Source organism: Amycolatopsis sp. CB00013, from assembly GCF_001905755.1.
Classification (GTDB): Bacteria; Actinomycetota; Actinomycetes; order Mycobacteriales; family Pseudonocardiaceae; genus Amycolatopsis; species Amycolatopsis japonica.
Genome location: NZ_LIWC01000005.1, coordinates 112,644 through 170,314, shown reverse-complemented (window position 1 = coordinate 170,314; position 57,671 = coordinate 112,644). Strand labels below are relative to the sequence as shown.

At 70.2% G+C, this 57,671-nt stretch carries 48 protein-coding genes (1 of these 48 only partly in view); 19 read left to right on the top strand and 29 right to left on the bottom strand.

Going from position 1 to position 57,671, the window contains the following annotated elements; all coding sequences use genetic code 11:
• Positions 1 to 1,370 carry the 3' portion of a precorrin-2 C(20)-methyltransferase gene (locus AMK34_RS31065; protein ID WP_073847712.1) on the top strand. 136 nt of this gene lie to the left of the window's left edge, so the window shows 1,370 of its 1,506 coding nt (coding positions 137–1,506); the start codon falls outside the window, past its left edge; its stop codon occupies positions 1,368 to 1,370.
• On the opposite strand, the gene AMK34_RS31060 is transcribed toward AMK34_RS31065, so the two are convergent.
• Complete coding sequence (locus tag AMK34_RS31060) at positions 1,361 to 1,990, bottom strand: response regulator (RefSeq protein WP_241832903.1); 630 nt, start codon at positions 1,988 to 1,990, stop codon at positions 1,361 to 1,363. The genes AMK34_RS31065 and AMK34_RS31060 overlap by 10 nt on opposite strands.
• Before the next feature lie 254 nt (positions 1,991 to 2,244).
• Here AMK34_RS31060 and AMK34_RS31055 point away from each other — a divergent pair, with 254 nt between their 5' ends.
• Together AMK34_RS31055 and helR are read left to right on the top strand one after the other, a co-directional pair.
• Positions 2,245 to 5,931 carry an NACHT and WD repeat domain-containing protein gene (locus AMK34_RS31055; protein WP_241832902.1) on the top strand — a complete coding sequence of 1,229 codons (3,687 nt, stop codon included), beginning with the start codon at positions 2,245 to 2,247 and terminating at the stop codon, positions 5,929 to 5,931.
• Positions 5,932 to 6,546: 615 nt separating this feature from the next.
• Complete coding sequence (gene helR / locus AMK34_RS31050; RefSeq protein WP_073847710.1) at positions 6,547 to 8,733, top strand: RNA polymerase recycling motor ATPase HelR; 2,187 nt, start codon at positions 6,547 to 6,549, stop codon at positions 8,731 to 8,733.
• Between the two features lie 57 nt (positions 8,734 to 8,790).
• Here the strand turns inward: helR and AMK34_RS31045 are convergent, their stop codons facing one another.
• From AMK34_RS31045 to cbiE, 5 genes are read right to left on the bottom strand one after another with little or no spacing between them, the layout of a single operon-like run.
• On the bottom strand, positions 8,791 to 11,895 hold the full coding sequence (locus tag AMK34_RS31045) for an arabinosyltransferase domain-containing protein (RefSeq protein ID WP_073847709.1): 3,105 nt from the start codon (positions 11,893 to 11,895) through the stop codon (positions 8,791 to 8,793).
• 33 nt (positions 11,896 to 11,928) lie between these two features.
• On the bottom strand, positions 11,929 to 12,672 hold the full coding sequence (locus AMK34_RS31040) for a cobalt-precorrin-6A reductase (RefSeq protein WP_198941786.1): 744 nt from the start codon (positions 12,670 to 12,672) through the stop codon (positions 11,929 to 11,931).
• Positions 12,669 to 13,664: a Gfo/Idh/MocA family protein gene (locus tag AMK34_RS31035; RefSeq protein WP_073847707.1), complete on the bottom strand. Its 996-nt coding sequence runs from the start codon at positions 13,662 to 13,664 to the stop codon at positions 12,669 to 12,671. Before AMK34_RS31035 ends, AMK34_RS31040 begins: the two co-directional genes overlap by 4 nt.
• A complete protein-coding gene (cobM, locus tag AMK34_RS31030) occupies positions 13,661 to 14,422 on the bottom strand; it encodes a precorrin-4 C(11)-methyltransferase (protein WP_073847706.1) in 762 nt (253 codons plus the stop codon). The genes AMK34_RS31035 and cobM overlap by 4 nt, the downstream gene beginning before the upstream one ends.
• Positions 14,419 to 15,558: a precorrin-6y C5,15-methyltransferase (decarboxylating) subunit CbiE gene (cbiE, locus tag AMK34_RS31025; protein ID WP_073847705.1), complete on the bottom strand. Its 1,140-nt coding sequence runs from the start codon at positions 15,556 to 15,558 to the stop codon at positions 14,419 to 14,421. Before cbiE ends, cobM begins: the two co-directional genes overlap by 4 nt.
• A 61-nt stretch (positions 15,559 to 15,619) precedes the next feature.
• On the opposite strand from cbiE, the gene AMK34_RS31020 reads away from it, so the two are divergent.
• Genes AMK34_RS31020 through cobC form a run of 4 tightly spaced genes read left to right on the top strand, consistent with a single transcriptional unit; the run spans position 15,620 to position 20,529 of the window.
• On the top strand, positions 15,620 to 17,575 hold the full coding sequence (locus tag AMK34_RS31020) for a putative cobaltochelatase (protein WP_073847704.1): 1,956 nt from the start codon (positions 15,620 to 15,622) through the stop codon (positions 17,573 to 17,575).
• Positions 17,575 to 18,189 carry a cob(I)yrinic acid a,c-diamide adenosyltransferase gene (gene cobO, locus AMK34_RS31015; protein ID WP_038517828.1) on the top strand — a complete coding sequence of 205 codons (615 nt, stop codon included), beginning with the start codon at positions 17,575 to 17,577 and terminating at the stop codon, positions 18,187 to 18,189. The genes AMK34_RS31020 and cobO overlap by 1 nt, the downstream gene beginning before the upstream one ends.
• Entirely contained in the window at positions 18,183 to 19,517 is a 1,335-nt protein-coding gene (locus AMK34_RS31010) for a cobyrinate a,c-diamide synthase (protein ID WP_073847703.1), read from the top strand. Before cobO ends, AMK34_RS31010 begins: the two co-directional genes overlap by 7 nt.
• A complete protein-coding gene (cobC, locus tag AMK34_RS31005) occupies positions 19,510 to 20,529 on the top strand; it encodes an Rv2231c family pyridoxal phosphate-dependent protein CobC (protein ID WP_073847702.1) in 1,020 nt (339 codons plus the stop codon). The genes AMK34_RS31010 and cobC overlap by 8 nt, the downstream gene beginning before the upstream one ends.
• Here cobC and AMK34_RS31000 read toward each other — a convergent pair.
• Complete coding sequence (locus tag AMK34_RS31000) at positions 20,510 to 21,394, bottom strand: NAD(P)-dependent oxidoreductase (RefSeq protein WP_038517819.1); 885 nt, start codon at positions 21,392 to 21,394, stop codon at positions 20,510 to 20,512. The two genes, cobC and AMK34_RS31000, sit on opposite strands and share 20 nt — an antisense overlap.
• Positions 21,395 to 21,458: 64 nt before the next feature.
• Here AMK34_RS31000 and AMK34_RS30995 point away from each other — a divergent pair, with 64 nt between their 5' ends.
• Both AMK34_RS30995 and AMK34_RS30990 read left to right on the top strand, forming a co-directional pair.
• Complete coding sequence (locus tag AMK34_RS30995) at positions 21,459 to 21,851, top strand: MerR family transcriptional regulator (protein ID WP_038517815.1); 393 nt, start codon at positions 21,459 to 21,461, stop codon at positions 21,849 to 21,851.
• Positions 21,852 to 21,926: 75 nt separating this feature from the next.
• Positions 21,927 to 22,622, top strand: a complete 696-nt coding sequence (locus AMK34_RS30990; protein ID WP_241832901.1) for a hypothetical protein — start codon at positions 21,927 to 21,929, stop codon at positions 22,620 to 22,622.
• On the opposite strand, the gene AMK34_RS30985 is transcribed toward AMK34_RS30990, so the two are convergent.
• The 3 genes from AMK34_RS30985 to AMK34_RS30975 are packed head-to-tail and all read right to left on the bottom strand — an operon-like array spanning position 22,535 to position 24,905.
• Complete coding sequence (locus AMK34_RS30985; protein ID WP_143202663.1) at positions 22,535 to 23,281, bottom strand: adenosylcobinamide-GDP ribazoletransferase; 747 nt, start codon at positions 23,279 to 23,281, stop codon at positions 22,535 to 22,537. The genes AMK34_RS30990 and AMK34_RS30985 overlap by 88 nt on opposite strands.
• Positions 23,278 to 24,291: a nicotinate-nucleotide--dimethylbenzimidazole phosphoribosyltransferase gene (gene cobT, locus AMK34_RS30980; RefSeq protein ID WP_038517812.1), complete on the bottom strand. Its 1,014-nt coding sequence runs from the start codon at positions 24,289 to 24,291 to the stop codon at positions 23,278 to 23,280. The genes AMK34_RS30985 and cobT overlap by 4 nt, the downstream gene beginning before the upstream one ends.
• 8 nt (positions 24,292 to 24,299) lie before the next feature.
• Positions 24,300 to 24,905, bottom strand: a complete 606-nt coding sequence (locus AMK34_RS30975) for a bifunctional adenosylcobinamide kinase/adenosylcobinamide-phosphate guanylyltransferase (protein WP_037346667.1) — start codon at positions 24,903 to 24,905, stop codon at positions 24,300 to 24,302.
• Between the two features lie 36 nt (positions 24,906 to 24,941).
• Between AMK34_RS30975 and AMK34_RS30970 the strand changes: the two genes are divergently transcribed.
• Both AMK34_RS30970 and AMK34_RS30965 read left to right on the top strand, forming a co-directional pair.
• Positions 24,942 to 25,874 (top strand): cobalamin biosynthesis protein, encoded by a 933-nt coding sequence (locus AMK34_RS30970; protein ID WP_073847701.1) that lies wholly within the window; start codon positions 24,942 to 24,944, stop codon positions 25,872 to 25,874.
• Positions 25,871 to 27,328 carry a cobyric acid synthase gene (locus AMK34_RS30965; RefSeq protein WP_073847700.1) on the top strand — a complete coding sequence of 486 codons (1,458 nt, stop codon included), beginning with the start codon at positions 25,871 to 25,873 and terminating at the stop codon, positions 27,326 to 27,328. Before AMK34_RS30970 ends, AMK34_RS30965 begins: the two co-directional genes overlap by 4 nt.
• Here AMK34_RS30965 and AMK34_RS30960 read toward each other — a convergent pair.
• Entirely contained in the window at positions 27,325 to 28,086 is a 762-nt protein-coding gene (locus tag AMK34_RS30960) for a CbtA family protein (RefSeq protein ID WP_038517804.1), read from the bottom strand. The two genes, AMK34_RS30965 and AMK34_RS30960, sit on opposite strands and share 4 nt — an antisense overlap.
• A 15-nt stretch (positions 28,087 to 28,101) precedes the next feature.
• The gene (locus tag AMK34_RS30955; RefSeq protein ID WP_034312940.1) at positions 28,102 to 28,308 is read right to left on the bottom strand and encodes a CbtB domain-containing protein; all 207 of its coding nucleotides are present in this window, start codon (positions 28,306 to 28,308) and stop codon (positions 28,102 to 28,104) included.
• 202 nt (positions 28,309 to 28,510) lie between these two features.
• Here AMK34_RS30955 and AMK34_RS30950 point away from each other — a divergent pair, with 202 nt between their 5' ends.
• Entirely contained in the window at positions 28,511 to 29,404 is an 894-nt protein-coding gene (locus tag AMK34_RS30950; protein ID WP_083650049.1) for an ROK family protein, read from the top strand.
• Here the strand turns inward: AMK34_RS30950 and AMK34_RS30945 are convergent.
• The 4 genes from AMK34_RS30945 to gltB form a co-directional block, all read right to left on the bottom strand.
• Positions 29,394 to 30,179, bottom strand: a complete 786-nt coding sequence (locus AMK34_RS30945) for a DeoR/GlpR family DNA-binding transcription regulator (RefSeq protein WP_037346676.1) — start codon at positions 30,177 to 30,179, stop codon at positions 29,394 to 29,396. The genes AMK34_RS30950 and AMK34_RS30945 overlap by 11 nt on opposite strands.
• A gap of 128 nt (positions 30,180 to 30,307) precedes the next feature.
• A complete protein-coding gene (locus tag AMK34_RS30940; protein WP_073847699.1) occupies positions 30,308 to 31,720 on the bottom strand; it encodes a Dyp-type peroxidase in 1,413 nt (470 codons plus the stop codon).
• A gap of 730 nt (positions 31,721 to 32,450) precedes the next feature.
• Entirely contained in the window at positions 32,451 to 33,902 is a 1,452-nt protein-coding gene (locus tag AMK34_RS30935) for a glutamate synthase subunit beta (RefSeq protein WP_073847698.1), read from the bottom strand.
• Positions 33,895 to 38,433, bottom strand: coding sequence for a glutamate synthase large subunit (gltB, locus tag AMK34_RS30930; RefSeq protein ID WP_073847697.1), 4,539 nt, complete (start codon positions 38,431 to 38,433; stop codon positions 33,895 to 33,897). The genes AMK34_RS30935 and gltB overlap by 8 nt, the downstream gene beginning before the upstream one ends.
• A 551-nt stretch (positions 38,434 to 38,984) precedes the next feature.
• On the opposite strand from gltB, the gene AMK34_RS30925 reads away from it, so the two are divergent.
• Positions 38,985 to 39,620, top strand: coding sequence for a YigZ family protein (locus AMK34_RS30925; RefSeq protein WP_038517783.1), 636 nt, complete (start codon positions 38,985 to 38,987; stop codon positions 39,618 to 39,620).
• Here AMK34_RS30925 and AMK34_RS30920 read toward each other — a convergent pair.
• The 3 genes from AMK34_RS30920 to AMK34_RS30910 all read right to left on the bottom strand — a co-directional run bounded on the left by AMK34_RS30920 (position 39,617) and on the right by AMK34_RS30910 (position 41,115).
• Entirely contained in the window at positions 39,617 to 40,195 is a 579-nt protein-coding gene (locus tag AMK34_RS30920) for a GNAT family N-acetyltransferase (RefSeq protein WP_073847696.1), read from the bottom strand. The genes AMK34_RS30925 and AMK34_RS30920 overlap by 4 nt on opposite strands.
• 41 nt (positions 40,196 to 40,236) lie before the next feature.
• Positions 40,237 to 40,503, bottom strand: a complete 267-nt coding sequence (locus tag AMK34_RS30915) for a hypothetical protein (protein WP_038517778.1) — start codon at positions 40,501 to 40,503, stop codon at positions 40,237 to 40,239.
• Between the two features lie 132 nt (positions 40,504 to 40,635).
• Positions 40,636 to 41,115 (bottom strand): Lrp/AsnC family transcriptional regulator, encoded by a 480-nt coding sequence (locus tag AMK34_RS30910; protein WP_016332097.1) that lies wholly within the window; start codon positions 41,113 to 41,115, stop codon positions 40,636 to 40,638.
• Positions 41,116 to 41,227: 112 nt separating this feature from the next.
• On the opposite strand from AMK34_RS30910, the gene AMK34_RS30905 reads away from it, so the two are divergent.
• Positions 41,228 to 42,286 (top strand): Glu/Leu/Phe/Val dehydrogenase dimerization domain-containing protein, encoded by a 1,059-nt coding sequence (locus AMK34_RS30905; RefSeq protein WP_073847695.1) that lies wholly within the window; start codon positions 41,228 to 41,230, stop codon positions 42,284 to 42,286.
• On the opposite strand, the gene AMK34_RS30900 is transcribed toward AMK34_RS30905, so the two are convergent.
• From AMK34_RS30900 to AMK34_RS30870, 7 genes are all read right to left on the bottom strand, one after another.
• The gene (locus AMK34_RS30900) at positions 42,228 to 43,478 is read right to left on the bottom strand and encodes an ABC transporter substrate-binding protein (RefSeq protein WP_038517772.1); all 1,251 of its coding nucleotides are present in this window, start codon (positions 43,476 to 43,478) and stop codon (positions 42,228 to 42,230) included. The genes AMK34_RS30905 and AMK34_RS30900 overlap by 59 nt on opposite strands.
• Positions 43,475 to 44,632: a branched-chain amino acid ABC transporter permease gene (locus tag AMK34_RS30895; protein ID WP_073847694.1), complete on the bottom strand. Its 1,158-nt coding sequence runs from the start codon at positions 44,630 to 44,632 to the stop codon at positions 43,475 to 43,477. Before AMK34_RS30895 ends, AMK34_RS30900 begins: the two co-directional genes overlap by 4 nt.
• The gene (locus AMK34_RS30890) at positions 44,625 to 45,503 is read right to left on the bottom strand and encodes a branched-chain amino acid ABC transporter permease (RefSeq protein WP_038517770.1); all 879 of its coding nucleotides are present in this window, start codon (positions 45,501 to 45,503) and stop codon (positions 44,625 to 44,627) included. Before AMK34_RS30890 ends, AMK34_RS30895 begins: the two co-directional genes overlap by 8 nt.
• Complete coding sequence (locus tag AMK34_RS30885) at positions 45,500 to 46,276, bottom strand: ABC transporter ATP-binding protein (RefSeq protein ID WP_198941784.1); 777 nt, start codon at positions 46,274 to 46,276, stop codon at positions 45,500 to 45,502. Before AMK34_RS30885 ends, AMK34_RS30890 begins: the two co-directional genes overlap by 4 nt.
• On the bottom strand, positions 46,273 to 47,082 hold the full coding sequence (locus AMK34_RS30880) for an ABC transporter ATP-binding protein (RefSeq protein ID WP_038524164.1): 810 nt from the start codon (positions 47,080 to 47,082) through the stop codon (positions 46,273 to 46,275). The genes AMK34_RS30885 and AMK34_RS30880 overlap by 4 nt, the downstream gene beginning before the upstream one ends.
• 328 nt (positions 47,083 to 47,410) lie before the next feature.
• Complete coding sequence (locus AMK34_RS30875) at positions 47,411 to 48,067, bottom strand: response regulator (protein WP_016332103.1); 657 nt, start codon at positions 48,065 to 48,067, stop codon at positions 47,411 to 47,413.
• Positions 48,022 to 49,200: a GAF domain-containing sensor histidine kinase gene (locus AMK34_RS30870; RefSeq protein ID WP_073847692.1), complete on the bottom strand. Its 1,179-nt coding sequence runs from the start codon at positions 49,198 to 49,200 to the stop codon at positions 48,022 to 48,024. Before AMK34_RS30870 ends, AMK34_RS30875 begins: the two co-directional genes overlap by 46 nt.
• A gap of 94 nt (positions 49,201 to 49,294) precedes the next feature.
• Between AMK34_RS30870 and AMK34_RS30865 the strand changes: the two genes are divergently transcribed.
• Positions 49,295 to 52,060: an FAD-binding and (Fe-S)-binding domain-containing protein gene (locus AMK34_RS30865; protein WP_073847691.1), complete on the top strand. Its 2,766-nt coding sequence runs from the start codon at positions 49,295 to 49,297 to the stop codon at positions 52,058 to 52,060.
• 196 nt (positions 52,061 to 52,256) lie between these two features.
• Here AMK34_RS30865 and AMK34_RS30860 read toward each other — a convergent pair whose 3' ends face one another.
• Positions 52,257 to 52,802 carry a hypothetical protein gene (locus tag AMK34_RS30860; RefSeq protein WP_038517759.1) on the bottom strand — a complete coding sequence of 182 codons (546 nt, stop codon included), beginning with the start codon at positions 52,800 to 52,802 and terminating at the stop codon, positions 52,257 to 52,259.
• 52 nt (positions 52,803 to 52,854) lie between these two features.
• Here AMK34_RS30860 and AMK34_RS30855 point away from each other — a divergent pair, with 52 nt between their 5' ends.
• The gene (locus AMK34_RS30855) at positions 52,855 to 53,406 is read left to right on the top strand and encodes a TetR/AcrR family transcriptional regulator (RefSeq protein WP_038517756.1); all 552 of its coding nucleotides are present in this window, start codon (positions 52,855 to 52,857) and stop codon (positions 53,404 to 53,406) included.
• Positions 53,407 to 53,451: 45 nt separating this feature from the next.
• Entirely contained in the window at positions 53,452 to 54,654 is a 1,203-nt protein-coding gene (locus AMK34_RS30850; protein WP_073847690.1) for a cytochrome P450, read from the top strand.
• On the opposite strand, the gene AMK34_RS30845 is transcribed toward AMK34_RS30850, so the two are convergent.
• Together AMK34_RS30845 and AMK34_RS30840 are read right to left on the bottom strand one after the other, a co-directional pair.
• Positions 54,635 to 55,537, bottom strand: a complete 903-nt coding sequence (locus AMK34_RS30845; RefSeq protein ID WP_073847689.1) for a phosphotransferase family protein — start codon at positions 55,535 to 55,537, stop codon at positions 54,635 to 54,637. The genes AMK34_RS30850 and AMK34_RS30845 overlap by 20 nt on opposite strands.
• 40 nt (positions 55,538 to 55,577) lie before the next feature.
• Positions 55,578 to 56,144: a TetR/AcrR family transcriptional regulator gene (locus tag AMK34_RS30840; RefSeq protein ID WP_038517748.1), complete on the bottom strand. Its 567-nt coding sequence runs from the start codon at positions 56,142 to 56,144 to the stop codon at positions 55,578 to 55,580.
• Positions 56,145 to 56,256: 112 nt separating this feature from the next.
• On the opposite strand from AMK34_RS30840, the gene AMK34_RS30835 reads away from it, so the two are divergent.
• Together AMK34_RS30835 and AMK34_RS30830 are read left to right on the top strand one after the other, a co-directional pair.
• Entirely contained in the window at positions 56,257 to 57,447 is a 1,191-nt protein-coding gene (locus AMK34_RS30835) for a cytochrome P450 (protein WP_073847688.1), read from the top strand.
• Positions 57,448 to 57,449: 2 nt separating this feature from the next.
• On the top strand, positions 57,450 to 57,665 hold the full coding sequence (locus AMK34_RS30830) for a ferredoxin (RefSeq protein ID WP_083650048.1): 216 nt from the start codon (positions 57,450 to 57,452) through the stop codon (positions 57,663 to 57,665).
• Positions 57,666 to 57,671: the final 6 nt, after the last annotated feature.

Here is a 57,671-nt window from a genome sequence, read left to right as displayed (position 1 = left end):
CGCGTTCGGTCGCCGAGCCGTACCTGCGGGACGGCCAGATCGAGGAGAAGCTGGTCTACCCGGTCACCACGGAGACCACCGACCATCCCGGCGGCTACGAAGGCGCCATCGCCGACTTTTACGAGCTGAGCGCGAAACGGCTCGCCGAACACCTCGACGCCGGTCGCGACGTGGTCGTGCTCTGCGAAGGCGACCCGTTCTTCTACGGCTCCTACATGTACATGCACGAACGCCTCGCCGACCGTTACGAGGCGACCGTCGTGCCGGGCGTGACGTCGGTCAGCGCGGCGTCGTCGGTGCTCGGCCGCCCGCTGGTGCAGCGCGACGAGGTCCTCACGATCCTGCCCGGCACGCTGCCCGCGCCGGAGCTCGCGAGACGCCTGGCCGACACGCAGGCCGCGGCGGTGCTCAAACTCGGCCGCACGTTCGGCAACGTCCGCGAGGCGCTGGCCGAAGCCGGGAAGCTGGACGACGCCTTCTATGTCGAACGGGCGACCTGGCAGGCGCAGCGCGTCGAGCCGTTCGCCGACGTCGACCCGGAGTCGGTGCCGTACTTCTCGCTGGCGCTGCTGCCCAGCCCGGCCTACGCGTCCCGGCTCGCCGACGAACCCGAAGTCACCCGGGAGCAGGAAACGCACACCGGCGGGGAGGTCGTGGTCGTCGGCCTGGGCCCGGCGGGTCCGGATTGGCTGACGCCCGAGGCGACCGCGGAACTGGCCGCGGCGGAGCACATCGTCGGCTACGGCCCGTACGTCGCGCGGGTGCCGCAGCGCGCGGGCCAGCAGCGGCACGCGTCGGGCAACCGCGTCGAGGCCGAACGCGCCGTCGAAGCGCTCGAACTGGCCGCCGACGGGGCCAAGGTCGCGGTGGTGTCGTCGGGTGATCCCGGCGTGTTCGCGATGGCGTCGGCCGTGCTGGAACAGGTCGCGGCCGGACACGGCGCGGGCGCACGGGTGCGGATCGTGCCGGGCGTGACCGCCGCGCAGGCGGCCGCGTCCCGGGTCGGCGCCCCGCTGGGCCACGACTACTGCGTGCTTTCGCTGTCCGACCGGCTCAAGCCGTGGGAGATCATCGAACGTCGGCTGGACGCGGCGGGTGCGGCGGATCTCGTGCTCGCGCTGTACAACCCGGCGTCCCGCACGCGGACCACGCAACTCGCGCAGGCCCGCGACGTCCTGCTCCGGCACCGTGCGCCGGAGACGCCGGTGGTCGTGGCCCGGGACGTCGGCGGCCCCGAGGAGGACATCCGCGTGGTCACCCTCGGCACCCTCGATCCGGCCAGCGTGGACATGCGCTGCCTGCTGATCATCGGCTCGTCGAAGACACGCGCCGAGAACGGCATCGTCTGGACACCTCGCTCCTACGAGTGACGGCCGAGCCCGGCGTTCCGAGCTTGGGCGAGTAGCACCTCCCGGTCGTCGATGCCGGCCTTCGCGTGGATCGCCGTGACGACGTTGCGCACGGTCTTGGGTGCGAGCCCGAGCCGTCGCGCGACGGCCGGGATCGTCAGGCCACCCGCCAGGAGGTCGAGCACCTCGTGTTCGCGCGGGGTCAGCCGTGGGAACGCCCGCATCGGCTGCGAAGCGGCCAGCAGGCCGTAAAGCCGGTCCGCGGCGCGCTCGCCGAACACGACCGCGCCCGCCGCGACCCCGCGGATGAACCGGATCAGATCGTCGGGGCCCGCGCTGCGGGACAGGACGCCGCGCGCGCCCGCGAGCATCGCGGCGACCACGAGTTCGCCGTCGCCGGGCGGGGTCAGCACCAGCACGGCGGTGTCCGGTACGCGCGACGACACCTCGCGCGTGATCGCCAGCCCGTCGAGTGAGGGCGGATGGACGGACAGGACGAGGACGTCCGGCCGCAGCACGCTGGCGTGCCAGACCGCTTCACGTTCGTCGGGGGTATGGGCGACCACCTCCAGCTCCGAGGACGCGGGCGGTTCGGGGACGCCCGCGAAGACCACGGTCACCGCATGGGTTCGAATCGGCACGCCATCGGTTGTAGCGCAGAACTTTTGTACAGTGTCGGGCCGTTTTCGGTGAACAATGTCCATTCGATAACGCTTGATGTCTGTTGGTGAACCCGCGACCGCGATCGACGTCGGCAGGGGCGCTACCCGGTCATCCATCTCACGATGGCGGACGAGGCGCCCTGCCACCGCGATAGCGGGGCCTTCGGCCGGGGCGGGTTCACGCGTTCGGTTGCTTTGCAAGTGCGTCTGCAGCTCCGCCTACAGGCGCTTCGATGGATCAGGGGGGCCTGGTGCCGAGACGCGAGCGCCCGCTGGGGCCGGGCGACGACGTCGTCGTGAGCTTCGCGGCGGATCTTCGCCTGCTTCGCGAGAAGGCCGGCGGGCCGACGTACCGCGAGCTTTCGACCCGCGCGGGCTACTCGGCCGCCGCGCTTTCCGAAGCCGCCGGCGGACGGAAGCTGCCCGGGCTCGCGGTCACGACGGCGTACGTCACCGCGTGCGGCGGTGACGTCGCGGCGTGGGAGGAACGTTGGCGCGCGGTCGCCGCCGGGCTCGCCGCGACCTCCGGCGAACGCGACGAAACCGAACTCCCGTACCTCGGGCTGGCCGCGTTCCAGACGGCCGACGCCGACCGCTTCTTCGGCCGCGAGCGGCTGGTCGCCGAGCTGACCGGCAAGCTCGCGGAACGACGGCTCGTCGGCGTCTTCGGCGCGTCGGGGTCCGGAAAGTCGTCCGTCCTGCGGGCCGGGCTGGCGGCGGTGAGCGAACGCCCCGTCGTCCTTCGCACGCCAGGGGCGCATCCACTCGACGAGGACCTCGACGCCGAGGGACGGCTGCTGATCGTCGACCAGTTCGAGGAGGTCTACACGCTCTGCGGCGACCGGATCGAACGCGAGAAGTTCATCGACGCGCTGGTCGCGCTCGCCCGCGACGAGCACGGCACGCGGGTCGTCCTCGGTGTCCGCGCGGATTTCTACGGTCACCTCTGCCGTCACGCCGGTCTGGTCGAGGCGCTCACCGACGCGCAGGTGATGGTGGGCCCGATGACCGCCGACGAACTCCGGACCGCGATCGTCGAACCCGCCGTCCGCGCGGGGTGCCGGGTCGAGGCGGCGCTGGTCACGACGCTCGTCGCCGACGCCACCGGCCAGCCGGCGATGCTGCCGCTGGTGTCGCACGCCTTGCTGGAGACCTGGCGGCGGCGTCAAGGGATCACGCTGACCAGCGCGGCGTACGAGGCGGCGGGCGGGATCCTCAACGCGATCGCGCGGACCGCGGAGGCGGTCTACACGGATCTGGAGCCGGATCGGCAACGCGTCGTACGGCAGATCTTCCTGCGCCTGACCGCGCTCGGCGAAGGCACCGAAGACACGAAGCGCCGTCTCAACCGGCGCGAACTCGACGACGACCCGGCGACGACGGAGGTTCTCGAACGCCTCGCCGACGCGCGCCTGCTCGTCCTCGACCGTGACGGCGTCGAGATCGCCCACGAGGCCTTGATCCGCAGCTGGCCACGGCTGCGGGACTGGCTCGCGGAGGACCGCGAAGGGCACCGCCTGCATCGGCAACTGGCCGAGGCGACGGAGCTGTGGGAGTCGCTGGATCGCGACGAGGGCAGTCTCTATCGCGGCACGCGGCTGGGGCTCGCGGCCGAATGGGCGGACCGGGAGCCGGACGCGCTGAGCGCGCGCGAGCGGACGTTCCTCCAGGCCGGGCTCGACGCCGAAGCCGAGGAGACCGCCGTCGGCCGCAAACGGACGCGGAGGCTGCGAAGACTCGTCGCGCTCCTCGGCGTCCTTCTGCTCCTGGCGGGTGTCGCCGTCGGGTACGCCGTCGACGCCGGGCGGACCGCCACCGAACAGCGGAACGAGGCGCTCGCGCGCAAGGCCGTCGTCGAGGCGAAGACGTTGCGGGAGTCCAATCCGGCGCTGTCGACCCAGCTCAGTCTCGCCGCGTACCGGCTCGCGCCGATCCAGGAGACCCACGACGGCCTGCTCGCGTCGATGGCGGCGCCGTTCGCCACCCGGATGGTCTTCGACCCGGGCGACGTCACCGTCGCGCTGAGCGGGCAGCTCATGATCACTTCCGACTCCTACCGGGCGACGCAGGTGTGGTCCATCGCCGACTCGCGGCATCCGGATCTCCTGGCGACGCTGCCCGGATCGGAGGAGGTCCGCGGGCCGCTGGCGTTCAGCCGCGACGGGCACGCGCTGGCGACGGTCACCCGGGATCATCGGGTCCGGCTCTGGGATCTGACCGATCCGCGGCGTCCGGTGCGGAAGGCCGACGTCACGGGGCATCGGGAGGTCGTGATCTCCGCCGACTTCGGCCCCGATGGCCGGACGCTCGTCACCGGGTCCGACGACCGCACCGTGCGGCTCACCGACGTCACCGACCTCGGCGCGCCGAAACCGCTCGTGGTGCTCGGCGGGGCCCCGGCCGCGCAACTCGCGCGCGCCGCGTTCAGCCCCGACGGCAAGCTGCTCGCGGTCACGAACACGAACTGGACGGCGGAGCTCTGGGACGTCACCACCCCGTCCGCGCCGCAGCGGCGCTCCGTCCTTTCCGGACACAAGGACCTTCAGCTTACGCCGTCGTGGAGCCCTGACGGCAGGCGGTTGCTCACCACGAGCTGGGATCGCACCGCGAGACTGTGGGACGTCGCCGATCCGGCGGCGCCGCAGCCCTTGTCGACGTTGACCACCCCGGCCGTCGTCTGGGCGGCCGGGTTCAGCCCGAGCGGCAGGCTCGTGGTGACCGCGGGGGACGACCAGTCCGTGCGTATCTGGGACGTCACGGGGCCGGCGAAGGAGCTGCCGCCGCTGTCCGGGCACACGAACGCCATCTGGTGGACCGCGTTCTCCCCGGACGGCAAGACCATCGTGTCCACCAGCGCCGACCGCACCGTCCGGCTGCAGGACGTCGGCGAACTCGCGCTGGCGTCGAGCGCGGGCTGGAACGTCGGCACCTTCCTCGAACAGGGGCGGATCCTCGTCACCGCGGGGGACGACGTGCGGCTCTGGGCGATGGACGATCTCCGTGCCCCGAGGCAGCTTTCGAAGCTGCCCGGGCCCGCGACCGTCACCGCGGTCGCGGTGAGCCCGGACCGGCGGAGTCTCGCGCTGGCGGCGCACGCCGGTGCCGGGGTGGCCGGGACCTTCGTGCTCCAACGTTGGGACATCGGCGACCCGACGGCGCCGAAACTGCTGGCGTCGACCGAGGTCCTGCCGACCTACTCGCTCGCCTTCAGCCCGGACGGGAAGACCTTCGCCTCCGGCCGCGACGACGGACCGATCACGCTCTGGGACGTCAGCGACCCCCGGCGGTTCACCGGGCCGCGGGATCTGCCGGTCGGCGACGGCACGGTGTGGTCGCTCGCGTTCACCCCCGACGGACGGACGCTCGTGGCGAGCCAGGGGCCGGACTCGTCCGCGGTGACCCTGTGGGACGTCGCGGACCCTCAACGGCCCAGCCTGGTGTCGACCCTGCGGCCCGACGGCGGCACGGTGTTCAAGATGGCGCTCAGCCCCGACGGCCGCACGGTCGCCGCGGGCAGCAGCGACCGGAACGTCTACCTGTGGGACATCACCGATCGCGCGCACGTCGCGCGGCCGGTCAAACTGGGCGGGCACTCCGAAGGCGTCGGGCCGCTCGCGTTCGGCCCGGACGGCCGGGAACTGGCGGCGTCTGCGTTCCGGACGGTGCGCGTCTGGGACGTGGCCGATCCGCGGAAACCGGTGGAGACGGCGCAGCTCACCGGCTTCGCGGCGACGGTCAACTCGCTGGCGTACCGGGACGACGGGCATACGCTCGCGATCGGGAGCAGCGGTGTCCAGCTGTGGCAGACGGACACCGCGAAAGTGGGCGAGGAGATCTGCAGGCTGGCGACGCCGAGGATCACGCGGGAAGAGTGGGAGAAGTACTTTCCGGGGCTCGAATACGCGCCACCGTGCGGATGAGCGACTCCCGGAGGCCCGTGAGGAAAGCTGTCGGGTGAGATAGGCGGTGTCGCAGGGGCTTGAGCGAACAATGTCCACAAAGGACACCAGTCGGCAGGTTGCTGTCCGTTTGATGCGCATCTGTGCGGTTTTGGCTGGGGTCGTGAGTGTTTTGGGTCGTTAGAGCCAAGGGTGTCTTAAGTACCTACGCGGAGCGCGGCTGCGGCTGATCCAACCTGCGTCAGTAGGCACTAGCGGAGTGGTGTGGGCTGAAGGCTCCCTTCACCGAGTCTGACGCGACGAAAGGAGCCTTCGCCCCCGGCCGGCTACGGGAGCGGTGGTTCGGTCGCAGGTGTCGCCTCGTGAGTGTTTTGGGTCGTTAGAACGACCCAAAACACTCACGACCCCTTCGCAAAACGCCCGAATCGGGCCCGATTGTCCCGGAAGTGTCCCCAGCGGACAGACGAATGCCGAGACCTGACCTTCAGAGCAGGGATACAGGGCCCGACGGGTCCGAGAAATAGACGGAGTAACTCCCTCCGTAATAAACATATAGCGCATGGGGGGACTTGCCACAAGACCCCGGTGATGCCTCAGACTCACTCGCCGTAGCCGAAACCTGGCGAATGGGAGTCTGTGTCAACTCAGGGTCATGAACAAGAGCTCCGGTCCGAACGCGAGTACGTCGCCGGGCTCTACACGCGCCTGGACGCCGAACGCGCGCGGGTGAAGGGGGAGTACCAGGCCGCGCTGGGCGGGACCGGCGGGACGGCCATGGAACGTGACGTCGAGGTGCGCGCGCTGGCCAGGGAGTCGCGTCGGCTGGACGTCGTCGACAACGGGCTGTGCTTCGGCAGGCTCGACAGCCTTGCGGGGGAGACCTCGTACATCGGCCGCATCGGTCTCTTCGACGAGGAGAACGACTACGAACCGGTGCTGCTCGACTGGCGGGCGCCGGCGGCGCGCCCGTTCTACACCGCGACCGCCGCGACGCCGGAGAAGATGCGCCGTCGCCGTCAGTTCCACACGCACGGCCGTGAGCTGCTCGGGTTCACCGACGAGGTGTTCGGCCGCCCCGGCGGCGACGCGGAGGGTGACGCGGCGCTGCTCGCGGCCGTCAACGCGCCGCGTGGCGAGGGGATGCGGGACATCGTCGCGACGATCCAGTCCGAACAGGACGAGATCATCCGGCACGAGCACCCCGGGGTGCTGGTGATCGAGGGCGGGCCGGGGACCGGGAAGACCGTGGTCGCGCTGCACCGCGTCGCGTACCTGCTCTACACGCAGCGCGAGCGGATGGAACGCCACGGCGTGCTCGTGGTCGGGCCGAATCCGGCGTTCCTGCACCACATCGGCCGTGTCCTGCCGTCGCTGGGCGAGACCGACGTGGTGTTCATGACCACCGGCGATTTCGTGCCCGGCAAGCACATCACGGCCGAGGACGGCCCGGAGGCCACGCGGCTCAAGGGTTCGCTGAAGATGCTGGACGTGCTCAAGGCCGCCGTCGCCGACCGGCAGCGGCTGCCCGAGGAGCCGGTGTTGATCGACCTCGCCGACGTCACCGTGCGGATCGACGCCGAGACCGCGGAATGGGCCCGCGACGAGGCACGCAAGAGCGGCCTGCCGCACAACGAGGCGCGCGGGACGTTCACCGACATCGTCACCTACGTGCTGACCGAGCGGGCGATCGCGCGGATCGGCCGCGGTTGGCTCAGCCGGGACGACCGTGACGAATGGGAGCGGCTGCGGAAGGACCTGCTGAAGGAACTGGCGGAGAGCGAGACCTTCACCTCCGCGCTCGACGCGCTCTGGCCGATCCTGACGCCCGAAAGCCTGCTGGGGTCGCTGCTCTCGTCCTCAGAACGGCTTCGCGCGGCGGGGGCCGACCAGGCGTTGCTGCGCGCCGACGGCGAGGCCTGGACGGTGTCGGACACGCCGTTGCTCGATGAACTCGTCGACCTGCTCGGCCGCGACAAGGCGGCGGACCAGGCCGCGGAAAAGGCGCTCGCGCGGGAGAAGAAGGCCGAGGCCGAGTACGCCGAAGGTGTGCTCGACACGATGAAGCTCGACCGCGAGGAGATGGACGAGGACGTCATGCTGTCGGCGGAGAACCTGCTCTTCGCCGACGAACTCGCCGACCGGTTCGTCGAGCACGACACGCGCAGCCTCGTCGAGCGTGCCTCGGCGGACCGGGACTGGACGTACCGGCACGTCGTGGTCGACGAGGCGCAGGAACTGTCCGAAATGGACTGGCGGGTGCTGATGCGGCGCTGTCCCAACCGGTCGTTCACCGTCGTCGGCGATCTGGCGCAGCGCCGGTCCGAGGCCGGGGCGCGCTCGTGGGACGCGATGCTGAAGCCGTACGTGCCGGGGCGCTGGGTGTACCGCTCGCTGACGGTGAACTACCGCACCCCGGCGGAGATCATGGCCGTCGCGGCGTCGGTGCTCGCCGAGTTCGCGCCCGAGGTCCGGGCGCCGGAATCGGTGCGCTCCAACGGGGCCCGGCCGTGGGCGCGGCAGGTCGACGCGGAATCCCTGGCCGGTGCCATCGAGGAGTTCGTCAAGGACGAAGCCGGGCGTGAGGGCACGAGCGTCGTGATCGGGCCGCCCGGGGTGCCGGGTACGGTGCCCGCGTCGGAGACGAAGGGGCTCGAGTACGACGCCGTCCTCGTCGTGGACCCGGAACGGATCCTGGCCGACGGACCGCGAGGTGCCGCTGAGCTCTATGTGGCGCTGACGCGCGCTACGCAGCGCCTCGGCGTCCTTCACGAGGCTCCGCTGCCGCCCGCGTTGCGGGGGCTGAAGGACGCTTTCCCCGCATGAGACGCGACGAAAGCGTCCTTCACCGCGTCTGATGCGGTGAAGGACGCTTTCAGCCCACTAGCGGGTCGGGTCCTTGCCGTTCGGCTGCCGCGGTCCGGGGCCGGGGGACCACCAGCCGGGGACGACCTTCTCGCCGTGGACGATCGTCGGCGCGATCCCCTCGGTGAACGGTTCGACCTGCAGCAGCTGGCCCCAGGACTGGCTCGGCTGGCCGATCAGGTAGCTGGGCACCTCGGGTTCGGCCGCGACCTCTTCGAGCCAGCCGATCGGGCCGCCGTTGGTGCTGGACGCCCAGTTCGCCTCGTCGGCGACGGCGCCGGCGGTGATCCGGTACTCGGGCATCTTCGAGATGCCGTCGTGCGAGGTCACCGGCTGCACGCACGGGTAGACGAACGACGCCGGCCAGTCGACGTACACCGGCTTGCCCGCGATCTTCTCGGTCAGCGTGGTGAACGTCGGCACGCGCGGCGCGGACGCGGCGATCCAGCCGTCCTCGGTGAGGTCGTTGTCGACGATGTTGATCCGCACGGACGTCGTCTCGGCGGGGAGGTCGCGCAGGTTGATCCGGGTGTCGTTCCAGCCATTGGTCCCGGCGCCGGGCGGCAGCACGAACTGGCTGCGCACGACCTTCACGCCTTCGCTGGTGTTCACGCCGTAGTCGAGGCTGACCGACGTCGGCCGCCGGGCCGCGCCCGCGGTGGCGACCACGATCTGGCCGTCGGCGGGCTTCTCGGCGAGGGCGTACCAGTCGCTGCGCAGCCGCCCGGCCCGCGTCTCGGGGTCGAGGAAGCTGCTCCACATCGGGACTTCGTCGGGTTTGAAGCCGTGCGGCGGTTCGGCCAGCGGATCCTTGTCGTCGATCGCGCGGGTGTGGAACCCGGTCTGCACCCGGCCGTTGTCCTGCTCGGGATCGGGCAGCGGCGGCGGGGTCTGCCCGGCGGGCGGCTCCTCCTTCTTCACCGGGACCGTCCGCTGTTCGGGCTGGGCCCGCAGGATGCTGGTCGCGGCGTCCCGTTCCACCATGACGTGGTCGGAGAGGTTGCAGCTCTTGCCGAACAGATGCCCGAAGTTCGCGGCGCCGAGGCTGTAGGAACCCTGCTGGTTGTGGATCGCCCACGCCATGCTGACGAACTCGCCCGTGGCCATCAGACCGCAGACCACCACCAGCGAGAGCGAACCGAGCCGCAGCGACCGGCTCCGCCCTTCCTGCGGTCCCGCCTGCAGGCCGGGCCGGTGCGCGCGGACGTTCTCCACGAACGCGTACACCCCGGAGATCGCCGCCGCGATCAGCAGGATGGTCGACAGCGGGATCCCGCCGATCGACGGCGCCACCGCCGTCCACTGCACGCCGAGTTTCGAGACGAACCAGTACGAGTTGGGCCCGGTCGCGGCCAGCGCGCCGACCACGAGCAGCCCGGCGAGGAACGCCGCCCGGTTACGCCGTGAGCGCAGCACCGTGGAACTGGTCGCCAGCGCGGTCAACGCCGCCATCGCCGCGCCGACCGCGGCGAACGCGCCGAAGTGGTGCGTCCACTTGGTCGGGGTCAGCGCCAGCAGCAGGAAGAACAGCGCGACCGTGCCGATCAGGCGGCGGCTGGGGCCGAGCGCGGCGCCGGGGATCCGGCCGCGGCGCAGCAGCACCACCAGGCAGGTCCCGGTGCACAGCAGCACCAGCAGCACGGGGAACCGGCGTGGCACGGAGCCGTCCGGCAGGCTTTCGAACAGCAGCTGGTAGCGCGCGAGTTCCTGGAACCACGACAGGTTCGGGCCGACCAGGGTGCGGATCCGGGTCGCCTCCTGCACGGTGGCGAAGGTCTGGTCGGCGAACACCACGACCAGCACGAGCAGCCCGGCGGCCAGAACCGGCGCGAGCACCGGGAGCCAGCCGTTCTCGGCGCGCTGGCGGACCAGTTTGTACAGCGGGCGCGCGGCGACCAGGAACGGCGCCACCGCGATCAGCCCGGTCGGCGTCGCGGCCAGGGTGAATCCGGCCGCGGTCAGCCCGAGGCACAACGGCAGCAGACGGCGGGTCACCAGCGCGCGCTCGACGGCGCAGATCGCCAGCAGCGAGCCCAGCGCGGCGACCGGTTCCGGCCGGACCCCGTTGTTGAACGGCATCCACCAGACCAGGAACACCGCGGCGGCGGCCCAGCCGGCGGCGCGGCTCGTGCGGACCTGGGTGCCCAGGCGCGGCATGACCTCGCGGCTGATCAGCAGCCAGCTCAGCACGCCCAGCAGGAACGACGGGAGCCGGATCCACGGCGGCACCGTGCTGACGTGCGCCATCAGCTGATACACGTGGTAGAACCAGCCGAACGGCGCTTCGGCGACACCGAACCAGCGGTGGTAGTTCGTGAGGTAGCCGGTCTCTTCGGCCACTCTCGACATCGTGAGGATGTAGCCGTCGTCCGAGGTGACCGGGCCGATGAACACCCACGCGCCGAGCGCGATGATCACCGTCGCGTCGCGGGCGGTCAGCCGCCACCAGCCGACCGGCGCCCAGCGCGGCGCGCGGCGGGCGAATCCGGAGTCCATCCGCCACACCGCGATCAGGCAGCCGATGAACGACAGTGCCGCGATGACGCCGACGATCCACTTCCACACCGTCGGCGACGTCTGGTAGCGGGTGTCCGGGACGACCGAGACGTGCAGACCGTCGATCGGGTCCTTGCCCGCGTTGATCGACGAGTAGATCCCGACCAGCCGCGGCCGGACGTCGCCCTCGGCGTGGAACACCACGGTCTCGGCGACGGTCAGCGTCATCTGGTTCGCGTCCGCCGACAGCTTGACGTCACATTTGTTCTCGGGAAGCGGCTGCTGCACGATCTGCTGTCCCTGACTGGAGGCGAGCAGCACCCCGTTGTCGATGCGCAGCTGCAGGCCGACGCCCTTGCCCGCGCGCGGGTCGGTGCGGCCGTCGGGCACGGTGGAGAACAACAGCGCCTGCCCCTGCGAACGCGCGTCCAGCGAACGGACGGTCGTGCACGGCAGGTCGACGCGCAGGTCCTGCGCCCAGTACCCGGTCAAGGGCGCGTTGACGGAGCGGGTGTCGCCGCCCGTTGGCCAGACGACCTCCGCTGTGTCCTGCACCACCGGCAGGAAGGGGAAAGCCAATGCGCACAAGGCGGACAGCAACCCCAGCGTGACAGCGATCAAACGCATCGGCGCAACGCTAACGGGTCTGGTCCGAACGGCTTACGCAGGGCTGCCCTTCGTCTCGGTGCCGAGCCAGGTTATAGCGCCCTGAACTGTCGTTACGCTGGCCGTTTCCGGCCGATGCGGCCGCCGCACGACGACCACCGGAAGGCCGAGCCCACGGGCCGCGGTGAGCTTCGCCGCGGTCATCGCGCCCCCGCTGTCCTTAGTGACGAGGACCTCGACACCGTGCCGCTCCATGAGCGCGCGTTCCTTCTCCACCGTGTACGGCCCGCGGTCCAGCAGGATTTCGTGACGGCGGGGGAGGGGCACCTCGGGCGGATCGACGCAGCGGATCAGGAACCAGAGATCCAGCCCGGCGAAGGCGGCGAGCCCTTGCCGTCCGCTGGTGAGGAACACGCGTTCGCCGAGCGCCGGGAGCAGCCGCGCGGCGTGGCCGAGGTCGTCGGCCCAGTGCCAGGTGTCGCCTGGCTGTTCCGTCCAGCCGGGCCTGGCGAGCCTGAGCAGCGGTGTGCCCGTTTCCCGCGCCGCGATGGCCGCGTTGGCGCCGATGCGTTCGGCGAAGGGATGCGTGGCGTCGATCACCGCGTCGACGTCGTTCTCGGTCAGCCAGCGCGCGAGCCCTTCCGGACCGCCGAAGCCGCCGACCCGGGTCTCGCCGTGAGGCAGCTTCGGTCGTGCGACGCGGCCCGCGAGTGAGGACACGACGTGCTCGCCGCGCGCCACCAGTTCCTTCGCGAGTTCGCGTGCTTCGCCGGTGCCACCCAGGATCAGCAGTGTCATCGGGCCACGGCCTCGCGCCATCGTTCCAGCGTGCGCAGGTTCGCGAGCGTCTCCGCCCAGGTGAGTTCGGGGGCCTGCCGGTCGGCGATATGCGCCGCGACGTGGTCGGCTTCGCGGGCGAAAAGGCCTTGTGTCGCTTCGACTTCGATCACCTCGGGCTCGCCGCCTTCCGGCGTGAGCACGATCTGTGACGGCTTCGGCTTGCGCATCTCGTGGATCCACGCCGGTTTCGGCACGTACAGCTGCCCTTCGGAGCCGTACACGCGGATGTGATCGTCCTGCGTCAGCTGGAAACCGCAGGCCAGCTGCGCGAGGATCCCGCCCGGCAGCCGCAGCAGCCCGAACGCGACCTCGTCGACGCCGTTCTCGTCGAGCCTCGCCATCCCGAGCACTTCTTCGGGCTCGACGACGTCCTGCCCGGTCGCCGCCTGCGAGACCAGCCGCGCGAGTGACGTGCAGTAGCAACCGACGTCGAAGATCCCGCCGCCGCCCAGCGCGGGATCGGTGAGCCGGGGGACGGCGAAGTTGTAGCTGAAGGCGACGTCCACGGCGCGGACCTCGCCGATGGCGCCGCAGGAGATCAGCTCGGCCAGCCGCCGGATCTGCGGATGCAGCCGGTACATGAACGCCTCCATGAGGAAGACGTCGTTGGCGCGGGCGGCTTCGACGACCTTCTCGGCCTCGGCGACGGACATCGTCAGCGGTTTTTCGCACAGGATGTGCTTGCCCGCTTCGGCCGCGCGGATCGCCCATTCGCCGTGCAGCGGATGCGGCGTCGAGATGTAGATCGCGTCGACGTCCGGATCGGCGAGCAGATCCTCGTAGGCGCCGTAGCATTTCGGGATCTCGAAACGGCTCGCGAACTCGGCCGCGCGGTCAGCGGATCGCGCGGCGACGGCTTCGAGCACGCCGTGCTTGCTCTCCTCGACGCCCGCCGCGAACTCGGCGGCGATGGTCCCGGCGGCCAGCAGGCCCCAGCGAAGACTCTTCACAACGACTCCGGTTGGCTCGCGCGATCACGGGTGGCCGAATACAGAAAACTATCGGGAAACCCTTCCGCGGCAAGGACTTCCCCGACGAAGATCATCGCGGCGCGGCTGATCCCGGCCTCGCGGGACTGCGCGGCGATCGTGCCGAGTGTCCCGCGCAGCACCTGCTCACCGGGCTGGCTCGCCAGCGCCACCACCGCCGCCGGGCAGTCTTCGCGGTAGAACGGCCGCAATTCGTCGACTACTTGCTCGATGCGGTTGATCGCGAGATGCAGCGCGAGCGTGGTGCCGGTGCGCGCGAAGTTCGCCAGCGTTTCCCCCGGCGGCATGGCCGTGGACCGGGCTTGGGCCCGCGTGATGACCAGACTCTGCCCGACTTCGGGCACGGTCAGTTCGCGGTTGAGCAGCGCGGCCGCGGCGGCGAACGCGGGGACGCCCGGCGTGACGTCGTACGGAACACCGGCGGCGTCGAGGCGGCGCATCTGCTCGGCGACCGCGCTGTAGATCGACGGATCGCCCGAGCACAGCCGCGCGATCTCGTGGCCCTTCCCGTGCGCCTCGACCATGCGCTCGACGATCGCGGGAAGGTCGAGGTTCGCGGTGTCGACGAGCACCGCCTCCGGAGGGCAGTACTCCAAGAGCGCTGTCGGCGTCATGCTGCCGGGGTACAGGCAGGTTCGGCAGCGGGCGAGCAGGTCACGGCCTCGTACGGTGATGAGGTCGGCCGCACCCGGGCCGGCGCCGATGAAGTGGACAGTCACGACTTGCTCCATTGGGTCACGGCTCGCGCCGGGGTCCAGCCGGTGAATCCGCCGAGCGGCGCGGCCTGTTCGACGGCGACGCGGATCAGTTCCCCGCCGTGTTCGCCGTACGCGCGGGCCAGGGCCTGTTCGGATTCGAGGGTCACGCCGTGCGCGACGATCCGCGCGCCGGTCGCCAGGCAGGCGTCCAGGACGCCCGGCACGGTCAGTCCGCCGCCGATGAAGATCGCTTGCGGAGTGGCCAGCCCTTCGAGGGCTTCCGGCGCCGCACCGGTCACCACGTCGAGTTCCGGGACGCCGAGCGCGTCCGCGTTCCGGGTGATCCGGGCGGCCCGTTCCGGCGACCGCTCGATCGCGATCGCCCGGTTCAGCGGATGCACCCGGGACCACTCGATCCCGACGCTGCCGGCGCCCCCGCCGACGTCCCACAGCAGTTCGCCGGGCGACGGCGCGAGCCTGGCCAGCGCGGACGCGCGCAGGTCGCGTTTGGTGAGCTGGCCGTCGTGCTCGAAGACGTCGTCCGGCAGCCCGGTAAGCGGCAGCGCGGGACCTTCGGCCTCGATGGCGAACACGGTCAGCGAGCCGGGTCCGACACGTTCGTCGGGGCCGCCGAGGTCGGACAGCGCGGTGACGCGGCTCTTCCCGTAACCGCGGGCTTTGAGCAGGTCAAGGAGGTCTTCGGCGTTCGCGCCGAGGACGAGGATCCTCCGCCCGGGCGCGAGCGCGCGGCTCACCCGGGCGATCGCGCGGCCGACGACGGTGACCACCTCGGTCTCCTCCGCCGCCCAGCCGAGCCGCGCGCGGGCGAGCGTCACCGAGGAGAGCGCGGGCAGGACCTCGACGTCGTAGCCGCGCTGGATCAGGGTCGTGCCGATGCCGGACAGCAGGGGATCGCCGCTGGCCAGCACGCAGACGCGGCCCTCGCGCTCGGCGAGGAAATCGTCCAGAGCGGGCAACAGCGGGCTCGGCCATGGCTCGGATTTCATCCCGGCGGGCAGGTACGCGAGCTGACGCGGAGCGCCTACGACCACGTCGGCGTTCAGGACCGCTTCCCTGGCCTGCGAGGACAGGCCGGGCCAGCCGTCGGCCCCGATCCCGACGACCGTCAGGGGTGATTTTTCGCGCACCTCGGTCACGCTAGACGACGGATTTCCTGTGCGATGATCGGCCGGAGGTCGTCGAGGATGAGGGAGAGCTGTGAAGCCGTACCCGTTCACCGCCGTTGTGGGGATGCCGGATCTGCGCCTGGCGCTGGTGCTTTCCTCCATCTCGCCCGCCGTCGGCGGGGTTCTCGTGCGCGGCGAGAAGGGCACGGCGAAGTCCACGATGGTGCGTGCGCTTGCCGGTCTCCTGCCCGGCGTCGACGTCGTGGACGCGTGCCGGTTCTCCTGCGATCCCGTCGAGCCCGATCCGGCCTGCCCCGACGGCCCGCACGCGGAAGGTTCGCCCGCCCACCGTCGTCCCGCGCGGCTGGTGGAACTGCCGGTCGGCGCGGCCGAAGACCGCGTGATCGGTTCGCTGAACCTGGAACGCGCGCTCGCCGACGGCGTCACCGATTTCCAGCCCGGCCTGCTCGCCGCCGCGCATCGAGGGCTGCTGTACGTGGACGAGGTCAACCTCCTGCACGACCACCTGGTCGACACGCTGCTCGATGCCGCCGCCATGGGCCGCGCGACCGTCGAACGCGAGGGTGTCTCGGTGTCGCACGCGGCCCGGTTCGTCCTGATCGGCACGATGAACCCCGAGGAAGGCGAGCTGCGGCCGCAGCTGCTGGACCGCTTCGGGCTCACCGTCGAGGTCGCGTCCAGCCGGGATCCCGAACTGCGGGTCGAGGTCGTCCGGCGGCGGCTCGCCTACGAGGCGGACCCCGACGGCTTCGCCGGCCAATACGCCGCGGCCGACGCCGAACTCGCCGCGGACATCGAGGCGGCGCAACGACTTCTGCCGTCGGTCAAACTGCCGGACGACGCGCTGCGGCAGATCGCGGAGGTCTGCGCGTCGTTCGAGGTCGACGGGATGCGCGCGGACATCGTCACCGCGCGGACCGCGGTCGCGCACGCCGCCTGGGCCGGGCGCACCGAGGTGACCACCGACGACGTCCGGGTCGCGGCCAGGCTCGCGCTGCCGCACCGCCGTCGCCGCAATCCCTTCGACGCGCCCGGGATCTCCGAGGAGCAGCTTGAGCAGGCGTTGCAGGACGCCGAACCCGAAGGCCCCGGTCCCGACGACGACGGTCCCGGTTCCGGTGCACCTCCGGAGGGCGGTGAGGCCCCGCCGCCCTCGCAAGGTGGTCAGGAGCCGTCAAGCGGCGGGAGTGGCGGCGACCAGAAGCCGGTCGGTGCTGGGGAAGCCTTCCGTGCCAGGCGTTTCGAGGTGAAGGGCACCGGTGAGGGTGCCGCCGGGCGGCGGTCGAGGGCGATCACCGACAACGGGCGGACCATCGGCGTCCAGCCCGCCGGGACCAAGGACGGGCATCCGCATCTGCTCGCGACCGTGCGCGCGGCCGCGCCGCATCAGCGTTCCCGCGGCCGCAGCGGCGCGGGTCTCGTGGTGCGGCCCCAGGATCTGCGGTTCGCGCGGCGGGAAGGACGCGAGGGCAACCTGGTGCTGTTCTGCGTCGACGCGTCCGGCTCGATGGGCGCGCGGCAGCGGATGCGCGAGGTCAAGACCGCCGTGCTGTCGCTGCTGCTCGACGCGTATCAGCGCCGGGACAAGGTCGGCCTGGTGACGTTCCGTGCCTCCGGCGCCGAACTCGCGCTCCCGCCCACGATCAGCGTCGACGCCGCTGCGTCCCGTTTGGACGGTCTCGCGACCGGCGGCCGGACCCCGCTGGCCGAAGGACTTCTCGAAGCGGCAAGGGTTCTGCGGATCGAAGCGGTCCGTGATCCGCTGCGGCGTCCGCTGCTGGTGGTCGTCACCGACGGCCGTGCGACCAGCGGCGCCGACGCCGTCCAGCGTGCCCGTCAGGCGGCCGGATTGCTGGCCGGGAACGTGACCTCGATCGTGATGGACTGCGAGAGCGGGAAGATGCGCCTCGGGCTCGCCGCCGAACTGGCGGAACACCTTGGCGCGGAACACGTTCCGGTCGCCGAGGTCGCCGCCGACACTCTCGCGGGCGCGGTCCGCACCCGTATCTCCGGAAAGGCGGCGTAATGCCACAGGGCAAACCGGAAACGGTGCCGAACGACGGTCTCACCACCCGCCAGCGGCGCAACCGCCCGCTGCTCGCCGTGCACACCGGTGAGATGAAGGGCAAGTCCACGGCCGCGTTCGGGATGGCGCTGCGCGCGTGGAACCAGGGCTGGTCGATCGGCGTGTTCCAGTTCGTCAAGTCGGCGAAATGGCGTGTCGGCGAGGAAGCCGCGTTCCGCGCGCTGGGCAAGCTGCACGAGGACACCGGCCAGGGCGGCGCCGTCGAGTGGCACAAGATGGGCGAAGGCTGGAGCTGGGCGCGTAAGTCCGGTTCCGAGGAGGACCACGCCGAGAACGCGCGTGAGGGCTGGGCCGAGATCAAACGCCGTCTCGCCGCCGAAACCCACGACTTCTACGTCCTCGACGAGTTCAGCTACCTGCTCAAATGGGGCTGGCTCGAAGTGGACGACGTCGTCTCGACGCTGAGCGGACGCCCCGGCCATCAGCACGTGGTGATCACCGGCCGGTACGCGCCGCCGGAACTGATCGAGGCGGCGGACCTGGTCACCGAGATGACGAAGGTGAAGCATCCGATGGACGCCGGGCAAAAGGGCCAGCGAGGCATCGAATGGTGAACCGCGTGGTCATCGCCGCGCCCGGGTCCGGGCACGGCAAGACCACGATCGCCGCGGGCCTGATGGCGGCGTTGCGCGCGCGGGGGCTGAAGGTGTCCGGGCACAAGGTCGGGCCCGACTTCATCGACCCGAGCTACCACGCGCTGGCGACCGGACGGCCGCCGCGCAACCTCGACCCGTTCCTCCAGGGCGAGGACCGGCTGATCCCGTTGCTGCGGCACGGTTCCGCCGGTGCCGACATCGCGGTCATCGAAGGCGTGATGGGCCTGTTCGACGGCGCGCTCGGTACCGAGGGGTACGCCTCGACCGCGCACGTCGCCCGGTTGCTGGACGCGCCGGTGGTGCTCGTCGTGGACGCCTCGGCCGCGTCGCGCAGTGTCGCCGCGACCGTGCTCGGGTTCGCGCAGTACGACACCCGCGTCCGGCTCGCCGGCGTCATCCTCAACAAGCTGGGCTCGCAGCGGCACGCGGACGAGATCGTCACCGCGCTGGAGGCGACCGGTGTCCCGCTGCTGGGAACGTTGTACCGCAACGAAGAGATCCACGCGCCCAGCCGTCACCTCGGCCTGGTCCCGGCGGCGGAACGGGCGAGCGAGTCCGAACGTCTGCTGCCGGAGCTGGCCGCGTGGATCAGCGAAGGGGTGGACCTCGGCGCGATCGTGCAGGTGGCGCGTTCGGCCTCCCGGCTTTCGGGGGAGCCCTGGCGGCCGCCGTTCGCGGTCGAGGGGCGGCGTTCGGTGGTCGCCGCGGCGGCCGGTCCGGCGTTCACCTTCCGCTACACCGAGGCCGTCGAATTGCTCGCCGCCGCGGGTGTCGACGTCGTCGACGTGGATCCCTTGCAGGATAAGGAACTCCCCGAAGGCTGCGCCGGGCTGTACTTCGGCGGTGGCTTCCCCGAGGTGCACGCCGAAGAGCTTTCGGCGAATCTCCCGCTGCGGACGGCGATCGCGCGAGCCGTCGGCGACGGAATGCCCGTCGTGGCGGAATGCGCGGGGCTGTTGTACCTGTGCCAGGACATCGACGGGACACCGATGACCGGCGTCCTCGACGCGTCGGCCACCATGACGAAACGCGGAAAGCTGGGGTACCGCAAGGCTTTCTCGCCCGCGGACAGTGTGCTCGCGGTCGCCGGGCAACGCGTCACCGGGCACGAATTCCACCGCACGATCATCGAACCCGGCAGCGGCCCGACCCCGGCCTGGGGCTGGGACCGCACTCCGGACGGCTTCGCGTCGGCGTCCCTGCACGCGTCGTACCTGCACGTCCATTGGGCGGGCTACCCTGAACTCGCCGAGCGGTTCGCCGCCGCGGTGCACGCCCATGGCTGACTACGATCTCTGGCATCACGGCGATCGCGAGGTCGGCGAGGGTCTCGTCGATCTGGCGGTCAACGTCCGCCTGCCGGCGCCGCCCGCCTGGCTGCGCGCCGAACTGGCGGCGGCGCTGGACGATCTGGCCGCCTATCCGGACGTCACCGCCGCCGCGGCCGCGGTCGCCGCCCGGCACTCGTTGCCCGAGTCCCAGGTCTTGGTGACCTCCGGCGCGGCCGAGGCGTTCACGTTGCTGGCGACGGCGTTGCGGCCGTCGTGCGCGGTGGTCGTGCACCCGCAGTTCACCGAACCCGAAGCCGCCCTGCGCGCGGCCGGCCACGCCGTGCGGCGGGTGGTGTTGTCGCCCGACGACGGTTTCCGGCTGAGTGACGTCCCGGAGGAAGCCGATCTGGTCTTCGTCGGGAACCCCACGAACCCGACCTCCGTGCTGCATCCGGCCGCGGACCTGCTCGCGCTGGGCCGCCCGGACCGGCTGGTCGTCGTCGACGAAGCCTTCCTCGACGCCGTCCCCGGCGAGACCGAAAGCGTTGCGGGGCAACCGGGTTTCGTCGTTCTCCGCAGCCTGACGAAGACGTGGGGGATCGCCGGGCTGCGCGCCGGGTACGTCCTGGCGGACGAGTCCGTTGTGGACAGTCTGCGCGCCGTCCAGCCCCCGTGGTCGGTGTCGTCGCTGGCCGCCGTCGCCGTGGTGGCGTGCTGCCGTCCGGCGGCGCTGGAGGAAGCCGAGAAACTGGCCGTGGCGGCGGAAGCGGACCGGGAGTACCTGGTTTCGGGCTTGACCGCTTTGGGGGTCGAGGTGCTGGGGGAGCCCCGGGGGCCTTTCGTGCTCGTGCGGTTCCCGGGCGCCGACGGCGTGCGGGAACGATTGCGGGAGCACGGGTTCGCCGTCCGCCGGGGGGACACCTTCCCGGGGCTGGACGGGCGGTACCTGCGGATCGCGGTGCGGGACCGGGAGACGGTGGACCGCTTCCTGGCGGCGCTCGCGGCGGTCAGGCGGCTCCCCGCTTGAGGATCTCGATCACCGAGGAGTAGCCGCTCTTGCCGAACCCCGCGGCGACCGCCCGGTCCAGCAGTTCCTTGTTCCCGGCCGGGATACCGGCGTCGACTCGCTGCTCGTCGCTGGTGCCGATGATGTGCTTCAGCGTCGTGACGTTCATTTCCAGGGAAGCGAGCTCGCCGGGATACTCACCCTTGTCGATGGTGGGCGCCTCGGCCTTGATGATCCCGCCGATCACCGAGGGCAGGAACCAGTCCACCGCGATCTCCGTGAACTCGGCCGCCCCGACCCCGGCACTGCCGACCAGCGCGGCGGCGTGCAGGAAACCGTTCAGGGACGAGTACATCATGCTCAGCAACGCGGTGTTGTACAGCACGGCGAGGCCCGGGTCCGTGCCGAGATGGGTCGGATCTCCCAGATCGGCCAGGGTCTCCTTGTGCGTCTCGAAAACCTCGGTGGGGCCGCTGTAGAGGAAGAGCGAGCCGGGGTGCCCGACCAGGGGCGGAGGAACCATGATCGCGCCGTCGAGATAGCCGATTCCGTGTCCTTCCGCCCACTGGGCGGCCTCGCGTGCCTCCTTCGGCGTGCCGGAATTCAGGTTCACCACCACGCGGCCGCGCAAGGCTTCCCGCGCCGGGCCGAGCGCGGAGTAAAGCGCGTCATAGTCGGCGAGACAGACCACGAGCAGACGGCTCGCGGACACCGCGTCCACGATGTCGTCCGCCTGCCGCGCGCCTTTCGCCACCAAGGGGGCGGCCTTGCCGGGGGAACGGTTCCACACGGTCACGTCGTGGCCGCGGTCGAGCAGGGCGGCGGCGAGCGCGGCACCCATCGGGCCGAGTCCGACGACGGCCACCGGGAGGTTCTGATCGGTCATGGGGCAAGGCTAAAGTCTCTCATCGATGTGAGAGTCAACTCCTGATCGTGTAATGGTTGTTCTCATGCGGATCGGTGAGCTGGTGCGGCGGACGGGCGTGCGGGAACGGTTGCTCCGCTATTACGAGGAACAGGGCCTTCTGCATCCGGTGCGAAGGCCGAGTGGTTACCGCGAATATTCGGAAGCGGATGTCGCGCGGGTGCGCAACATCCGCACCCTGCTGTCCGCGGGGCTGGGCACCGCGACCATCGCCGGGGTGCTGCCGTGCATGGTCGATCTCGGGAACGGCCTGGCGCCCGCCTGCGTCGATCTGCTGCCCGAGTTGTACCGGGAGCGGGACCGGATCACCACGGCGATCGACGAGATGACGGCGACGCGGAAGGTGCTGGACGGCATCATCGCCGCGACCATCCCACACGCCGACGAAGTCGCCGAAGCCTTGGCTCGTGAGGGGTAAGTGTCGTTAGAACGCGACTTACCACTCACGACCAACTCGGCCAAAGCGCACGGCGACTTCTGGTTGGATAGGCGAGTGAACTTCGTGATCGGCGTCTTCGATCTCTTCGCCTACACCATCCCCGGCGCGCTGTACGTCGCGTTCTTCGGTTACCTCGGGGCGAAGGTCCACATCCTGACGGCGGCGAGCGTCGGCGGCGTGCCGACCGTGGTGCTCGTCGTCGTGATCGTGGTCCTGAGTTTCCTGCTGGGCTATCTGGCCTATCCGCTCGGGGATGCGCTGGAGCGGATCGTGCCGCGCAGACGGGACCGGGACGCCGCCGTGGAGTTCGTGCGCCGGATGCCCGCGGCCAAGGACCGCGCGTACCTGAAGGAGAGCCCGCATCTCCTGCTGTGCGCGCTGCAACTGCACGACAAGGAGGTCGCGGCCGACGTCACGCGGCTGCGCGCGTCCGGGCTGATGGTGCGCAACTGCGCGCCGCCGATGCTGTTCGGCGCCGTCGCCGCGATCGTCGACATCTTCGCCGGCAAGCACCCGTTCATCGCCGCCGTGATCGCCGCGCTGCTGCTGTTCGCGTCGGTCACTTTGGTCTCCCAGGGCCGCAAACTCGGCCTCTGGGCCGGGATGAAGACCTTCGAGTTGTGCTTCTGGCTGCCGGAAATCGACGAGAAACTGGCGGTTCCTCAGAACGACGAAGCCAGCAAGATCCCCGCGACGGAGACCTCGACGCAACCCCCGAGCACGTCCCCGGTCACCCCGCCCAGCCGCTGAACGCACCGCGCCAGCAGCGCGGACGCGGCCAGATACCCCAACGCCACCGCGGCGAGCCCTTGCCACCACGGCAGCACCAACGCCGCCGCGCCCGCCAGCACGGCGAAGACCAGGGCCGCCGCCCACACCGGCACCGAACCGGCGACGGTCGCGCCCAGCCCTTCCGGCCGGGCCGACGGGACACCGCGTGCGCAGCACAGCGAGAGCACGCCGCGTCCGGCGACGACCGCGACGGCGGCCGCCGCGATCCCGTGCCCGGCCGAGATCGCCCCGGCCAGCGCGCCGACCTGGACGAGCAGCACCAGCACCAGGGTCGCGATCCCGGTCGGCCCGGAATCCCCGCGCCGCATGACCTCCAGCGCCCGAGCACGGTCGTACGAAGCGCCGAGACCGTCGGCCGTGTCGGCGAGCCCGTCCAGATGAAGCCCGCGGCTGCCGAGCGCCACCGCGCCCAGCGCGAGCGCCGCCGACGCGAACGCGGGCAGACCGATCAGCTCACCCAGGAAGACGATCAGCGAAGCGACGGCCGCGAGCGGCACGACGGCAAGCGGGCCGAGCACCATCGCCCCACCCGCCACCCGCCGGTCGATCACCCCCGGCGCCGGCACCCGGACGGTGGTCAGGGTGCCGACGGCCATTTTCAGCGCGTCGGCGATCAAGCCAGATCCGCCAGCAGACCCATGTCCGCGAGGATCGCCCGCGCCGCCCTCAGCACCGGTACCGCCTGCACGGCGCCGCTGCCCTCGCCGAGCCGCAGCCCGAGGTCGAGGATCGGCTCCAGATCGAGCGCCTTCAACGCGTACGCCTGCGACGGCTCGGTCGACCGATGCCCGGCCAGCCACCACTGCTCGGCACCCGGCGCGATCTCGCGGGCGACGAGCGCCGCGGCCCCGGAGAACACGCCGTCGAGCAGCACCGGCACGCCGCGAACCGCCGCCTGCACGAGAAAGCCCGCCGTCGCGGCGAGACAAGCGCTGCCGAGCGCGGTCAGCAGTGCGAAGGGGTCTTTCGTCGCGCCGGCCCTGATCAACGCGGCCTCGACGACCGCGAGTTTCCGCGCGCGCCCGGCCTCGTCGATCCCGGTGCCCGTGCCGACGACGTCTTCCGGGAGAAGGCCGAGCAGCGAGGCGACCACGGCCGCGCAGACCGTCGTGTTCCCGATCCCCATGTCACCGGGGATGAGCAGATCCGCGCCGCCGTCGATCTCCTCGTCCGCGATCGCCAGCCCGTGCTCGAACGCCGTCCGCGCCTCGCCCTCGGCGAGCGCGTCCTCGACGTCGATCGCGCCGGAACCCCGCCGGACCTTGTGCGCGGTGACCTCGGCGGGCACGTCCGCGCCGTCCCAGTCCACGGCGATGTCCAGCACCCGCACCTTCGCCCCGGCGAGCCCGGCCAGCACGCTGACGCCGCTCTTCCCGGCGAGGAACACCCGGACCATCGCCGCGGTGACCTCACGCGGATACGCCGACATCCCGGAAACCCCGTGGTCCCCGGCGAAGACGACCACGCGGACGTCGTCGAGCGGCCGCGGCGGGACGACACCGTGCGCCGCGCTGAGCCACGCGGCCAGGTCTTCGAGCCGTCCGAGTGAACCGAGCGGTTTGACCAGTCCGTCCAGTCTGGCGCGCGCGGCGGTTGCGGCGGCGGCGTCCGGGGTGGCGATACGCATGGGACTCCCTAAGGCAGGTCGAGCATCCGTCCGGCGACGACCAGCACGGTCCGGTCGGACACGGCGGACACCCGGTTGTTCAACGCGCCCAGCACATCACGGAACACGCGTCCGGACACCGTCGCGGGCACCACACCGCTGCCGACCTCGTTGCTGACCGCGATCACCGGCACGTCGGCCTGCGCCCACGCCGCGAGGAAATCCTCCAGCCGGTCGTCGAGCCGCCGCTCCCAGCCCTTGCGCTGGTCCCAGGCACCGACCTCGTCGAGCACCCGGCTGATCCACGTGCCGAGGCAGTCGATGAGCAGCGGATGTGTCGCCGTGCGCAGCACGGTGGCCAGGTCGGTGGTCTCGACGGTCTTCCAGTGGCTCGGCCGCCGCGCGCGGTGCGCGGCCACCCGGGCGGCCCATTCGGGATCTTCGGCGCTCGGCGGCAGCCCGGGCGCGACATAGGTGAGGTGCGGGTGGCGGGACGCGAGCCGCTCGGCGTGGTGTGACTTCCCAGAGCGGACGCCGCCCAGTATCAGCACCTTGCCGTCGTCGCGCGAATAGCGGCGAAGTGCCCGCGCGAGAGTCTCCAGGACCCTCGCGAGGCGATGCGTCAGCTTGGTCATACCCCGCATTCTCGTGCACGCGCTACCGTTCGCCACGTGCCACTCCGACAAGCCGCCACCGCAGCCGGACTCGTGACCGGTTACGTCGCCGACGCCGTGTTCGGAGATCCACGGAAGAGGCATCCCGTCGCGGGCTTCGGCCGCGCCGCACAAGCCCTCGAACAGCGGGTTTACGCCGATTCGAAGGTCCGGGGTGTCGCGTACACCGCGGTCTGCGCGGGCACCGTCACCGGATTGGGGGTCGCGGCCCAGTTCTTGACGCGGAAGCGTCCCTTCGCGAGATTCGCGCTCACCGCGGCGTCCACTTGGGTGGTTCTCGGCGGCAAGGGGCTCGCGGCCGAGGGCACGCGCATGGCTCATCTGCTCGACGACGGCGACCTGCCCGGCGCACGGCAGCGGCTTTCGCATCTGTGCGCCCGCGACGCCACCGGCCTCGACACCGAACAGCTCGCGCGCGCGACCACCGAGTCCATCGCCGAGAACACCTCCGACGCGGTCGTCGCGCCGCTGCTGTGGGGCGCGGTCGCCGGGATCCCCGGTCTGCTGGGTTACCGCGCGCTCAACACGCTCGACGCGATGGTCGGCTACCGATCGCCGAAGTACGCCAACTTCGGCTGGGCGTCGGCGCGGACGGACGATCTGGCGAATCTGGTGCCGTCCCGGGTCGGCGCGGCGCTCACCGTGGTGTCGGCGCCGCTGGCGGGCGGCTTCGCCAGGCCTGCGTTCCGCATCTGGCGCCGCGACGGGAAGCACCATCCGAGTCCCAACGCGGGCCAGGTCGAGGCCGCCTTCGCCGGCGCGCTCGGGATCAAACTGGGCGGGACGAACAGCTACGGCGGCCGTACCGAACGCCGCGGCGTCCTCGGCGACGGCCGCGAACCGGAGCCGGTGGACGTGCGCCGCGCGGTCCGGCTGTCGAGGGCGGTCGGTCTCGCCGCGCTCGTCGTCGCGGTGGCGGTCGCGCGATGAGCGGCCTGCTCGTCGCGGGGACGACGTCGGACGCGGGCAAGAGCCTGGTCACCGCCGCGTTGTGCCGCTGGCTCGCGCGCCGGGGCGTGCGGGTGGCGCCGTTCAAGTCCCAGAACATGTCGAACAACTCGATGGTCTGCGCCGACGGCGCCGAAATCGGCCGCGCGCAATGGCTTCAGGCGCGGGCGGCCCGGGTCGAACCCGAAGCAGCGATGAACCCGGTGCTATTGAAACCCGGGAGCGATCGGCGCAGCCACGTCGTCGCGCTCGGGAAACCGTTCGGCACGCTGGAAGCGGGGGAGTACGCGACGGGCCGGGCCGGGCTCGCCGAGATCGCCTTCGACACGTTCTCTTCGCTGCGAAAGCGTTTCGACGTCGTGCTGTGCGAAGGCGCGGGCAGCCCGGCCGAGATCAACCTGCGCGAAGGCGACTACGTCAACATGGGGCTGGCTCGGCGCTTCGGCCTGCCTGTGGTCGTCGTCGGCGACATCGACCGCGGCGGGGTCATGGCCGCGATGTTCGGCACCCTCGCGCTGCTGTCCGCCGAGGACCAGGCGCTGGTTTCGGGTTGGCTGGTCAACAAGTTCCGCGGTGACGTGGGTCTGCTGCGGCCGGGACTGGAGACGCTGGAGAAGCTCACCGGCCGAGAGGTCTTCGGTGTGCTGCCGTGGCTCGACCAGGTGTGGATCGACTCGGAGGACGCGCTCGCCGCCGCGGGCTGGGGCGCCTCCGGCGGGTCCCTGCGCGTCGCCGTCGTGCGTTTCCCGCGGGCCTCCAACGCGACCGACGTCGACGCGCTCGCCGCCGAGCCCGGCGTCTCGGTCGCACTGACCGCCGATCCGGACACGGTCCGGTCCGCCGACGTGGTGATCCTGCCGGGTTCCCGCGCGACCGTGGACGACCTGGCGTGGCTGCGGGCGCGTGGTCTTGCGGACGCCGTGCGCGCGCGGGCCGAGGCGGGACGTCCGGTGCTGGGGATCTGCGGCGGCTATCAGATGCTGGCCGCCGAGATCGAGGACGACGTCGAATCCGGGGCGGGAACGGTCCCCGGTCTCGGTCTGCTGCCGACGCGGGTCTCGTTCAGCGCCGACAAGGTGCTGGCCAGGCCGACGGGTTCGTGGCGCGGTCAATCCGTGGAGGCGTACGAGATCCACCACGGCACCGTGACCGCCACCGGCCCCGCCGAGTCCTTTTTGGACGGATACCGGCGGGGCTCGGTGTGGGGCACGATGTGGCACGGCGCCTTCGAGAACGACGGTTTCCGGCGCGCCTGGCTGGGCGAGGTGGCGGACTGGTCACCGGCCGCCGGGGCACCGGGCTTCGGCGCGCTGCGGGAGTCCATGCTCGACAGGCTCGCGGACGCCGTCGAGGAGCACGTCGACACCGAGGCTCTGCTGCGCCTGATCGAGAACGGTGCCGACGGCTCTCTGCCTTTCGTGCCGCCCGGAGTCTAGGCCCGAACGGCGTCCCGGCTCTTCAAGGCCTTCTCGGCCAAAGCGCCGAAGGCCAGGCCGAGCGCGGTCCACAGCACCACCTGCGTACCGACCGACGCCAGCCGGAAGGACCACAGCGTGGAACCGGGGAACCCGTCGGGGACCTCGTCGATCGACGGCAGCAGCGCCGCCGCCACCGAGATCAGCACGACGTACCCGCCCGCGGCGAGCAGACCGCCGCGCCAGGCGCCGAGCTTGTCGGCCAGCTTCCGCCCGAACGCCGCGGCGAGGATGCCGACCAGCAGCGAAAGCGCGACGAAACCGAAGTACAGCGAAGTCCGGCTCCCGATCGTGCCCGCCTGACCCACCGCGGGCGGATTCCCCGGGTACTTCAAGAACGGCACCAGGAACACGACCACGAAGGCGCCGCCGGCGAGCAGGGCCGCGGTCACCCGCGGTCGCAGCGTGCCGAGGCGCCCGTAGGTGAAGGCGAACGCGAGCGAGAACAGCCCGCCGACGGCGACGCCGTACAGGCCGACGCCGGTCAGCAGCCCGACGGTGCTCTGCACACCGCGGGTGACGAGCTCCTCCTCCGCCGCCTCGGCGTCGGCCGGGGCGTGTTCGTGGGCACCGGGCGCGCTGTGCGAATGCGCGGCGGTGCCCTCGAGACCGATGGCGGTGTCGACCGAAGGCTCACCGAAGAAGTACGCGAAAAGGGTCGCCAGGACACCGGCGACCAGGCCCGCGAGCATGCCGCGGACCAGCAAGGTCCTCATCATGGGGCGCTTGCCGCCCTAGTGACAGGGGAAGGCCAGCAGGTGCCGGCCGTCGTGGACGAACTCGTGGACGTACGAGTTCGCGAACACCGACACCGCACCCTGCTCGGCGCTGACGAAGTACAGCGTGATCAGCGAAAGGAGGATGACGAGCACCGCCCAGGGCAGGATCTCGCGGACGGGGATCCGGACGGGGACGGGTACTGCGGCTACCGCTTCGGACATGGCGGTGGGACCTCCTCGGGCTAGCGCGGCCTCTTCAGGGGTGTCACGACGGCTCCGGGTCTGGCTTCCCCGATCGCTCGGGGTCACAGTGGCGCGACCGCGCGGATTCTCACCGCGTTCCGGGAACCGTCGTCTGGCCGGTCGAGCGTAGGTCGCGGTGAAGCCTCCGGTCAATGTGACAATCGTGGGTATGACACCTGCGGTGGCGGCACTCGATGTCGGCGGCACGTCCATCAAGGCGGCCCTCTACGACGCGGACCTGAAAGACCTCGCCAGCCTGCGCGAGCCGACGGCGCGCGGCGCGGACGGCGAAGCGCTCGCCGATCAGGTCGCGCGGATCGTGGAAACACTGGGCAAGCAGGCGGGGACCGGTACGCCGGACGCCGTCGGCGTGGTCATCCCCGGCATCGTCGACGAGGTCGAGCGGGTGGCCCGGTTCTCGGCGAACCTCGACTTCCGCGACGTCCCGTTCGGCGAGATGCTCGACAGCAGGCTCGGCCTCCCGTTCGCGTTCGGGCACGACGTCCGCGCCGGCGGGCTCGCGGAATTCCGCGTCGGCGCGGGCAAGGGCTGCACCGACGCCGCCTTCATCCCGGTCGGCACCGGGATCGCGGCCGCGCTCCAGCTCGACGGGAGGCTGTACGCCGCGGGCGGGCAAGGCGGCGAAATCGGGCACATCGACGTCGGTCACCGGTTGCCGTGCGGTTGCGGCGCGACGGGATGCCTCGAAGCGATCTCCTCCGCGTCGGCCATCGCCCGCCGCTACAGCGAGCACACCGGGCGACCGGCCGAAGGCGCCGAGCAGGTGGTCGACGCCGCCCGCCACGGTGACGAGGCCGCGATCTCCGTGGTCAACGACGCGCTCGAGGGGCTCGGCCACGGCATCAAGACCCTGGTCACCCTGCTCGCGCCCGAAGTCGTCGTCCTCGGTGGCGGCCTGTTCACCGCGGGCGACTACGTCCTCGAGCCGGTGCGGGCCTGGCTGGCGGCGAACCTGCAGTTCCAGCGGATGCCGGAACTGCGGATCGCGCGGCTCGGCGACGAGGCCGGCAGGCTCGGCGCGGCGCTGCTGGGGCTGGACCTGCTCAAGCCTTGACCACCCGCACGCCTTCCTCCTCGAAGGCGTGCACCCGCTCGGGATCGGCGCGGCCGTCGGTGACGAGCACGTCGACGTCGGCGGTCGCGCAGATCTTCGCGAAGGCGTGACCGCCGAGCTTCCCGCTGTCGGCGAGGACGACGACCTGCCGGGCGCGGGCCGCCATGAGCCGGTTCGTGCTCGCGTCGCCCTCGTGGTGCGCCTGCGCGCCGTGCACCGGGTCGAAGGCGTCGACGCCGAGGAACACCAGATCGAGCGAGATCTGATCGAGGAACAGCTGCGACAGCGGCCCGGACAGGTCGAACGACTGCTGCCGCGCGACCCCGCCGGTCACCACGATCTTGATATTGGGCCGCACGGCGAGTTCGTGGGCGATGTTGAGCGCGTTCGTCACCACGGTGAGCGACGGCCCGCCGCTCGGCTCGCCCATGTCCGGCCGCGTCGCGAGCGCGCGGCCGACCTCGGTGCTCGTGGTGCCGCCGTTGAGGCCGACCACCATGCCCGGGTCGACCATCCTGGCCGCGGCGGCGGAAATCCGTTGCTGTTCCGGCGCGTTGCGCGCGGCCTTGTGCCGCAACGGAAGGTCGTAGGCGACGTTGCTCGCGACGGCGCCGCCGCGGGTGCGGACCACGAGATTGCGGCCCGCCAGATGATCGAGGTCCCGGCGAATGGTCGCGGGGGAAACACCGAGTTCGCCCGCCGAAACCTCGACGTCGACTTTTTCCCGCTCTCCCACCATGTCCAATAAGGCCGTCAGCCGTTCATGCCGATTCATCACCAGCTCCCTCCCCGAAGCCCGATGTCGCTTACCGCACCGGACAAAGTACTACGCGTCGCGATACGGACGGAGAGAAGGGAGAAAGCGGGCGCCGGCCACCCCCAGTGTGACCGGCGCCCGCCGGATCAGTTCTTCCCGCCGAGCCCGCGCAGGAAGGCGAGTGACGGCATGAAGAAGTAGTCGCCACCCTTCAGTGTCACCGCCTGCGGGAGGGGATCCGCGGTCACCGTCCGCGTTCCCGCCCATTCCGCGGTGTAGACGGATTCCGGGCGCGGGCCCTGGCCGATGACCGGATCGAGGCCCGGCGGTTTGACCCCGACCGGGGGAATCGGGAACCCGGGGTTGTTCGACCAGTTCGCCTGCGTGAACTCGAACTGGTTGCCCAGCACCGAATTGAACGCCATGAACAGCAGACCGACCCCGCCGCTGGGCCGCGCGGACGGCGGCAGATCGGCGTTCGGATCGTCGGCCCGTTCGCCGTACGGCACGCCCCGCCGCGCCATCAGGTGCAGACGTTCCTGCGGCGGTTGTTCCGCGCCGCCGCTGCCGCGCGGATTCGTCTTCCGGATATGCGCCTGGAACGGGCATTTGGCGCCGGCGATGTCGCTTCCGTAGTCGAAGTTGTTCGGTACCGGGCTTTCCGCGCCCTCTTCCCGTTGCGCGGTCACCGGCGTGCCGTCCTCGAACCGGCCGACGATCATCGCGCCCGCCCGTTCCCGGTCTTCGCCGACGAGACCCAATTGATCCGCCAGCGCCTCTTCCGACTGCTTGAACCGCCGCACGTTCTGTTCCAATTTGCGGAAAACGAAGTAGCTGCCGAAATGCACTTCGGGATCGGGAGCCGCGTGATCCGGAACGAGCACCTGGTTCAGGGGGGCGCTCGGATCCCAGACACTGATCCCGTCCGTTCCCGTCTTTTCCGCGTGGATGTCCTCGACCAGGAAGAGCGGCTGGCTCCGGCCGTCGACGTAGCCGAAATGCTCGATACCCTCACCGTTGGCGTTCACCCGGCCGAATCCGGTTTCCTCGGCGACGACGGAAACGGTCGACGGAATCAGTGCGAGAACCGCGTTGCGGCGCGCGGTCATCGGAGCGTCGGCGCCGTCGCCGATGATGACGACGGCGTGGATCTCGTCGTGGTATCCGCTGTCGAACGTGGAGCGAGGCGGGTCGTTCAGCTTCTCCCGGGTCTCCTGCGTTCGCATGCCCAGGCGGAAGGATTCGTCTTGTGGCGCCTCGATTTTCAGGAATCGGTAGCCTGCCGAGGTCAGCCCGGTGCCGACGTAGGGCGTTCCCTTCACCCCTTCGGTTTTGAAGCGCTCGACCTCGGTCAGATGGGTCTTCGCGGACTTCATCAGCGGGACGAGCGACGCGAGGAACTTCATCGCGCTCGGGGCCTCCGAAAAACGGAGGAAAAGTGCGGAAAAATGGTCTCGGGCGTGCGCTTTCAGGATGTTCGGCTGTAGTTCTTCGAGCATCTTCGCGGCATCGCCGGTTGCGGTCTTCCATTCCAAGGGCACGGTCAGATCGACGGACATATCAAGGAACCCCCTCCTTGGGATCCCGTCCGGCGGCCCCGGCAGGTCTTGCCGGTCCCCGCCGCCGCACGGGACTTACCCCTTGATACAACCGATACCGAAACCTCGCTGTCATCACCCGCAAGTACACTCTTCCGGCGGTTCTTTCACTCGAAAGAACCAATGCGCCGACTACGCCCCGCGTTTAGTCCTCTGCTTGCGGTGGTTGCCCGCGCAACTACCGCATTCAGAGGACTAAATGCGGCGGGTGGTCGGCGCGGATGAGCGACCGGGGTGAAGGCTCCCTTCACCGCATCAGACGCGGCGAAGGGAGCCTTCACCCCCACCATCGACCCGCCCGCGCCCTCGACCCCTTTGCCTTACCGCTCAACAACCCGAATCGCCACTCACGACCACCTGGACCGAGCGATGGCTTCGCGTGATCGATCGGACGGCACGTGTGATCCGGCGGACGACACACGTGACCAGACGGACGACACACGTGACGAGACGGACGACGAACCCGCGACTACCTCCCCGCCGCGAGCCGTCCGTGCAGACACGCGTGTCGTCCCTCCGCTCACGTGTGTCGTCCAACCAGTCACGCAAGACCGCCGGTAGATGTCCAAGACACCGTTGGCTCCGAGCCGAATCGCCACTTACGACGTCCAACCCGACCTCAACGCGCGTGAAGGCCTCCTTGAGGGACCCAGAGTCCCTCAAGGAGGCCTTCACGGACTTCGGAGGCCGCCTAGGTGAGCGGCCGGTCGGTCGGAGCGATCGGCGCGGGCAGCACGTCCCGTCCGGTGAGGAACGCGTCCACCCCGGCCGCGGCGGACCGGCCTTCGGCGATCGCCCACACGATGAGCGACTGGCCGCGGCCCATGTCACCCGCCACGAACACGTTGTCGACGCTGGTCTTGAACGCCTTGTCGCGGGCGACGTTGCCGCGCTGGTCCAGTTCGACGTCGAGCGACTCCAGCAGGCCTTCCCGCTCCGGGCCGACGAAGCCCATCGCGAGCAGCACCAGCTGCGCGGGCAGTTCGCGTTCCGTGCCTTCCACCGGGACGAACTTGCCGCCCTCGTTGCGCACCTCGACCAGCTTCAGCGCCCGCACCCGGCCGTCGGCATCGGCGGCGAACTCCTGCGTGTTGACCGAGTACAGCCGCTCGCCGCCCTCCTCGTGCGCGGACGAGACCCGGTAGATCATCGGGTATGTCGGCCACGGGTGCGCGTCGGACCGCGAAAGCGGCGGCTTCGGCATGATCTCCAGCTGCGTCACCGATTTCGCGCCCTGGCGGTGCGAGGTCCCGACGCAGTCCGCGCCGGTGTCACCGCCGCCGATGACCACGACGTCGAGGCCCTCGGCACTGATCGGCGAGACGTCCAGTTCCCCGGCGGCGACGCGGTTGGCGTGCGGCAGGAACTCCATCGCCTGGTGGATACCGGCGTGCTCGCGGCCGGTGATCGGCAGATCCCGCCACGCGGTCGCGCCACCGGCGAGGACCACGGCGTCGTAGGACGACTTCAGTTCCTCGACGGTGAGGTCGACGCCGACGTTCACCGAGGTCCGGAATTCCGTGCCCTCGGCGCGCATCTGGTCCAGACGGCGGTCGAGCCGGTGCTTCTCCATCTTGAATTCGGGGATGCCGTAGCGCAGCAGCCCGCCGATCTTGTCGGCCCGCTCGAAGACCACGACACTGTGGCCCGCGCGCGTGAGCTGCTGCGCCGCGGCGAGTCCCGACGGGCCGGATCCGACCACGGCCACCTTCTTGCCGGTGAGCGCCACCGGCTTCTGCGGCGTGACCCAGCCTTCTTCGAAGGCCCGGTCGATGATCGAGATCTCGACCCGCTTGATGGTGACGGGATCGTCGTTGATCCCGAGCACACACGCCGTCTCGCACGGCGCCGGGCAGAGGGTCCCGGTGAACTCCGGGAAATTGTTGGTCGCGTGCAGCCGCTCGGCCGCGTCGCGCCAATCGTCGCGCCAGGTCAGCGTGTTCCACTCGGGGATGAGGTTCCCGAGCGGGCAGCCCTGGTGACAGAACGGGATGCCGCAGTCCATGCAGCGTCCGGCCTGCTTCTGCAGCTTCGACGTCGCGAAGTCCTCGTACACCTCGCGCCAGTCCATCAGGCGCAGGTCGACGGGACGGCTCTTGGGCGTCTCGCGAGTGGTGGTCAGAAAGCCCTTGGGGTCAGCCATGTGCGGCCTCCATGATCGCCTCGTTCACGTCACGCCCGTCGCGCTCGGCCTTCGCCTGCGCCGCGAGCACGCGCTTGTAGTCCTTCGGCATGACCTTGCCGAACCGGTCGACGGCGGCGTCCCAGTCGGCGAGCAGCGCACGCGCGACGGCGGACTCCGTTTCGTCGTAATGCTTTTCGAGCGCCTCACGCAGGAAGTCCACATCGGACGAATCCAGCGGGTCGATGTCGACCATCTCCGGGTTGATCCGGTGCGCGGGCAGGTCCAGCACATAGGCGGTGCCGCCCGACATCCCGGCCGCGAAGTTGCGGCCCACGCCGCCGAGCACGACGACACGGCCACCGGTCATGTATTCGCAACCGTGGTCGCCGACGCCTTCGACGACGGCCAGCGCGCCCGAGTTGCGCACGCAGAACCGTTCGCCGACCTTGCCGCGAATGAAGATCTCGCCGCTGGTCGCGCCGTAGCCGATCACGTTGCCCGCGATGATGTGCTCTTCGGCGTTGTACCGCGCCACCTTCGGCGGCCGCACGATGAGCCGTCCGCCGGACAGGCCCTTGCCGACGTAGTCGTTGCCGTCGCCGTAGAGCCGCAGCGTGATGCCCTTGGGCACGAACGCGCCGAACGACTGACCGGCGGTACCGGTGAAGGTCACGTCGATCGTGTTGTCCGGCAGGCCCTCGCCGCCCCATCGCTTGGTGAGCTCGTGGCCGAGCATGGTGCCGACGGTCCGGTTCACGTTGCGCACCGGCAGTTCCAGCCGCACCTTGTCCCCGGACGACAGCGCGCCCTCGGCGAGCTGGATCAGCGTGTTGTCGAGTGCCTTCTCCAGCCCGTGGTCTTGCACGGTCTGCTGGTGACGGAGGCCGGCCGGGGCCGTGTCGGGCACGTGGAAGATCGGCGTCAGGTCGAGACCGGCGGCCTTCCAGTGGTCGATCGCCTTGCGCTTGTCCAGCATCTCCGCGTGGCCGACGGCCTCGGCGATGGACCGGAAACCCAGCTCCGCCAGGTACTCCCGGACCTCCTGGGCGATGAACTCGAAGAAGTTCACCACGTACTCGGCCTTGCCGCTGAACTTCTCGCGCAGCTTCGGGTTCTGCGTCGCGACGCCGACCGGGCAGGTGTCGAGGTGACACACCCGCATCATGATGCAGCCGGACACCACCAGCGGCGCGGTCGCGAAACCGAACTCCTCGGCCCCGAGCAGCGCGGCGATGACGACGTCGCGGCCGGTCTTGAGCTGGCCGTCGGTCTGCACGACGATCCGGTCGCGCAACCGGTTGGCCAGCAACGTCTGCTGCGTCTCGGCGAGCCCGAGTTCCCACGGGCCGCCCGCGTGCTTGATCGACGACAGCGGCGAAGCGCCCGTGCCGCCGTCGTGCCCGGAGATGAGCACGACGTCCGCGTGCGCCTTGGAAACACCGGCCGCGACCGTGCCGACGCCGACCTCGGACACGAGCTTCACGTGGATGCGCGCGGCCGGGTTGGCGTTCTTGAGGTCGTGGATCAGCTGCGCCAGATCCTCGATCGAGTAGATGTCGTGGTGCGGCGGCGGGGAGATCAGCCCGACCCCCGGCGTGGAGTGCCGCGTCTTCGCGATCCACGGGTACACCTTCGCGCCGGGCAGCTGGCCGCCCTCGCCGGGCTTCGCGCCCTGCGCCATCTTGATCTGGATGTCGTCGGCGTTGACCAGATATTCGCTCGTGACGCCGAACCGGCCGCTGGCGACCTGCTTGACCGCGCTGCGGCGCTCGGGGTCGTAGAGCCGTTCCGGATCCTCGCCGCCCTCACCGGTGTTCGACTTGCCGCCGAGCCGGTTCATCGCGATGGCCAGGGTTTCGTGCATCTCCGCCGAGATCGACCCGTAGGAGATCGCGCCGGTGGCGAACCGCTTGACGATCTCGGAGATCGGCTCGACCTCGTCGATCGGCACCGCGGGCCGCTGGCCGACCTTGAAGTCGAACAGCCCGCGCAGCGTGTACAGCTTCTGCGCCTGGTCGTCGACGGACTTCGTGTACTCCTTGAAGACCTCGTACTTTCCGGCACGCGTGGAATGCTGCAGCTTGAACACCGTCTGCGGGTTGAACAGGTGCGGTTCGCCCTCGCGGCGCCACTGGTAGTCCGCGCCGGTCTCCAGCTCGCGGTGGTTCGCGCGGAACCCGTCGCGCGGGAACGCGCGGCGGTGCCGTTCGGCGACTTCCAGCGCGAGCGTGTCGAAGCCGACGCCGCCGAGCCGGGAAGTGGTGCCGGTGAAGCAGTTCTGGATGACCTCGTCGCCGAGCCCGACCGCTTCGAAGATCTGCGCGCCGGTGTAGGAGGCCACTGTGGACACACCCATCTTCGACATCGTCTTGCGGACGCCCTTGCCCAGCGCCTTGATCAGGTTCGCGGTCGCCTGCTTGGCGGTGGCGCCGGCGATCAGGCCCTGCTCGGCCATCTCCTCGACGGTCGCCATCGCCAGGTACGGGTTCACCGCCGCGACGCCGTAGCCGATCAGCAGCGCGATGTGGTGCACCTCGCGCGCGTCGCCCGCCTCGACGATGAGGCCGACCTGCGTACGGGTCTTCTCGCGCACCAGGTGGTGGTGCACCGCGCCGGTGAGCAGCAGCGACGGGATGGCCGCGTGGTCCTCGTCGATCCCGCGGTCGGACAGCACGATCAGCCGCGCGCCCTCGGCGATGGCCGCGGACACCTCGGCGCGGATCTCGTCGAGCCGCCGCACGAGCGCCTCGCCGCCGCCGTGGACGTCGTAGGTGCCCTGCACGGTGACCGCCTGGAACTCCGGCAGGTCGCCGTCGTCGTTGACGTGCACCAGCTTCGCGAACTCGTCGTTGTCCAGCACCGGGAACGGCAGCACGATCCGGCGGCACGACTTGGCGTCGGCCTGCAGGAGGTTCGGCTCCGCGCCCAGCTGGGTGCCCAGCGAGGTGACCAGTTCCTCACGGATCGCGTCCAGCGGCGGGTTGGTCACCTGGGCGAAGAGCTGGATGAAGTAGTCGAAGAGCAGCCGCGGGCGGCTGGACAGCGAGGCGATGGGGGAGTCGTTGCCCATCGAGCCGATCGGCTCCGCGCCGGTGCGGGCCATCGGTTCGAGCAGGACGTCGAGTTCCTCCTCGGTGTAGCCGAACGCCTGCTGACGGCGCACGAGCGCGGCGTGCGGGGGGATCTCGCGCTCACGCTCGGGAAGCCCGTCGAGCGGGAGCAGGCCGTCCTCGACCCATTCGTCGTACGGGTGCTCGGTGGCGAGCTCGTTCTTGATCTCCTCGTCCTCGACGATCCGGCCGGCGGCCGTGTCGACGAGGAACATGCGGCCCGGCTCCAACCGTCCTTTGCGGACGATCGTGGACTGCTCCAGCTCCAGCACGCCGACCTCGCTGGCGAGGACGACGAGGCCGTCTTCGGTGACCCAGTACCGGGCGGGGCGCAGGCCGTTGCGGTCGAGGACCGCGCCGATCTGGGTGCCGTCGGTGAAGGAGACCAGCGCGGGGCCGTCCCACGGTTCCATCAGCGTCGAGTGGAACTCGTAGAACGCGCGGCGCGCGGGGTCCATCTCCTGATGGTTCTCCCAGGCCTCCGGGATCATCATCAACACCGCGTGGGGCAGCGAACGGCCGCCGAGGTGGAGCAGCTCCAGCACCTCGTCGAAGGACGCCGAGTCGCTCGCGCCGCGGGTGATGATCGGGTGGATCCGCTTGAGGTCGCCGGGGATCAGGTCGGATTCCAGCAGCGCCTCACGCGCGTCCATCCAGTTCCGGTTGCCGCGCAACGTGTTGATCTCGCCGTTGTGGGCGACGTACCGGTACGGGTGCGCCAGCGGCCACGACGGGAAGGTGTTGGTGGAGAAGCGGGAGTGCACCAGGCCGATGGCGCTGGTGACGCGCTCGTCGGTGAGGTCGGCGAAGAACCGCTCGACCTGCGGCTCGGTGAGCATTCCTTTGTAGACGATCGTGCGCGAGGACAGGCTGGGGAAGTAGACGTCGTCCTCGACGAGCTCGTGCTCGGCGCGTTTGCGCACGACGAAGGCGGCGCGCTCCAGCGCCAGGCCCTCCAGCGCGTCGTTCCCGGCAAGGAACAACTGGCTGAAATGCGGCATGGTCTCGGCCGCGCCGGTGCCGACGTGGTCCGTGTCGACGGGAAGGTCACGCCAGCCGAGCACGCGCATGCCCTCTTCGGCGGCGACGCGCTCGATGGTCGTCATCGCCCGGCCGCGGGCCTTTTCGTCCTGCGGAAGGAAAGCCGTACCGACGGCGTAGGCGCCGGGAGCGGGGAGGTCGAAGCCGACGACCTCGCGATAGAACTCGTCGGGGACCTGGATGAGGATCCCGGCGCCGTCGCCGGTCTCCGGGTCGGCGCCGCGGGCCCCGCGATGTTCCAGGTTCCGCAGCGCGATCAGCGCTTTGGCGACGATGCCGTGATCGCGTTTACCGGAGAGATCGGCGACGAACGCGACACCGCAGGCGTCGTGTTCGAACTCCGGGTCGTACAGGCCTTCGGGGGCCTTGCTGCCCTTGTAGCTGGCATGGTGGGTCACGGCTGGCCGCCTCCCAAGGCGTCGGCGCGACCGGTAACACTCCGTTCGGGTGGTTCGGACGTGAACCAGTTAACGGAGTGGTCCGGGACCGCGATGGTCAGTCGAGAGGGAACGATCCCGCCCGCGGAAACGGGGGCAGGCCTCGTAGAGCCGCACTGCACTGGGCGGCCGATGCGCATATCGGTACTGCTGTGCACGTGGGTGCCGCCTGGCCGCTGTGGTGGGTGGCTGGCGGGTACACGTGTTACTCCCGGGTTCGCCGGTCTTATGACGATAGTGTGAAATCGCTGTTATCGACATACGTCGCTTGGTCGGGGTGGGAAATGCCACGCGGGCGTTGACTTCAAACATCATCTGCCCACTGGCTGGAATGACGTGTCCACTGAGTGGAGCATCAGCGCGCTGACCTGCGGTTATCGACGCTTCGCTCGTCCGAAAGTGTGACCTGGGTCGCGCGGAAGAGTGGGTTTCGCCCGCGCCGCGGTGACCTCGGGTGACCGGCGAATCGCCCGAACGGCAGAGCGACCTGCCCGGTTTGAGAGGCTTGGCCGATGGCGGATCGTTATCTCACCGTGGCGGGTACCGGGGTCCACGAGATCGAAATCCGGCGTTCGCGCTTCCTCTGCGCGCTCGCGCCGGTCACCTCGGAAGAGGCCGCCCGCGAGGTGATCGCCGCCAGGAAGAAGGCCGATCCGGCCGCCCGGCACCACTGTCACGCGTTCGTGTTGGGCGCAGACGGCAGGACTCAACGTTCGAGTGATGACGGCGAGCCCGCGGGCACGGCGGGCACCCCGATGCTCGAAGTGCTTCGCCGCCGCGAGCTGACCGACACGGTCGCCGTGGTGACCCGGTACTTCGGCGGGGTGCTGCTCGGCGCCGGCGGACTCATCCGGGCGTACGGGCAGGCCGTTTCGGAGGCCGTCGACGTCATCGGCGTGCGGGAGTACCGGCGGCTGCGGCTGGTGGAGGTCGTCGTCGACTACGACCGGGCCGGCCGCCTGGAGAACGACATTCGCTCGTCGCCGTACCTGCTGCACGCGACGCGCTTCGAGGACGTCGCGCACTTCGACGTCGGGCTCGCGCCGGACCAGGGGGAGGCGTTCCACGCCTGGCTCGCCGACCTCACCGGCGGGGAGGCCCTGGCCGAGGAGATCGGCGAAACCTGGCTGCCCACTGGCCGCGTTTAGTCCTCTGAATGCGGTTTGGGCGCCGACCGCCACTCGTCCAGGGTGATGGCGTACTCGACCTCGCCCTCCTCCGTGCCGGGGATCGGGTGGTCGAAGTGCTCGTGAAAGGTCCGGACGTACCGCATCCCGATCTTTTCCATGACCCTCCGGGACCCCAGGTTCACCGCCATGGTCGCCGCCCAGATCCGCTGGACCCCCAGTTCGGTGAACCCCTTCTCCAGGAGCGCGAGCGAACCTTCGGTCGCGTACCCCTTGCCCCAGGACGACCGGTTCAGCCGGTAACCCAGCTCGGGGTCGTCCGTGTGGTGTCCCTTCAACGGGCGGAAATGGAACCACCCCAGGAAATCCCCGCTCGCTTTCTCGATCGCCGCCCAGAACCCGTAACCGGGGAAACGCTCGTAGTAACCGAGAAAGGCGGGAAGGTCCAGCTTTTCGATCTCCGCCCGGTCGGCGGGTTCGCCCCCATTGAGGTACCGCATGACTTCGGGATCGTCGTAGAGCGCGAACAGATCGTCGACGTCGGCGCCGGTGAACTGCCGCAGGACGAGCCGCTCGGTCTCCAGAAAGACACGCATCACGAGATCGTGGCGCTCCCCGTGCGCCCCCGCAAACGCTTTTAGGCGGCCAGCGGCGGGAACGCGCCTTCCAGCGCCACCGCTCCGGCCTCGGTGAGCAGGGCGGGAACACGCTCGCCCCATCGGCCGCTGCGCGCGGGCATCACCAGGCCGAGATGGGCGAGGCGATGCGCGGTGTGCTGGTCGCAGCAGGCGAGACCGTCGACGAACAGGTCCGGCTCGCAGCTGCAACTGATCTCGGCGTGGCCCTCGGCCACGGCTCTCAGGGTGGCCCGCTCACGATGGTTCAGGCCTGTCCGAACGTCCATGGCGCGCCTCCTTTCCGTTTCCGCTATGGCCAGTCAAACCCACACCACCGACAGTTTCCGTCTTCCAAGATGCGAAGTCTCGGATTTCGGGCGTACTTAGGGGTGGTGTGTCGGGTATTCCGGGGTAAGGACCTAGGGGGTGTCACCCGGTATTCGGCGCGGAAGGGGTTCCAGCTCGGTCTTGCGCAGATGCCGGAAAATGATCGAACTCCGGAAGCCGATGATCTCTTTGCGCTTCGCCAAGCGATCCACCAGGAATGCGTGGAGCTGATCGACGTCCTGGGCGGCGACGTGGATCAGGAAATCGTCGCTGCCGGCGGTGACGAAAACGGAGAGGACCTCCGGCAATTCCGCGACCGAACGCTGGAAGGAATCGATCACCTCGCGGCTCAGTGGCCGCACCTGCGCCGAGACCATCGCCTGCACGCCGCGGTTGAGGCTGCGCAGGTCGATGTCGGCGTGATAGCCGCGGATGACGCCGCGCTCCCGCAGCAGCCGCGTCCGTTCCAGGCAGGTCGACGGCGCGACGCCGACCTTGCGGGCGATGTCGCGGTTCGACTGCCGCGCATCCGCCTGGAGTTCCCGGATGATCGCTGAATCAAGTTCGTCCACGTCCACTCCTTCACCGGCCTTGCCGAATATCATTCGGCAGAGCCCCTGTAGCCCTGCGCATCACCCTAACTTCTTCGCATTCAGTCGACTAAATGCGAAGAAGGGGAGCCAGATGTCCGTACAGGAGCTGGTCGTCCGGCGGGGGCGCCGGTCCGGGGTGACGACGATGGTGGCCGTGCATTCGAGCACGCTAGGCCCGGCCGTCGGGGGCTGCCGGTTCAAGGTCTATCCGCGCGTCCACGACGCGATCGACGACGTCCTGCGGTTGTCCGCGGCGATGACCCGCAAATGCGCGGTCGCGGGTCTGGACTTCGGCGGCGGCAAGAGCGTCGTCGCGCTCGACGGCGTGCCGTCCCCCGAACAGCGGCGCGAGATCCTGCTCGACCACGCCGACCTCATCGCGTCACTCGACGGTGCGTATCTCGCCGGGCCCGACGTCGGAACCGGCCCGGCGGACATGCTAGTGCTGCGCGAGCGGACCCCGCATGTCTTCTGCCTGCCCGAGGAGCACGGCGGTACCGGTTCTTCGAGCGGGCCGACCGCCGTCGGCGTGCTCGCCGCACTGCGAGCGGGTGCGCGGGCGGTCTTCGGTGACGACGGGATGAAGGGCCGCAAGGTGGTCGTCAGCGGCTACGGTTCGGTCGGCGCCCACCTCGCCGCGAACCTGGCCGAGCAGGGCGCCGAGGTCGTCGTGTCCGATGTGGACGAACGACGTCTCGCCGCGGCCCGCGAACAAGGCCTGACCCTTATCCAGCCGGAGAAGGTGCTCGGCATCGAAGCCGACGTCCTGATCCCCGCGGCCGTGGGCGGGGTCTTCGGCCCGGGCACGGAGGTCGCCGCGCCGCTCGTCGTCGGCCCGGCCAACAACCAGCTCACCGACGACACCGTTGCCGAGGCCCTCGCCGCCCGGGGAGTCCTGTGGATCCCGGACTTCGTCGCGAGCGCCGGGGGAGTCGTCTACACCCTCGGCCGCGAGAAGGAGGCCCTCACGCACGCCGAGGCGCTCACCCGCGTCGAGGCGCTGGAGAAGACCACGCAAGGGATCCTCGACGCCGCTTCGGCCAACGGCACCACGCCGTTGGCCGAAGCGGACGCGCTCGCCGAAGCGAGACTCACTTCTGGTGCGGAGCCACGTACTCCTTCGCCTCGGGGGCCTCGAACAGCGGCTTGACGTAGCGGACGCCGCCCTCGGCCGACGCGTCCGGTGTCGCCGCGTACACCTGACGTGTCGCCGGGGTGCCCGGCTTCGAGAAGTCCAGTGCCGCCACGAGATCCTCCGTGCTCGCCGACGTCGTCTGCTTCAGCGCCGCCGCGACGCCGTCACGGGTGAGGTCCTTGTTCTCACACGCCTTCTTGAGGACCGCGCCCCACACCTCACCGACCGCGTAGCCATAGGGGATCCCGCCGTTCGGGGTCTCCTTGTACGCCGCCTTGTACTTCGTGGCGACTTCCTTGGCCTTCGGGATGTCGGCGGAGAACGGGACGCTGCTGGCGACGATGGTCAGCTTGTCCAGCGCGTTCGCCGCCGGGCTCTTCAGCAGCACGGGATCGAACACCGGGTTGTTGCCGAGCACGGGCACGTTGAGCCCGAGCGCCTTGTTCGCCGCGAGCGCGGAACCCGTCTGCGCCGGGGACGTGGTCAGGACGATGGCCTTGACGCCGTCGCCCTTGAGCCCGGTGACGATGTTGGTGAGGTCGTTGTCGGTGGAGGTGATCTTGACCTCCTTCACCGTCAGGTTGTGCTTCTTCGCGTAGTACTGCGAGCCGCGCAGGCCGTTCTTGCCGTACTCGCCGTCGATGTAGACATGCCCGATCGTGTCGCCGTCCTTCACCAGGCCCTTTTCCTGGAAGTACGACAGCCCGTCGATGATCTCCAGGTCGTACGTCGTCCCGACGATCATCACGTACTGGTTGTCGAGCAGTTCCGAAGACCACGACGCGGGCGCGGCGACGGTCTTGTCCGAGGCGATGTTCTGCTTCAGCGCGGCCACCACCGGCGAGCCGAGCAGCTGCACGAAGCCGAGGACCTTCGGCTCGATCTGCGGATACAGCGTCTTCGCCGTGTCCGCCTTGTAGCCGTGGTCGACGGTCTCGAGTTTGACCTGACGGCCGCACACCCCGCCCGCGGCGTTGAAGTCCTTGGCCCACAACTCGTTGCCCTGCGTGATACCGAGCCCGAGGTTCTTGAACACCCCGGTCTTGTCGGTCATCACGCCGAGGGTGATCTCCGAGGCCGTCGCCCCTTTGTCGGTCTTGACGCCCGAACCGTCCGCCCCCGAGGACCCCGAGTCGCCCGCTTTCGTGCTGCACGCCGAAAGGGCGAGGACCGCCGCCAGCGCGACGGCCGGATATGTGCGCTTCATTTGTCTTGCTCCTCCGGGAGATGAGGTTTCTTGGCGGGTGTTATCCGTCGTCCGATCGCGGCGAGTCCGCCCGGTTCGAAGAGCACCACGAGGATGATCGCGGCGCCGTAGACGAACGAACTGACCAGGATCGGGGTCAAGGCGCCGTCCCCGGTTCCGGAGAACCAGCCGAGATCGGCGGAGTACAGCGAAAGCACCTGCGGCAGCCCGTTGACGATCAGCGCGCCCACCAGCGCGCCGGGCACCGAGCCGAGTCCCCCGATGATCACCATGGCCAGGAAGGCGATGGAGATGTTGATGCCGTACGTGCCGAATTCGCTCTCGTCGGGTTTGAGGATGTCGAACCACAGCACGGTCATCGCGCCCGCGAGCCCCGCGTACGCCGAGGAGACCGCGAACGCGCCGGCCTTGGCCCGCGTGACACTGACGCCCATCACGGACGCGGCGGCCTCGTTGTCGCGCACCGCCCGCCACGACCGGCCGACCCGGCTGCGCACCGCCGCCTTGGCGACGACGAACGCGAGCACGGTCAGCAGCAGGAACAGGTACCAGAGCCGTTCCGCCTGCCGGATCGGCACGCCCATCAGCTCGATCTCGGGACCGCCGTTGGTGAACGGGAAGCCGAACAGCGAGAACGGTTCCGGGGTGCGCCCGGTCGACGTCCCGCCGGTCAGCGTCTCGGCCGACTGTCCGAAGTAGAGTCCGAGGAACACCAGGGAAAGGGACGCGACACCGAGGTAGATCCCGCGCAACCGTCCGGAGACCGGCGCGAACGCCAGCCCCAGCAGCGCGGCGATGACCACCGCACCGATCAGCGACAGCCCGGGATCGAGCCCGAGCCCGATCACGCGCTCGTCGTCGGACGGTCCGGAAAGGACGGTGTACCCGGTCGCGCCCGCCAGCAGGAAGAACGCGTGCGCCAGCGACAACTGCCCGGCCTGCCCGACCAGCAGCGTCAGCCCGATCGCGCCGACCCCGCCGATCATCATGTACTGCCCGGCCTTCAGCCAGGCGGCGTCGAGGTACAACGGGATCGCGAGCAGGACCACCAGCAGCGCGACCCAGGCCAGTGCTTTGAGCAGGCGTCCCCGATCGCGTTTCGGGGGCGGTGCCGTCGGGGCGGCGGCGGGGGTTTTCACGGCGGTGTCAGACACGGGTGCTCTCCCTCGTCCCGAACAACCCCGACGGCCGCACCACCAGGACCACGAGCATCACCAGGAAGACCGCGCTCTTGGAGAAGTCGAACGACACGTACTGCGCGGAAAGCGCCTCGACCAGCCCGACGACGAGGCCGCCCACCACCGCGCCCGCCGTCGAGTCCAGCCCGCCGAGGATGGCCGCGGGGAACGCGGCGAGCGCGATGGAATGCGTGCCGCGGGACAGCCCCGCGCCGGAGAAGTCCTGCGTGGCGATGAAGAGCACCGCGACCCCGGCGAGGACGCCCGCGACCACCCAGGCGGTCGCCGTCACCCGGGAACTGCGGATGCCCATCAGCGCGGCGGCCTCGCGGTTCTCGGCCTGTGCCCGCATCGCGACGCCCCAGTTCGAGTACTTGAACGCCAGCGTGAACGCGGTGATCAGCACCGCGGCGACGAGCAGCGCCACCAGATGCGTGCGGAACAGTGTGATCCCGCCGAGCTGGAACGGTTTCGCGTCCCAGGCGTCGCCGAGGAACGGCAACGTGACGCCGAGCCGCCGCACGATCTCCTCGGTGATGATCACGTCGACGCCGATGGTCAGCAACGCCAGGCTGTTCGCGTCCGCGTGCCGCGAGCGGGACAGCAGGAACCGTTCCAGCAGGAGGGCGAGCAGACCGGCCGAGACGATGCCGACCAGCGAGGCACCCACCCAGCCGAGCGCTTCGCGGGTCACGACGACCAGGTAGCCGCCGAAGAGCACGAGCGAGCCGTGCGCGAAGTTGACCACTTCGGTGGCCTTGAAGATGATCACGAAACCCAGCGCCAGCAACGCGAACACCGCGCCCTTGCCGAGTCCGTTCACCACGAGTTGCAGGAATGTGTTCACGCCGTGGCCTCCGTGCCGAGATATGCCCTGATCACGTCCGGATCCGACTGGACCTCGGCCGGTGTGCCGTCGGCGATGCGCTTGCCGAAGTCCAGGACGGTGACCTGGTCCGCGATGCCCATCACCAGCCCCATGTCGTGTTCCACCAGCAGGATCGAGATGCCGAGTTCGTCACGGACGTCGCGGATCGTCCCGGCCAGTTCGGCGGTCTCGGTCGCGTTCATGCCCGCCGCGGGTTCGTCGAGCAGCAGCAGGACCGGTTCGACGGCGAGCGCGCGGGCGAGGTCGACGCGTTTCACCGCGCCGTAGGGCAGCGCGCCGACCGGGAGGTCCACCAGCCCGCCGATGCCGAGGAAGTCGCAGATCTCCCGCACCCGTGCGGAATGGCGGCGTTCGGCCCGGACCGTCCACGGCAGACGGAGGCCGCAGGCGAGGAAACCGCCTTTGGTCAGCGCGTGGCGGCCGAGCATGACGTTGTCGAGCACGGTCGAGCCGGGGGAGAGGGCGGCGTTCTGGAACGACCGGCCGACCCCGAGCCGGGCGAGCCGATGCGGCGGGAGTCCGGAAAGGACGGTGTCGCCGAGCCGGACGCTTCCGGTGTTCGCCCGGTAGAGGCCGCTGATCACGTTGAAACAGCTGGACTTCCCGGCGCCGTTCGGGCCGATGAGCGCGTGCAGCGAACCGGAGCCGACGGTGAACGAGACGTCGTCCAGCGCCCGGATCCCGCCGAAGCGCAGGGTCACGTTCTCGACGTGCAATTCGGGCGGCGTCATCCGGCCCACCTCGACAGGCTCCGGCCCGCGAGGTGCTTGCGGGCGTCGGCGGCCTCGGCTTCGGCGGTGGCCTGCGATTCGGCGTGACCGCCCAGGTAGAGCCGCTGGACCTCCTCGCTCGCCACGAGCTCGGCCGTCGTCCCGGCCAGCGCGACCCGGCCGACCTCCAGGACGATCGCGTGGTCGGCGACGCGCAACGCCATCACGGCGTTCTGCTCGACCAGCACCACGGCGGTGCCCTGTTCGTGGATCTCGCGGATGATGTCGCCGATCCGCTCGACGATCTTCGGTGCGAGACCGAGCGAAGGTTCGTCGAGCAGCAGGAGCCGGGGGCCGGACATCAGCGCCCGGCCGATCGCGAGCATCTGCTGCTCGCCGCCGGAAAGCAGGCCCGCGCGCTGTTTGGCGCGTTCGGACAGGACCGGGAAGAGCTCGTCGACGCGTTTGCGGGCGGCGGCGCGCTGCTCGGGGGAGCGGGCGCCGATCCCGCCGGCGCGCAGGTTCTCCTCGACCGTCATCCGCGCGAAGACCTGGCGGCCTTCGGGGACGCCGACGACGCCGAGACCGACGATGCGGGCCGGGTCCAATTTGGTCAGTGGTTTGCCGTCGTAGCGCACCTCGCCGGCGGAAACCGAGCCGCGGTGCATACGCAGCGTGCCGGAGACGGTGCGCAGCAGGGTCGACTTCCCGGCCCCGTTGCTGCCGAGGACGGCCAGCACGCCATCAGGTGAAACGTCGAGGTCGACCCCGTGCAGCGCGGCCACCGACCGGCCGTACCGCACCTGGAGATCACGAACACTGAGCAAGCCGCCTCCTCCGTTCGTGTGACGCGAGTCACGATCGGTGGCGGTCATCCTGCGTGGGCACCCTCCGCCGCGTTACCCCCACCTGGAGACCCACCCGGCTACAAAACGGACACGGTGTTCATCGGTCGCGCGCTGACGGAAACGTTCCGCAGGGCGCGGGATTCGGAAGGACTCGCGTGATCTTGGAGGGCGCCCTGCAAAACGTTTCCGTGGGCCTCCGGCCCAAGAGAGGGCGCGCGACGTGAAGTCTCCGTCGGGCGCGGGGCGCCCTTGGGGAGACCGTCGTGGGTCGTGTTCGACTACCGCATTTAGTCCTCTGAATGCGGGGTCAGAGGAGGCCGGCTTCGGAGGCCTTGCCGATGGCCTCGACGCGGTTCCGGGCGCCGAGTTTGTGCAGGGCGGACTGCAGATAGGTCTTGACGGTGTTCCGCGCCAAGCCGGTCGATTCCGCGATCTCCGGATTCGTCTGACCCTGCGCGGCGAGCCGCAGGACCTCGTACTCGCGCCGCGTCAGGCCGCTGCGGGCCAGCGCGTCGGACCGCTGGCCGTCGTCGGGGAAGATCCGCGGATCGACGACGCGCTCACCCTTGAGGACCTGCCGCAACGCCGCCACCAGATCCGTCCCGGCGACGTCCTTGAGCAGGCAGCCGTGCGCCCCGGAGTCCAGCGCGGCCCGCACGCCCTGATGGTCGCCGTGCGCGGTGAACACCACTATCCGCCCGGCCGGGTGCACACGCCGGAGTTCGGCGATGACCTCGGGCGCGAGCATGTCCGGCAGCCGCAGGTCCAGCAGGATCAGCACCGGTTTCAGCTCACCCGCCCGCCGGATCGCGGACCGGCCGGTCTCGGCCGAGCCGACCACGGTCATCGCCGGGTCGTAGCGCAGCAGCAGGCTCACCCCGTCGCGGACCACCGGATGGTCGTCCACGACGAGGACCGTCACCGGCGACGGCACGGTTCCGGCACCCAGGCGCGCAGCGTGCACCCATCGTCGTCGTCGCGGACCAGGCTGACCCGGCCGCCGACCCGCGCGGCGCGTTCGGCCAGCGCGCGCAGCCCCATCCCGGTGCCGGGTTCGGGCTCGTCGTCCTCTTCGGCGCGTCGTCCGGTGCCGTCGTCGGCGACGACCACCTGCACGCCGTCCTCGCTGGGAAGGAGACTGACCACGACGGACAGCGCTTCGGCGTGTTTCTCCACGTTGAGCAGGCCTTCCCGGACGGCCGCGACCAGCAGGCCGGTGCGTTCGGCGTCCAGCCGCGGCACCGGGGCGAGCTGCACGAACCGCGCCGGGACACCGCAGCGCGCCTGGAACGAACGGCAGTGTTCGGCCAGCTCCACCGGCAGCGCGCGTTCCGGGCTCGACTCCGACAGCGCGAGCAGCGACTCGCGCAGCGCCCTCGACGCGGCCGACACGTCGCCCTCCAGCCGCCGCAGCCGCGATTCGAGCGCCGGGTTGTCGCTGATGTCCTCGTGCAGGTTCCGCACCTGGACGCCGATGGAGAACAGCAGCGCGCCGACGGAATCGTGCAGCGCGCTCTGCATGCGGAGCCGCTCGGCGGACAGCGCGGTCTCACGGTCGGCCTCGGCGACCGACGCCAGTTTCAGCGCCCGGCCGGCCTCGGTGGCGATGTCCTCGAGGGACTGGACCGCGTCGTCGCCGAAGTCGCGGCGTTCGCGCATGGCGGCGTACGCGATGGCGACGGTCTCGGTGCCGCTGACGATCGGGACGGCGATCATCGCGGCGAGCCCCTCGCCGCGGACCTGCGCGTCGAACTGGTGGGTGATACTCGGCGAGCTCACGTAGTCGTTGACCCGCACGGGCCTGCCCAGCGCGAGCACCCGCCCGCCGATGCCCTGGCCGATCGGCACGGCGAGATCCTGCAGGGCGTCGGTGCGGGTGCCCGACATCCAGCGGATCACCGCCTGTTCGGGCCCGGCCAGCTCGGCGACGAAGCCGGAATGCGTGCCGATCGACTCGCGGATCAGCCGCGCGGTGCCGTTGAGGGCCGCGACCCGGTCGAGGGTCGCGAGCAGCTCTTCGCGCTCGCGAAGAAGCCCGCCGAGCACCGCACTGTGCTCGGCGGCGAGCTCTTCACCGGCGTGCCGTCTCGCCGTCACGCGCTCACGATCGCATACCGGACGTGGTTTCCGACACACCCGTCCGGAGAGGTTCACCGATGCGTTTCCGGCCGCGGTTGTCTTGAATGGACCCGTGGAGATCCTGGCCGACGCCGCGACACTGGCGCTGTACACGACCGATGCCTCCAACTACCGGCACGTGCCGAAGGGTGTGGTGCTGCCGCGGAGCGTCGACGAAGTGATCGAGGCCGTCGCCGCCTGCCGCCGGGCCGGGCTGCCGGTGATCGCCCGCGGCGGCGGCACCAGCGTCGCGGGCAACTCGTGCGGGCCTGGCGTCGTGATCGACACTTCGCGTCATCTCGGCGGGGTGCTCGACCTCGACCCGGAGGCGCGCACGGCGAGGGTCTCCCCGGGCACCGTCCTCGACGATCTCCAGCGGCTCGCCGCGCCGCACGGGCTCCGGTTCGGCCCCGACCCGTCGACGCATTCTCGCTGCACGATCGGCGGGATGATCGGCAACAACGCCTGCGGTTCGCATTCGGTGGCCTGGGGCCGCACGGTCGACGTCGTCCGCGAACTGGACGTGCTGCTCTACGACGGCACGCGGCTGACCGTCGGGCCGACCTCACCGTCCGAAGTGGACGCCCGAGCGGCCGAACCCGGCACCGAAGGGCGGGTCTTCTCCGAGCTGCGCGCGCTGGTCCGGGACAATCTGGCGTTGCTGCGCACCGAACTGTCCTCCTTCAGCAGGCGGGTCTCCGGGTACGGGCTGGAACACCTGTTGCCGGAGAATGGTTTCGACGTCGCCAAGGCTTTGGTCGGCAGTGAGGGCACCTGTGTCACCGTGCTGGAGGCGACGGTCTCGCTCGCCCGGCTGCCGGAACGCAAGGTGCTCGCGGTGCTCGGCTTCGAATCCGACATCGCCGCGGCCGACGCCGTCCCGGCGATCCTGCCGTGGTCGCCGCTGACCGTCGAGGGTGTCGACGCGGACCTCGTCGCCCTACTGGAGCCCGGTCGTGCCGACGGCCTGCCGCCCGGTGGCGCCTGGCTGTTCGTCGAAATGGCCGACCCGGACCAGGCCCGCGGGCTGATCGACGGGCTCCGCGGCGCGCTGACCGGATCCGCGCTGCTGGACGACGCGGCCGCGCAGAAGCGGCTGTGGCGGATCCGGGAGGAGGGCGCCGGTCTCGCGACCCGGTTGGCCGGGGGAGAGGAGGCCTGGCCCGGCTGGGAGGACGCGGCCGTTCCGCCCGAGCGGTTGGGCGCCTACTTGCGGGAATTCAAGCAGCTCATGCGCGAGCACGGGCGCAAGAGCGTCGTCTACGGCCATTACGGCGAGGGCTGTCTGCATTTGCGGCTGGACTTCGATCTGCTCTCACCGCGAGGGATCGCCGGATTCCGGTCGTTCCTGGAGGAGGCGGCGGACATGGTCGCCGCGCACGGCGGCTCGCTGTCGGGGGAGCACGGCGACGGCCAGGCGCGTTCGGAACTGCTGTCCCGGATGTACAGTCCCGAGATCCTCGCGCTTTTCGCGCGGTTCAAGGGGATTTTCGATCCGGCGGGCATGATGAACCCCGGCATCCTGGTGAACCCCAGGCCGGTCGACGCCGATCTTCGCGTCCGGCGCGCGCCGCTGGAGCTCGAAGACGTCACCGCGCTCGCTTATCCGGAGGACCAGGGGAGCTTCGGGCAGGCGATGCGGCGTTGCGTCGGCGTCGGGAAATGCCGCAACACCACCGGGGCGGGCGTGATGTGCCCGAGTTACCGCGCCACGCGCGAGGAGAAACATTCGACGCGGGGCCGCGCGCATCTGCTCGCCGAGATGGTGAACGGCGAACTGATCACCGACGGCTGGCACTCCGAGGAAGTCGCCGAGGCGCTGGATCTCTGTCTGTCGTGCAAGGGCTGTCTGTCCGATTGCCCGGTCGACGTCGACATGGCGACCTACAAGGCGGAATTCCTGCACCAGCACCACAAAGGACGGATCCGCCCGGCGTCGCATTATTCGATGGGCTGGCTGCCGGTGTGGCTGCGCGCGGCGTCGTTCGCGCCCCGGCTGGCGAACACGCTGTCGCGCCGGTTCTCCGGACTGCTGAAGAAGTTCGGCGGGATCGCGCCGGAACGGGATCTGCCGACGTTCGCGACGGCGCCGTTCACCCGGCGGCGTGCGGATCTCAAACGCTGGGCGACCGGCTCCCGGCCCGTGGTGCTGTGGCCCGACTCCTTCAACAACTACCTCACGCCGGACGTCCTCGACGCCGCGGCCGAGGTGCTCACCGCCGCGGGCTACGACGTCGTCCTGCCCGATCGCGGTGTCTGCTGCGGCCTCACCTGGGTGTCGACCGGGCAGCTCGACGTCGCGAAGAACGTGGTGCGCCGCACGCTTTCCGTGCTCGAACCGTACCTGCGGTCGGGGTATCTGGTGGCCGGGCTGGAGCCGAGCTGCACGGCCCTCTTCCGCGGAGACCTCCCGGCGCTGCTCCCCGGCGACCCGGTGGCGGAACTGCTCGCCGAACGAACCAGGACCTTCGCCGAACTCGTCGAGGATTCGCCGCTCGAATTCCGCTCGCTGGACGTCGAGGCGCTCAGCCAGGTGCACTGTCACCAGCACGCCGTGCTCGGCTTCGACGCCGACGAGGCCGCCATGCGGGCCGCGGGTATCCACAATTCCACAATGGATTCCGGCTGCTGTGGATTGGCGGGCAACTTCGGTTTCGAGCGCGGGCACTACGACGTTTCCGTCGCCTGTGCCGAAGACCGCATGCTGCCCGCGATCCGCGCCGCGGCCGAGGGCACCGAAGTGGTCGCGGACGGCTTCAGCTGCCGGACGCAGATCGAGCAGCTCGACGGGCGGCGGGCTTTGCACCTGGCCGAGCTGTTAAGGCGCGCGCTGCCCTAGCCGCGCGTCCCGTTCGGCGTGTTGCGAAAGCCACTTTCGCAACCTTCAACGTTGCGAAAGTGGCTTTCGCAACGTCGGCGGAGCCGGAAGCGGCAGCCGGCCCAGTGACCCGAGGGAGCATGTCGCGAAAGCCACTTTCGCGACGTCTGATGTCCCGAAAGTGGCTTTCGCGACGTCCTTCGGCGGCCGGCCGAACTTACGAGACGTGACCGAGCCGCGCGTCCCGTTCGGCGTACTTCTTCAACGTCAGCAACTGTTTCCGCATCATGACCAGGTCGCCCCAGCCGAGCAGGAACTCCTTGAGGCGTCCGCCGAACCCCGCGGAGGTCACGACGATGCGGCACAGCATGCGACAGGACGTCTCGTCGATCGGCTCGACCGAATACGTGGCGGCGACCGGGCCGAACAGCTTTTCGGACTTGGCGAAGGTCCGCCCGGTGAGGCTGTGCCCGCGGTCGACCTCGGTCAGTTCGAACACGATCAGCGTGTCGCCGGGAGCGAGTTCGTCGGCGCCGGGGGTGAGGGTGCCGGGGCTGCGGCGTCCCCGGTTGTCGAGCAGGTCGTAGCTGTAGGGCGCGACCGAGATCTGACAGAGCCAGCGGTAGGCGAGCGCGGCGGGCGCCCGCACGGTGACCGCGCGGTCGAACCGCGCGACCGGGCCGTCGAGCAGGGTGTCCGCCGGCTGCGCGCGGCGGCGTTCTTCCGTGGTCGCGCCCCAGTTCGCGGGTGATCCGAAGGGCATGTCCGCCTCCCGTACGGTGCCGTATGGTTTCCCATACGGTAGCGTATGTCGCGTGAAACGGAAGCTCGCGCGGGAAGATTGGGCGGACGCGGCGCTCGAAGCGCTGTGCGAAGGCGGCGTCGCCGCGATCGCCGTCGAGCCCATCGCGGCGAAACTCGGGACGACGAAAGGCAGTTTCTACTGGCATTTCGCGAATCGGGACGCGCTGGTCGAGGCCGCCGTGCGCCGGTGGGCCGAACAGCACACCGAGGCGCTCATCACGTTGCTGGACGGGATTTCGGATCCGGTCCGAAGGCTGCGTGAACTCTTCGAACTCGTCTTCGGCGCGAAGGACGAGCGGGCCGAGCTGGCCTTGCTCGCCCACGCGGGCGACCCCGTGATCGGCCCGCTGCTCGCCGACGTCACCGCACGGCGCGTCGAGTTCATCGTCCGCTGCTTCCGTGAGATGGACTGCCCGGAAACCGAAGCCCGCCACCGCGCTTTGCTGGCGTACACGGCTTTCGTCGGGTTGATCCAGGCGCAGCGGGCGAGCGGCGGCGCACTGCTGTCCGCCACGGAACGCCCGGCCTATCTGGAGTTCCTGCGCGGGATTATCACCCGGTGAGAAGGGCCTTCCGGCCGCGCGCCGCGCCGCTCATCATCATGCTCCATGACAGCCATCTATCCCGCGGCGAAGGACGACCCCGCGACCCCGATGGGCGCGATCTACGCCGAATATCCGCCGATGTCCCGGGTCGTCTTCCCCAGCGGCTGCGAAGGCTGGCTGGTGACCCGGTACGAAGACGTCCGCCTGATCTTCTCGGACACTCGGTTCTCCCGGAACCTGCTCGCCCCGGGCGCGCCGTGTCTCATCGAGCCGGGTGATTTCTCCACCGGCGAGCACAGCATCCTCAACATGGACCCGCCGGATCACACGCGCCTGCGCAAGCTGACGGCGCAGGCCTTCACCGTCCGCCGGATCGCCGGGCTCCGGCCGCGGATCCAGGAGATCGCCGACACGCTCCTGCGGGCGATGGCCGAGCACGGTCCGCCGGTGGATCTCGTGGAGATGTTCGCCTTCCCGCTGCCCACCGCGGTCATGTGCGAAATCCTCGGCGTCCCTTACGAAGGCAGGGAACGGTTCCGCCAATGGTCGCGCGTGATCGTCACGCCGGTGGCGTACAGCCCGGCCGAAGTGGCGCAGGCCCGGCGTGACGGGGCGGACGACATGGCGGCGCTCGTCGCCGTCAAACGGGAGACGCCGGGGGAGGACCTGCTGAGCGTCCTCGTGCACGCTCGCGACGAGGACGGCGACCGGCTCACCGAGGCCGAGCTGATCGATCTCGCCACCCAGCTCCTGCTCGCCGGGCACGAGACCACGGTCAGCCTGATCGCGACCGGGATCGTGCTGCTGACGGGACATTCGGATCAGCTCGCCGCGCTGCGCTCCGATCCGAGCCTGACGGAAGGCGCGGTCGAGGAGATCATGCGGTTCGACGGACCGGCCGACGCGTCGCTGCTCCGGGTCGCGCTGGAAGACGTCGAACTGAGCGCAGGCCCGGTCCGGCGCGGTGAGGCGGTGCTGGCGCACACCGGCGCGGCGAACCGCGACGAAGCCGCCTTTCCCGGTGCGTCCCGGTTCGACATCCGGCGGCGGAACGCGCCGCAACTCGGCTTCGGGCACGGCCTCCACTTCTGCCTCGGCGCTGCCCTGGCCCGCCTCGAAGGGGAGATCGCGTTCCGGACCCTGCTCGACGGGCTCCCGGGACTGGATCTCGCGGTTCCCGCCTCGGCCATCACCTGGCGTCCGCCGCTTTCGATCCGCGGCCCGGAGGCGGTGCCCGTGACCTGGGCTACCACCAAGCGCGGCTGAGGCTTTCCAGCGTGGGTTCCTCCGGCGCGGGGAGAACACCGAGGTACCAGGTGAAGTTGCTGTATACGTGCAAAAGCGCGTATGCCAGGCAGCGCCGGGAGAAGTCTTCGTCCGGCTCGACGCCGTATCCGGTGAGCAGCCGCCGCAGGAAATCCTTGTCGCCGCCGGAAACGAACAGGCCCACGGCGACGAAGTCGTACTCGGCCGCGCCCCGCATGGCCGGTTCGAAATCGAAGAGCCCGCTCAGGCGCGGACGGCCGCCGTCGTGGGTGACCATGAGGTGGTCGCGCATGAATTCGGTGTGCAGCGGGACGACCGGCGGGCTGCCCAGCTCGACGGAATCGAGGAACGCCGGGATCTGCGCGATCCAGCTTTCGTCGAGCCCGGTCCGCCGGTGGTGCTCGACGACCTTCGCGCGTTGTCCGGCGACGAACGCGGCCCAGTCCGGCGGGCCGAGGACGTCGAGCCGAGGGGCGCGCAGCGAATGCAGGGCGGCCAGCGCCTCGCCGAGTTCGGGCGCGAGCCGATGTTTGTCCTCTGTGGACAGTTTCGGCCAGGCGTCCTTCAGTGTCTCGCCACGCAGGCGTTCCATGAGCACGTAGCCCCAGCCGTCCCGCTCTCCGGCCTCGTGCACGGCGGGGGTCGGGATCGGCAACTTCCCGTGCAGGACTTCGAGCATCGTCCGCTCGGTGGGGAGTTCGCCCAGATGCACCGGCGGGAACAGCTTGAGGACCAGATCGTCGCCGACCGCGTAGACCGGCAGAGAGCCCTCGGTGAACGGGACGGCTTCGCCGAAGCCGAGCGACCTCACGGCGGGGAGCAGGTCTTGCCTGGTCAGCGCGTCGAACTCGGCTTCGGTACCGGCGGGCGGGAACGTGATCACGGCCCGACCGTAGAACAGCGTGCCGCGGACGGCGACGCAATTACCCGCTGCGCTCCAGCAGGGTCCGCGCCGCGCCGAGCACCAGACGGCAGACGTCGTCGGGATCCGCGCTGGCCAGCGGTTCCTTGCCGGTGATGTCGCGGACCAGGCCGATCCCGAGCAGCCAGGCGAGGACGAGGTCGGCCCGCAGTTCCGCGTCGTCGGCGTCGCTCAACGTGGCGAGCACCTTCGCGTACTCCTCGCCGAGCTGCCGCCGGACCGCGGCCGCGGCGCTGTCGTGCCCGGTCGAGCGCAGGTACGCGTCGAGGGTGCGGTCGCGGCCGGTGTCGGATTCCAGCATGCTGCGCAACGCCGTCCCGAGCAGTTCGTCCGGTGGGGTGGTGGCGATCTGCTCGCGTCCGCCGCGCGCCAGGACCTCCTCGAACAGCGCGTCCTTCGACCCGAAGTAGCGGAACAGCAGGGCCTGGTTGGCACCGGCGAGTTTCGCGATGTCGCGCACGGTCGTCCGGTCGAAGCCGCGCTCGGCGAAGAGAGCCGCCGCCGCGTCGAGCAGGGCCGCCCTGGTCGCGGCCGCGTCGCGCTTGCGGACCTGCGGTTCTTCCGTCATCGGCAAAGGCTAGCCGGGCGTCGCACGGTAGGCGCATTGACGCTCAGCGTGATCATGGTTAGCGTTGTAAGCAGTTGCTTACAAACCGCCGAGCCGGGGGGTTTCCGGACAAATGACCACCACAGACACCGAATTCGTCGCCTATCCCTTCAACGAGGACGCCGGCCTCGAACTCAACGAGGCGTACGCGGCGGCACGCGCCACCAAGGGCATGCTCCGCGTCCGGCTCCCGCACGGTGAGCCGGCGTGGCTCGCCACCCGGTACGCCGACGCCCGTTTCGTGCTGGGCGACCGTCGGTTCTCCCGGGCGATGGCGGCGGAGAAGGACGAGCCGCGGATGGCGCCCGGCAGGCGCCCCGGCGGGATCCTGAGCATGGACCCGCCGGATCACACCCGCTTACGCACGCTGGTCGCGAAGGCGTTCACCATGCGCCGCGTCGAACTGCTGCGTCCGCGCGTCGCCGAGCTGGCGGTCGGTCTGATCGAGGACATGAAGGCCAAGGGACAGCCCGCGGATCTGGTCGAGGACTACGCGCTGCCGATCCCGGTCGCGGTGATCTGCGAACTGCTCGGCGTCCCCGTCGAGGACCGGCCGAAGTTCCGCGTGTGGAGCGACGCCGCGTTGTCCACCAGCCCGCTGACCACCGAAGAGATGATGGCCAACCAGGACGAGCTGCGGGCGTACATGCACGTGCTCGTCGAGCAGCATCGCGCCGAGCCGCAGGACGATCTGATGACCGCGCTGATCGAGGCGCGCGACGTCCGCGACCGGCTGAGCGAGCTGGAACTGGTCGACATGTGCATCGGCATCCTGATCGCCGGGCACGAGACCACCGCCAGCCAGATCCCCAACTTCGTCTACGCCCTGCTCGAACAGCCGGAGCAGCTCGCCCGTCTGCGCGCGGACCTGGACCTGATCCCGGCCGCGGTGGAGGAACTGCTGCGGTTCGTCCCGCTGGGGGCCGGAGCCGGCTTCGCCCGCTACGCCACCGAAGACATCCAAGTGGGTGACGTACTGGTGAAGGAGGGCGAGCCGGTGATGGTCGCGATCGGCGCCGCCAACCGGGACGGGCTCCAGTTCACGTCGGCGGAAACCCTCGAATTCGGCAGGGAAGCCAATCCCCACCTCGGTTTCGGGCACGGCGTGCACCACTGCCTCGGCGCTCCGCTGGCCAGGCTCGAACTGCAGGAGGCACTGAAGGCGCTGCTGCGAGACCTCCCCGGGCTGCACCTCGACGGCGATATCGTGTGGAAGACCCAGATGCTGGTGCGGGGCCCCCGCTCCATGCCGATCGGATGGTGAGCATGAGCTGGAAAGTCGAGGTCGATGGCAACACGTGCATCGGCTCGGGGATGTGCGCGGCGCTGATGCCGGAGGTCTTCGAACTCGAAGGCGCCGTGGCGACGGTGGTCAAGGGGGAGGTGGATCCGGACGAGACGGTGCTCGACGCGGCGGATTCCTGCCCCGCGATGGCCATCGAGGTGATGGAAAAGGGTGAGGTGATCGGGCCGAGGCCCTGAACGCCG

Coding starts and splice junctions, on each gene's coding strand:
- AMK34_RS31055 (WP_241832902.1), top strand. CDS start 2,245: ATGGATCAGGGGGGCCTGGTGCCGAGACGCGAGCGCCCGCTGGGGCCG.
- AMK34_RS31045 (WP_073847709.1), bottom strand. CDS start 11,895: ATGCGTTTGATCGCTGTCACGCTGGGGTTGCTGTCCGCCTTGTGCGCA.
- AMK34_RS31040 (WP_198941786.1), bottom strand. CDS start 12,672: ATGACACTGCTGATCCTGGGTGGCACCGGCGAAGCACGCGAACTCGCG.
- cobO (WP_038517828.1), top strand. CDS start 17,575: ATGCCACAGGGCAAACCGGAAACGGTGCCGAACGACGGTCTCACCACC.
- AMK34_RS31010 (WP_073847703.1), top strand. CDS start 18,183: ATGGTGAACCGCGTGGTCATCGCCGCGCCCGGGTCCGGGCACGGCAAG.
- cobC (WP_073847702.1), top strand. CDS start 19,510: ATGGCTGACTACGATCTCTGGCATCACGGCGATCGCGAGGTCGGCGAG.
- AMK34_RS31000 (WP_038517819.1), bottom strand. CDS start 21,394: ATGACCGATCAGAACCTCCCGGTGGCCGTCGTCGGACTCGGCCCGATG.
- AMK34_RS30995 (WP_038517815.1), top strand. CDS start 21,459: ATGCGGATCGGTGAGCTGGTGCGGCGGACGGGCGTGCGGGAACGGTTG.
- cobT (WP_038517812.1), bottom strand. CDS start 24,291: ATGCGTATCGCCACCCCGGACGCCGCCGCCGCAACCGCCGCGCGCGCC.
- AMK34_RS30975 (WP_037346667.1), bottom strand. CDS start 24,905: ATGACCAAGCTGACGCATCGCCTCGCGAGGGTCCTGGAGACTCTCGCG.
- AMK34_RS30965 (WP_073847700.1), top strand. CDS start 25,871: ATGAGCGGCCTGCTCGTCGCGGGGACGACGTCGGACGCGGGCAAGAGC.
- AMK34_RS30960 (WP_038517804.1), bottom strand. CDS start 28,086: ATGATGAGGACCTTGCTGGTCCGCGGCATGCTCGCGGGCCTGGTCGCC.
- AMK34_RS30955 (WP_034312940.1), bottom strand. CDS start 28,308: ATGTCCGAAGCGGTAGCCGCAGTACCCGTCCCCGTCCGGATCCCCGTC.
- AMK34_RS30945 (WP_037346676.1), bottom strand. CDS start 30,179: ATGAATCGGCATGAACGGCTGACGGCCTTATTGGACATGGTGGGAGAG.
- AMK34_RS30940 (WP_073847699.1), bottom strand. CDS start 31,720: ATGTCCGTCGATCTGACCGTGCCCTTGGAATGGAAGACCGCAACCGGC.
- AMK34_RS30935 (WP_073847698.1), bottom strand. CDS start 33,902: ATGGCTGACCCCAAGGGCTTTCTGACCACCACTCGCGAGACGCCCAAG.
- AMK34_RS30925 (WP_038517783.1), top strand. CDS start 38,985: ATGGCGGATCGTTATCTCACCGTGGCGGGTACCGGGGTCCACGAGATC.
- AMK34_RS30920 (WP_073847696.1), bottom strand. CDS start 40,195: ATGCGTGTCTTTCTGGAGACCGAGCGGCTCGTCCTGCGGCAGTTCACC.
- AMK34_RS30915 (WP_038517778.1), bottom strand. CDS start 40,503: ATGGACGTTCGGACAGGCCTGAACCATCGTGAGCGGGCCACCCTGAGA.
- AMK34_RS30905 (WP_073847695.1), top strand. CDS start 41,228: ATGTCCGTACAGGAGCTGGTCGTCCGGCGGGGGCGCCGGTCCGGGGTG.
- AMK34_RS30900 (WP_038517772.1), bottom strand. CDS start 43,478: ATGAAGCGCACATATCCGGCCGTCGCGCTGGCGGCGGTCCTCGCCCTT.
- AMK34_RS30885 (WP_198941784.1), bottom strand. CDS start 46,276: ATGACGCCGCCCGAATTGCACGTCGAGAACGTGACCCTGCGCTTCGGC.
- AMK34_RS30860 (WP_038517759.1), bottom strand. CDS start 52,802: ATGCCCTTCGGATCACCCGCGAACTGGGGCGCGACCACGGAAGAACGC.
- AMK34_RS30850 (WP_073847690.1), top strand. CDS start 53,452: ATGACAGCCATCTATCCCGCGGCGAAGGACGACCCCGCGACCCCGATG.
- AMK34_RS30840 (WP_038517748.1), bottom strand. CDS start 56,144: ATGACGGAAGAACCGCAGGTCCGCAAGCGCGACGCGGCCGCGACCAGG.
- AMK34_RS30835 (WP_073847688.1), top strand. CDS start 56,257: ATGACCACCACAGACACCGAATTCGTCGCCTATCCCTTCAACGAGGAC.
- AMK34_RS30830 (WP_083650048.1), top strand. CDS start 57,450: ATGAGCTGGAAAGTCGAGGTCGATGGCAACACGTGCATCGGCTCGGGG.